Raw genomic sequence first — 56,612 nt, 5'->3', positions numbered from 1 at the left:
GTACCGCTGCTGCTGGCGCTCCCAGCGCTCCACCCATCGCTCCGCCGTCGCCAGGCTCAGCCCCATCCCGTCGTGCACCTCGCCGTTCCGCAACCGTCCGCACCGTCTGCACCAGACCCTACAGGTGGAAACGGTTCCCATTCCCTCTAATGGCGGCACGTCACCCGAGCGTGGCAAGGACGGCCAGCAGCCGGTCGATCTCCTCGGCGGTGTTGTAGACGTGCAGGCTCACCCGCACCGAGCCGGTCCGCTCCCCCGCGCCGCCCTGGCAGTGCTGGTCGGAGCGGACCATGAAGCCGTGGCTGAAGAGGATGAAGCCCAGGTCGCCGGAGTCGATGGCACGGTGGCGGAAGGTGACGACGCCCTGGCGTTGCTGTACGGACGAGTCCGCGGCCAGGCTGGTCCGGCAGCCGAGGATCTCGTAGGCGTCGAGGTGGCGCAGTCCGTCGGTGAGCCGGGCCGCCAGGGCGACCGTCCACTGCTCGATCCGGTCGGTGCCGGCGGCGTCCAGCCAGTCCAGGGCGGTGGCCAGGGAGGCGATTCCGACGGTGTTGGGGGTGCCCGACCAGCCGCCCGGCATGAACTCCGGCCCGCGTGACTGGCGGGCCCAGACGGCTCCCGTACCGGGCAGTGCCATGGCCTTGTGCCCGGAGAAGACGACGAAGTCGACGTCCAGGTCGGCCACGGACACCGGCAGGTGGCCGACGCTCTGAGCGGCGTCCAGACAGATGACCGCGTCCGGTCCGACCGCTCGGCGGATGCGGTGGATGTTCATGTTGCCGCCGTAGACGTGGTGGACGTGGGTGGCGGCGACGAACCGGGTTCGTGGGCCGGCGGATTCCGTCAGCGCGGCGTGGTCGTAGTCGCCGGACGCCTGCTGGTACGGCATCGGCCGGACGTGGATGTGCACGCCCTGCCGGGCCAGTTGCCGTTGGGCCTCCAGCCAGGGCGCGATGTTGGCCTCGTGGTCGGCGACGGGGACGACGATCTCGTCCCCGTCGGCGAGGAGCCCGGGCAGCCAGTCGCGGGCGATGGTGCGCAGCCCCTCGGTGGTGCCGCTCGTGAAGTGCACGGCCGAGCGCTCCGGCGCGGGGTCGTCGAGGAACCGCTTCACCCGGTCGCGGGCCTGCTCGACCAGGGTCGTGGTCCGGTTGGCCCAGGTGTAGATACCGCGTCCGGCGTTGGCGTTGGTCGTGGTGAGGTAGGTGTGGACGAGGTCGAGTACGGCCTGCGGTTTCTGGGCGGTGGCGGCGCTGTCGAGATAGGCCGGTTCGGGGTGTGCGGTGATGATCGGGAACTGGGCGCGCAGCGCTCGCTGCCACTCCCTCAGCTCCTCGATGAGGGCGGGGCCGGGGATTCGGGTCCTGGGTGTGGTCATGGGAGTCAGTCCCGTACGAGGGGAGCGCCCGCGTCGCGCCAGGCGATGATGCCGCCGGTCAGGCTGCGCACGTCCGGGTGTCCCATCCGGGTGAGCAGGGCGGCGTAGCGGGCGGACTTCTCGCCGACCGGGCAGACCAGCAGGACCGGGCGGTTGCGGCTGAAGGGCAGCCCGCCGTGGAGGAGTTCCTCGAAGAGCTCGTCGACGATGTTGACCGAGCCGTCGATGTGCAGGGCGGCGTAGGCGTAGGGGCTGCGCAGGTCGACGACGAGTGGTTCTCCGGTGGAGATCCATGCCTGGGCGTCGGCGACGCCGATGGCCGGTGCCGTGCGCACCTCGGCATCCGACAGGTCGGCCGGGGAGTTCCTGCGGCGCGGGCGGCCGAAGAGGTCGGGGCGCCGCTGACGGACGTAGCTCAGGTAGCTCTCGACGCGGTCGCAGACGATGAACACCGCCGACTGCCGCTCCGCGACTTCTTCGTCGGCCAACTCCTCGTCGAGAGCGCGCAGTTGGCGTACGGCTCCGAAGTAGGCGGCCCCTCCGGTCGGGCCGGCCAGGATGCCGCAGCGGCGGTTGAGGGCCACCATGCCCTCGATCGCCTCGTCGGCGCTCACCGTCTCGATGGTGTCGTAGGTACCGGGGTCGAACAGCCCCACCTCGTGCGCCTCGTCGATGGTGCGGATGCCGGGGACGAAGTCGGACTTGGCCGCGACCAGGCCGACGACCCGTACGGCGGGGTCGTGTTCCCGCAGGGCTCGGGCTACGCCGGTGGAGGAGCCGGCGGTGCCCACGCAGGCGATGAACCAGTCCGGGGCTCTCCCGTCCAGGTCCTTGACGATCTCGGGGCCGGTGCCGTTGAAGTGGGCCTCGGTGTTGCGTGGGTTGAAGTACTGGTCGGTGTGCAGATACGCACTGTCGGGCTCGGAGAGGGTGCGGTGGAACAGGGTGAGCGGGTCGTCGGTGGCGGTCGGGTCCAGGCACTCGCTCTGGCCGGGCAGTTCCTCGATCTCCGCGCCGAGCAACAGCAGCAGGTCCTTGATCTCCGGGATGCGCATCCGGTTGGTGACACTCTTGAAGGTCAGGCCGTGCATGCCCGCGAGGACGGCCAGTGCCTTGGCGGTGTTGCCGCTCGACAGCTCTACGACCTGACCGCCCTGCTCGGCCGCGCCGGCCAGGTGCGGGCGCGCCATGTTCCAGGCGGCCCGGTCCTTGACCGAACCGAAGGGGTTGAGCAGCTCCAGCTTGGCGTACAGGTCGATGTGCCTGAGGCCGTGCACGGCCGGGTCGATGCGCACCAGCGGTGTGTTGCCGATGGCGTCGGTGATGCTGTCGTACCTCACTGCGCTCCCCCCACGGGTGTGGTCGGCCAGTACTGGTCGTCCAGGCACCAGCGCCAGGTGTCGCCCTCCTGCCAAGCGGCTACCTTGCGCGCGACGGGCTGGTGCTGGGCACGGGTGGCGTGGAAGTCCATGCAGTAGCCGGCCGTGTTGACGAAGGCCAACAGGTCGCCCGGTTCGGGGCGGCGGGGCAGGAAGACCGTGCGGCGGGTGATCAGGTCGGCCTCCAGGCACCGGCTGCCGAAGAGATGCACGGCGACCGGTTCGGTCTCGGCGTCGGTGCCGGTAGCAGTACCGGGACCGGTGCCGGTAGCAGTACCGGGACCGGTGCCGGTGTCGGTGCTTGTCAGGTCCCGGGGGACGACAAGGGGGTCCATGAGCACGCCGTGCTCCTCCAGGGCCACGTCGTCGGCCTTCGCCGCCAGCCGTACGAGAAGGGGGCCGCCGGCCTCCTGGTCGCGCACCTCCAGCACCTTCGTCAGGGTCAGTCCGCACTGGTCGAGGAGGGCTCGGCCGGGTTCGGTGTGCAGGTCGTACAGGTGCTCCAGGAGCAGGGCGGCCAGCGGGCGGCCGTCCAGGGAGGCCGCCGGGTGCGAGAGCAGTTCGTCGAGGTAGCGGGCTCCGGCGACCGGGCGGTGGGCGGGGTACAGGCCGAGCGTGCCGCGCAGCGTGCCGGCTTCGTTGCGCAGTCCGTAGCCGTGGCCGCCGTATGTCAGGGGCGGGCGGGTGCCCAGCACGGCCTGGGTGAGTTCGGTCGTGTACCGCTCCCATTGGCCGCCGTCGGCAAGGTAGTTGACGCCGAATCCGCCGCCGATGTCCACGGCCCGGGGCCTGAGCCCACGGCTCCGGCACTCCTCCAGCACGCGCAGACAGCTCTCCAGCGCCGTGGCCTTCTCGGTGAGGCTCGTCGTGTCCAGGTGGTAGGCCACGCCGACCAGGTCGACCACGTCGCCGTGCCGCTCGACGGTCTCCAGCAGGGCGTCCGACTCCCTTACGGCGGTGCCGAATCGGCTGCGCCGGCTCAGCACCCGTACGCCGGACGCCTCGAACCCCGACAGCCGCAGCAGGATGCGGGTCCTGGGCAGCGCGTGTTTGCGTACCAGCGTGGCGAGTTGCTCCAGTTCGCCCCGGCTGTCGAGACTGACGGTGACCGAGGTGCGGGCCGCCAGCCACAGGAATTCCGGGTTCTTCGGTCCGGTGGCCGTGATCCGGTCGGGGGTGAGGCCGGCGCCGAGGGCGTGCTGCAACTCCTCCAGTGAGGCGACGTCCACGCCGGCGTCCGTGGCGGCGAGCCTGCGCAGCAGGGCGGCGGACCGGTTGGCCTTGTGGGCGAGGAAGACCTGGCCGGACAGGTGGTGCGCGCCGTAGACCGACCTGAACTGGTCGAGGTTGTCGGCGAGTTGGTCGGGGACGACCACGTTCAACGGTGATCCGAGCGCGTCGGTCAGCGTGTGCAGCAGCTCCGGGGAGTGCAGTAACGAGCGCAGTCGCGACTTCAGCCGCGGTTCGAGATACAGGGGCTGCCCGCCCATGCCTGGCCCTCCCCAGCACTCGGGCCCGACATCCCGGGCACTGCCGATCACTCCCCGCGGTTCGCCGTATAGCTCCTTTCCCTTCCTCCGAGTGGTTTACGCCCCGTACCTGCCGCAGTGGGCGGTACGTCAAGAGGTGGCCGGAACCCACGGGCCACATCACTCACCCTTTTGCTCAACTCCCTTCTCTCGTACCGTCATTGCGGAATTGAAACGACCATGACGAGGGAAGAGGCTCCATGGGCAGAGGTCTGCTGTCACTGGTTCTGGGCACGGTCACCGCAGCGGCACTCCTCGCGGCGCCCGCGACCGCCGCGCCGGCCCCGCCGTCCGGGTCGTCCGCGCCGCCCGGGGCGTTGGCGCCGCCCGGTCCGTCCGATGTCTACCGGCCGGTCCGTGGACCGTCCGCCCCCGCGGAGTACCGCTACCTCCAGAAGACCCTGCGGGGCGAGTCGATTCCGCGCCACGCCCATGACCTCGCCGCGGCGCAGGCCCGCGAACTGCCGACCGTCGGCGGACGCTGGAAGGGCATCGGCCCCACCAACATCGGCGGACGGATCGTGTCCCTCGCACTCGACCCCAAGCGCGCCGACACCCTGTACGCCGCGGCCGCGAGCGGCGGGCTGTGGCGCAGCACCGACGCCGGGGCGACCTTCCACTCGGTGTGGCCCGACAGCTGGACCCAGGCCATGGGCGCGGTGGCCACCGCCCCCGACGGCACCCTGTACGTGGGCACCGGTGAGCCCAATCCGGGGGGCGGGAGCATCACCTACGAGGGAACGGGGCTGTACCGGAGCCGGGACGGCGGCCGGACCTGGACCTCGCTCGGCCTGCGCGACTCCGGCGCGATCAGCGCCATCACCGTCGACCCGGCCGATCCCCGCCGCGTCTATGTCGCCGCGGCCGGCTCCCTCTACAACGGCGGCGGGGACCGCGGCGTCTACCGCTCGGAGGACGGCGGCGCCACCTGGAAGCGGATCCTCTCCGGCGCCACCGAGTTCACCGGCGCCACCGAGATCGTCGTCGACGGCGACCGGCTCTACGCCGTGCTGTGGGACCATCGCCGAACGCCCGGACTGCGGACGTACGGCGGTGTCGGCTCGGGCGTCTTCCGCAGCACGGACGACGGCGCGACCTGGCAGCGGCTCGGTGGCGGGCTGCCCGCCGAGGGCCCGGACGTGGGGCGCATCGGCCTCGCGGTCGCGGGCGAGAAGCTCTACGCGATCACCAACAAGGCGAGCGGCCCCTTCGAGGGCTTCTACGCCTCCTCCGACGGCGGCGACAGCTGGACCCGCACCCCTGCCAACGAGGACATGACGGGCTCCCAGTCGAGCTTCGGCTGGTGGTTCGGCAAGGTGTGGATCGACCCCAGGGACAGCGAACACGTCCATGTGGCCGGCGTCCCCCTGATGACCACGAAGGACGGCGGCGCCACCTGGACGGCCGACGACACCAGCATGCACGTCGACCAGCACGCCATGGTGTGGGACCCGCGCCACCCGGGCCGCGTGTACCTCGGCAACGACGGCGGCGTCTACCGCTCCGACGCGAACGGCGACGGCGGCTGGGTCAAGTCCCGCCACCAGCCGTACACCCAGCTCTACAGTGCGGCGATCAGCCCGCAGGACGTCACCAGGATCTCGGGCGGCGCCCAGGACAACGGCTCACTGCGCTCCTGGGGCGGGGAGTTGTTCAACGAGTACCTCGGCGGTGACGGCGAAGAGAACCTGATCAACCCGACCGACGTGAACAACGTCTTCGCCTGCTACCAGTACGGCAACTGCTTCAGCTCCACCGACGGCGGCGACACGCTCACGTACTTCGCCGACCGGACGACGTACAAGCGCCGCAACTGGTTCACCCCCGTGGTCTTCGACCCGCGCGATCCGAAGGTCCTCTACTACGGGGCGGAAGTGCTCAACCGGTCCACGGACGGGGGCGCGACGTGGCAGCCGGTCAGCCCGGACCTGACGGGCGGCCCGGGCCCCGACCCGATCTACACCAACTACGGCACGATCACCTCGATCGCCCCCGCGGGCGACGGACGCACCGTGTATGTGGGCACGGACGACGGCCGCGTCTGGGTCACCAGGGACCTCGGGGCGACGTGGACGAAGGTGGCCGAGGGGCTGCCCTGGGTGACCCGGGTGGTCGTCGACCCGAAGAACCCCGACCGCGTCTGGACCACCCACTCCGGCTACCGTTCGGGATCCCCGCTGCCTCATGTGTACGGCAGCACGGACGGCGGCCGGCACTGGCGGAACCTCTCGGGCAACCTCCCGGCGGCACCCGTCAACGACCTGGTCGTCGCCCGCGGCGGCATCCTCTACATCGGCACCGACCAGGGCGTGTTCACCAGTGTCACGGGCGGCACCCACTGGCTGCGCCTGGGCCGGGGCATGCCGCAGGTGCCGGTCGACGACATCGAGTACGACGCGGGTCACCACCGCCTGGTGGCCGCGACGTTCGGCAGGGGGTTCTACGAACTGACCACTCCCTGACCACGTACCGGGACCGGTCAACCGCCCTGCCCGGCGATGTTGACCATCCAGGTGATGCCGAACCGGTCCGTACACATGCCGAAGACGTCACCCCACATCTGCTTCTCCAGCGGCACGGCCACCGAGGCGTCGGCGGACAGCTTCTCCCAGTAGCCACGCAGTTCGGCGTCGTCGTCGCCGCTGAGGCTCACGGAGAAGTTGTTGCCCGGGTTGTGGTCGTCCGTCGGGGTGTCGGCGCCCATGAGGGTGAAGCCACTGGGGGTCTCGAGCATGCCGTGCATGATCTTGTCGGCCATCGGGGTGTCCTTCTGGCCGAACTCGCCGTAGGTGTTGAGCGTCAGGGTGCCGCCCAACACCTCCTGGTAGAACTCCATCGCCTGACGGGCGTCACCGGCGAACGTGATGTACGGGTTGAGGCGCGAGGCCATGAATCCTCCCGGAGTGGAGCCAGAGTCCGACTCCAAGGAAGCTAGCGCGGGCCACTGACAATGGCCCGCGCACACGTCCACATGGCCTACGGCACCGGCTACAGGGTGCGCTCCAGGCGGTCCGCCACCAGCTTCACGAAACGCGCGGGATCCTTGGACTGGCCGCCCTCAGCGAGCACCGCCAGCGTGTGGAGCAGTTCGACGGACTCGGCGAGCTCCGTGCGGTCCTCGCGCTCCTTGTACGCCTGGTTCAGGCCCTTCACCAGCGGGTGGCCGGGGTTGAGCTCCAGGATCCGCTTGGTACGCGGCACCTCCTGGCCCATCGCCCGGTACATGTTCTCCAGGGCCGGGGTCAGATCGTGCGCGTCCGAGACGACACAGGCCGCAGAGACGGTGAGCCGTGTCGACAGGCGCACCTCCTTGATGTCCTCGTCCAGCTGCTCGCCCATCCAGCCGAGCAGACCGGCGTACTCCTCGGCCTGCTTCTCCCGCTCCTCGTCGGCGTCCTCGTCCCCCTTGGCGTCCAGGTCGATCTCGCCCTTGGCGACGGACCGCAGCCGCTTGCCCTCGTACTCGCCGACGGCGTCGACCCACACCTCGTCCACGGCGTCGGTGAGCAGCAGGACCTCGATGCCCTTGTCCCGGAACGCCTCCATGTGCGGAGAGTTCTGGATGCTCTGCCGGGACTCGCCGGTGATGTAGTAGATGTCCTCCTGACCGTCCTTCATCCGCTCCACGTACTGCGCCAGCGTGGTCGGCTCGTCGTCCGAGTGCGTGGTCGCGAACGAGGAGGCGGCGAGGATCGCGTCACGGTTCTCGGAGTCGGTGACCAGGCCCTCCTTCAGGACGGTGCCGAACTCCCGCCAGAACGTGCCGTAGCGGTCCCTGTCCTTGGTCATGAACTCCTTGACCGTGGACAGGACCTTCTTCGTCAGCCGGCGCTGCATCATCCGGATGTGCCGGTCCTGCTGCAGGATCTCGCGGGAGACGTTGAGCGAGAGGTCCGCCGCGTCGACGACGCCCTTGACGAAGCGGAGGTAGGGCGGCAGCAGTGCCTCGCAGTCGTCCATGATGAAGACGCGCTTCACATACAGCTGGACGCCGCGCTTGAAGTCCCGCGTGAACAGGTCGTGCGGGGCGTGCGAGGGGACGAAGAGCAGGGCCTGGTACTCGAAGGTGCCCTCCGCCTGGAGCCGGATTGTCTCCAGCGGCTCGCGCCAGTCGTGGCTGATGTGCTTGTACAGCTCGTGGTACTCGTCGTCGGACACCTCATCGCGCGAACGCGCCCACAGGGCCTTCATGGAGTTCAGCGTCTCGGGCTCGGCCGGGGTGTCGCTGTCGCCGTCACCGTCGCCCGTCTCCGGGACCATCCGGATCGGCCAGGTGATGAAGTCCGAGTACCGCTTGACGATCTCCCTGATCTGCCACGGGGAGGTGTAGTCGTGCAGCTGGTTCTCGGGGTCGGCGGGCTTGAGGTGGAGCGTGACCGACGTGCCCTGCGGTGCGTCGTCGGCCGTCTGAAGCGTGTACGTGGCCTCACCACGCGACGTCCAGCGGGTCCCCTGGCTCTCGCCGGCGCGCCGGGTCACCAGCGTCACCTCGTCCGCCACCATGAAGCCGGAGTAGAAGCCGACGCCGAACTGGCCGATGAGCCCCTCGGCCCCGGCAGCGTCCTTGGCCTCCCGCAGCTCCTTCAGGAACGTGGCCGTTCCCGAATTGGCGATGGTGCCGATGAGCCGTCCGACCTCGTCGTACGACATCCCGATGCCGTTGTCCCGCACCGTGAGGGTACGGGCCTCCTTGTCGACGTCGATCTCGATGTGCAGGTCGGACACATCGGCGTCGAGCGAGTCGTCCCGCAGTTTCTCCAGGCGCAGTTTGTCGAGCGCGTCGGAGGCGTTGGAGACGAGCTCCCGCAGGAAGACATCCTTGTTCGAGTAGACGGAGTGGATCATCAGCTGGAGCAGCTGACGGGCCTCTACCTGGAACTCAAACGTCTCGGTCGGCATGGTTGGCCACTACCTCACAGATTCAGTCACCGGAACTGGTCGCAGTCACTGTAAGACACGAGGTCTGCGCGGAGTGCCGCGGTGCGGAAGGTGGTGGTTCAGGCGAGGTGGGCGAAGACCACCAGGTTCGCGGTGTAGTCCCTGACCTGCCGGTCGTAGTCCCCCGCGCAGGTGATGAGCCGCACCTGGGCCCCTGCGCTGTCGCCGTACACGCGCCGACTGGGGAAGCTGTCCTTGTCGAAGGTCTCCACGCTGTCGATCACGAAGGACGCTGTGCGCCCGTCGGCCCTCGCCACCTGGAAGCGGTCCCCCTTCTCCAGCTCACTCAGGTTCACGAACACCGCGGCGGACGTCGCCGTGTCCACGTGCCCGGCGATGATCGACGTGCCCGCCTCACCGGGGGACGCTCCCTTGGCGTACCAGCCGACGAGGTTGGTGTCGTGGGCCGGTGGGGGTGCGAGCTGGCCGGTACTGCCGATGGCGAGGTCGGTGAAGGGCGCGTCGACCGAGATCTTGGGGATGAGCAGGCGGGTCGGCCGGGACCGGGGCAGGTACTTGCCCCCATGGCGCGGGGCCGGCGAGGAGGACTGGGCCGCCGGTGGGTTGTGCGGTTCGACCGCGGGTGGAGCGTGCGGCGCGAAGCGGGCATCGGGCGCCTGACCCCGGCCGCCCGGCACGATCACCATCAGCGCCATGACGGCGACCGCGCTCCAGAACATCGCCGCAGCTGCGCGCCTTATCCGCCGTGAGGCCACGGAACCGGCATCGGGGAGGGCCGGGTCGGCGTCGGGGGAAGAGGAACGGCCGGCGGCCATCGGGCACCACCTCACTCGGGCACGGCAGCGGACACAACAGGGGGGAGGGCGAGCGGGGCCGCCGCGACGCGCGGCGCACGTGCGGCGGCCACAGCGGTTATGGCGTGCGGCATGGGTCAGGCCACGGATCCAGATGCCTTCTTGCGACGCAGCGTGTACAGGCCGGTACCGGCGACCGCCAGCGCGGCCAGCCCGCCCGTGGTGACACCCGACGAGGCGAGGCCGCCGCCGCCGGTGTGCATCCCTCCGTGCGGCTTGCCGTGGTCACCACCGCCCCAGGACTCCTTGTCGTGGTCACCGCCCCACGAGTCCTTCCCGTGGTCGTCTTCCTTCCAGGACCCCTTGTCGTGGTCACCGCCCCACGAGTCCTCGTCGTGCCCGCCGTCCTTGCTCCGGTAGCTGTCCGGGTCGTGCTTCGGGTCCTTGGCGCCGCCCCAGTCGTCGTCGTTGGTCACGGCGGCCAGCGCTCCGCCACCCGTGCGCACACCGCCGCGAGGCTCTTCGTGCTTGCCGCCGTCTTCGTGCTTGCCGCCGTCCTCGTGCTTACCTCCGTCCTCGTGCTTGCCCCCCTCGTCGTGCTTGCCTTCCTTGTCGTGCTTGCCTTCCTTGTCGGGCTTCGGGTCCTTGGACCCGCCCCAGTCGGAGTCCTCGTCGGTGACGGCGGTCAGCGCTCCCCCACCCGTGTGCATCCCGCCGCGAGGCGCGTCGTGCTTGCCCTCCTTGTCGTGCTTCTTGCTGTAGGAATTGTCTTCGTGGTCCCAGTCACCCGCCGTAACGGCGTAGGCTGCGGGCGCGATCGCCAGTGCGGCCGTGGCCGTCGCGGTGGCGAGCAGCATGCGAACAGAGCGCATAGGTGAGTCCTTCCGTCACGGCCTGGGCGGCTGACGCTTCATCACCACTGGAGCCAGACCTTGACGTGATCCACCGTCAGCCATTCCTTCCGGTCGCACCATTCAGGGCGTTCACACGGGTTACGACCACACCCCGACGGCGGTATGGCGACGCCTGCCCGGCATCCCCTCTCGCGTTCGAAAAACCACGTTGACCTGCAGAGGTTTACGTCGCCCGGAAGTGGTGAGGCGCGTGGGATGTCTCAGCACATCGTCACAGCCGTCACGTCCGAAAGACCCGCGTGCGAGCGCGCGGGCTTCCCCCGTGGTGCCCAGGGGGCCGTGTGGTGAGCGGGGCGGTGGACACCGCTCCCGCTCGTGCCACGGCGCAGTCACCTGCGCCTTCGAAGAAGCGGGACGCGTTCTTCGACAACGCCAAGTACGCGGCGATCGTGCTGGTGGCGGTGGGCCATGCGTGGGAGCCGCTGCGGGACGGCAGCCGGACCGTCAGCGCGCTGTACATGCTCGTGTACGCCTTCCACATGCCGGCGTTCATCGTCATCTCGGGGTACTTCTCCCGCAGCTTCGACGGCCGCCCCGAACAGCTCAAGCGGCTGGTCACCGGTCTCGTCGTCCCCTACGTCGTCTTCGAGACGGCGTACACCTTTTTCACCAGGTGGACCGACCAGGAGCCGGACCGCCCGGTCAGCCTGCTGGACCCGCTGTATCTGACGTGGTTCCTGGCGGCGCTGTTCCTGTGGCGGCTGACCACGCCGCTGTGGCAGCGGGTGCGCCTGCCGGTGCCGCTCGCGCTGGTGCTCGCGGTGCTGGCCACCCTCTCCCCGTCCATAGGCAACGACCTCGATCTTCAGCGCACCCTGCAGTTCCTGCCGTACTTCGTGCTGGGGCTGTCCCTGAAGCCGGAGCACTTCCGGCTGGTCCGTCGCCGCTCGGTACGGATCGCGGCCGTGCCCGTGTTCGCGGGCGCGTTCGTGGTGGCGTACTGGGCCGTGCCACGGATGACCGGCGGCTGGTTCTACCACCGCGACAGCGCCGAGCAGCTGGGCGCGCCCGCGTGGTACGGGGTCGTGATGACGCCGGTCCTGTTCGTCTGCTCGCTGGTGTTGGTGGCCTGTTTCCTCGCCTGGGTGCCCGGGCGGCGGATGTGGTGCACCGTGCTGGGCGCGGGCACGCTCTACGGCTATCTGCTGCACGGTTTCGTCGCCCAGGGCTCCAAGTACTGGGGCTGGTACGACCCCGCCTGGATCCAGCGCCCGCTCGGCGCGGTCGTCGTCACCCTCGTCGCCGCCGCGGTCGTGACCCCGCTGTGCGCGCCACCCGTCCGGCGCGCCCTGCGCTTCGTGGTGGAGCCCGACATGCGCTGGCTCTTCCGGCGGGACGCACCGGGCACGGCGGAACCGGCCCGCGACCGGACCGCCGTACGCGGATGACCTCCCCGTCAGCTTTCGCGTGCCAGCCCGGCGATGTGGGCGATGACCGTGTCGAGGATGTCGTTCCAGGCCGCTTCGTCGCCGAGCACGAGGAAGTTGAGGGTCAGGCCGTCGGTCATGGCGGCCAGGTAGCGGGCCAGGACGGGGACGGGCACGTGGAGGCGGAGGCCCATGGTGTGTCGGAGCTGGTCGATGAGGTCGGCGTAGGTGTCGGCGTAGAGCTCGTACTGCCGTCGGGCCAGGTGCTCGAAGCCGGGCTGGCGCAGGGCGTACTGGGTCAGTTCGTAGGTGAGCATGTGCTCGTCCGGGTGGGCGCGCACATGGTCCCAGTACGCCTGGAAGCCGGCCCGGACGGTTTCCTCCAGGGTGGCTCTGGGGCGGATGGCCTCCTTCACCACCGACACGTAGTGCTCGGTGATGGTGGTGATGACGGACTCGATCAGCTCCTGCTTGGAGTCGAAGCAGTAGTGGAAGACGCTCAGCGAAACGCCTGCCTCGGCGGCGATGGACCGGGTCGTCGTCCTGGGGACGCCGTCCCGGGTCATCGCCCTGATCGCCGCTTCGGTGAGCTGTCGCCGCCGCTCGGCTGACGGCAACCGTGCCATGGAACCCCTCTCGTGGGTGTCAGCTGCTGTGGACGCCGACCTCGTAGAGGGAGTAGCCCCAGTCGGTGGCGCGTTCCAGCCCCTGGATGCGTAGGTACCTCGCCGGTGTGCCGGTGAATCTCGCCGTGTCCAGGCCGCCGTCGCCGGAGGTCGTGGACCAGGCGGTCTGCCAGTTCACACCGTCGGTGGAGAGATCGATGCGGTACGACTTCCCGTACGCGCGCTCCCAGTCGAGGGTGACCCGCTTGACCAGGTGGGTGGAGCCGAGGTCGGCCTCGTACCACTGGTCGTCGTTCCAGTCGCTGGCCCAGCGGGTTCCGCTGTCGCTGTCGACGGCCCGGTGCGGCTGGTAGCTGGTGAACAGGCTCCACTCCGAGGAGCTCGCCGACGTGGTCGCGCCGCTCGCGAGGTTCACCCCGGCCTGGTGGTTCTCGGAGGCCGCCCAGGTGTCGAGGTAGGACTCGGCGCCCCGGAAGAGGTCGTCCACTGTGTCCTGGCCGCCGACGCGGCGGATGTCCTCGATCCAGTCCGGGACGAGGCCGTAGTGGGCGGCGCCGTCGGTGTTCAGGTCCCAGGTGCGCTCGCCGGTGGTCTGCCGGTCGATGACGGAGCCGCCGTCGACACTCTTGAAGGGGTACGTGACCTTGTTCGGCGCGTCCGCTCCGCGCGGTCCCGGCCAGCCGCCGACGCCGTTCATGTCGGTGCCGTAGCCGTAGCCCACGCCGTACTTGTCGCGTACGGCCTCCGTGCGCTTCGCCTCCGCGACGAAGCCCTCGGAGCCGTGCATGTACTGGGCGATGAAACCGCCGAGGCCGTAGACCCGTTCGGTCCAGTCCATGTCCATCCAGCTGTGCGAGGAGAGCACGCCGGGGTAGGACGCGGACTCGAAGATGTCGAGCACCCGGCCGGTGGCCTTGACGCTCATGTGGTCGATCTCCAGCATCATCTTGCGTTTCATCATGCCGCGCACGGCGTACTCACCGAGTTCGGTGAGCCCTCGGACGTTGCACTGGGCGTCCGCGTTGTACGAGGGGACCTCCACACCGGCCGGGAGCTTCTCCTCGGCCTCGGGCGCCGCGGCACCGCCGATGGGGTTGTCGTGCTGCGGGCCGGTGCACTTCTCGGTCTTCCAGAAGGTGCCGGTCGACAGGAACTGGCCGACGTTGATGGCCGTTCCGAGCCCGCCCTCGTCGAAGCGGACCCCGCACAGCGCGTTGTCGAACTTGTGGCACAGGAACATGCTGCGCACGCCCAGCGCGTGCAGCTCGTCCAGGCCCTTGTCGATGTCGGCCTTGCTGCACTGCGCGATGTCCAGGATCTGCTTGCAGCCGAAGGGCTCGGAGGTCTCGACCCCGAGGATGACCGCCAGCTTGCCCTGCTCGATGACCTGGCGGGCCTGCGCGCTGTCGGTGACGATGCGGAACCAGCCCTTTCCGGTGCCGCCGTACATCTTGTCGATGTAGGCCTGGAGGTCGTACGTCAGCTTCGCCTGGAGGCGGATCGACGTCATCTCGTCGCAGCTGCGGTCCTTGAAGAAGTACACGGAGCAGATCACGCCGTTGGTGACGAGGTCGTTGACCAGGACGCGCTGGCCGCCGCGCCAGGCCCGCTCCACCCAGGCGTAGTAGTTCTGCTGGTGGGTCAGCGAGTCGTGGGCGGGCCAGTCCTTGAAGGTGGGCCAGCCGACCGGGTCGTGGCGGCCGTCACCGCCGTTGGTGATGAAGTCGAAGATCGCGAGCGAGCCGTCGGGGTAGTGCTCGGGGCAGTCCTTGAGCGCGTCGGCGATGCCGGCCTCGGAGAACGTCCTGCCGCAGATGAGCCGTCCGCCGAAGGCCTCGTTGGACATCAGGTGGTTGTGCGCGTCGACGAACCCGCGCACCTCGCCTTTGGCGTTGGTGCCGGTGAAGGGTTCCCCCGTGACATTGATCTGGGAGTCCGGCGCGGGCCGTGCGGTCGGGTTCCACCAGTCGGTTCCGGCCGCCGAACTCGGCGTGGGGCCGAGCGCGATGGAGAGCACGAGCAGGAGGAGCGACACAACGGTGACGTTCTTGCGTCTGCGGTACGGGCGTCCGGCACTGGTCACAGCCCACGTCCCTCGGTCGGCGGGATGGCGGGGTCGATTGTCATGACCTCGCAAGATGTGCGACGAGGATGGCCACTGGCGGACGACGAGTCAAGAGTCCGGGACAGATGACCTACTCGCGGGTGACGGGTGGGCTACTGACGGGGAATCGGTTTACGCCGCGTGGGTGACCCGGATCTTGGACTGGCCGTGCGGAAGTTCCTCCCAGTCCGCCATGAAACGGGCCCGCAGTCCGTGCTTCTCCGCCAACGCCAGCAGTGTCTCCGTGCGGTAGTAGAAGTCCTCGCGGAGTACGTGGTGTTCCTCGCCCTCGGTGCGGTCGAAGGTGAAGTCGAACCAGCCGCCGGGTGCCAGTACCCGGCCGACGTTGGCCAGGCACTCCTCGATGACCGGGAGCGGTGAGTGCGAGAAGACGCTGTGCGCGTGCACCACGTCGAAGTGGGCGTCGGGCAGGAACCGCAGCTTCAGGTCGCGCACCGGGGTCAGCGTGGGCAGGCGCCCGCGCAGGCCCATCTCCACGACGGTGTCCTGCGCGGCGAAGAGAATGTCGGGCGAGATGTCGATGCCGTAGTAGTGACCGGGCTCCAGGTGACGGATGAACCGCCAGCCTCCCCGCAGGTTGCCGCACCCGATCTCCAGCATCCGGTGCTCGGGGCGCAGCCCGTGGCCGAGCAGGTAGTCGAACTGCATGGCCCCGAGCGCCAGCCACCGCTCACGGCTGTGGCTGCCGACCGCCGCGTCCGGGTCGGCCCGGGTGTCGGAGCGCATCACGGCGCGGTAGTAGGAGACGTGGTCCGGATGGCGGCGGCGCAGCCACATGTCCCGGGCGGTGCGGGCCAGATGGCGGGGCACGCGGTCGGGGTGGCGCAGGGCGTAGGCGAGGCGATGGCCGAGGGCGGCGCGGTTGACGGTGAGCTTCTTGGCCGGCATGGGTGGGGCCTCCCTGGGGACGCGGTACCACCGAGGATGCTCAACGGGGCGGCACGGCGCCACAGGTGCGGGCCGGCGGTGCCGGCGGGCCGTGCGGACGAGTGGTCGGCCGTATGGGTGAGGTGCTTGGGGGACTGCTTCCGACGCCGGGTCGGTGCGCGGACGGCCAGTTGGCCGGACACGACCGCGCACGGACCGGAGAGGGCCGCGGGCAGGACCGCGACGGGAGATCCTGGAACCCGGATGCCGATCGTATGTGCTGTCGCCGCACTCGCCGCCGCGAACCTGCTGAACAACCGCGGCGTGCTGTGGGCCATGATCCGACGCCGGCACGGCACCGGCTGGGCCACCGGCGTGTCGTCGGTGCTGTTCGGGTTCTGGCACCTGCTGCCGTCCCGCGGCATCAACCGGTCCAACGCGGCCGTCGCCTCAGTCTTCGGCGACGGCCCGGCGGGGGTGGCACCGACGGTCGCCGTGGCGATCGCCGCCACGGCCGCCGCCGGGGTGGTCCTGTGCGAGCTGCGCCGCCGCTCCGGCAGTCTGTTGGCCCCGATGGCCCTGCACTGGGCGGTCAACAGCTTCGGTTACGCATTCGCCTGGGCGGCGGCCCGCTGGTGGCCCGACGGCTGAACCGTCAGAAGTTGATCATGTGTCCGGCGAGGCCGTGCACCGCTTCCTTGACCGCCTCGCCGAGGGTCGGGTGGGCATGGACGTTGCGGGCGACCTCGTGGACGGTCAGGTCCCACTGCTGGGCCAGGGTAAGTTCGGGCAGCAGCTCGGTGACGTCGGGGCCGATGAGGTGGGCGCCGATGAGTTCGCCGTGCGTGTCGTCGCTGATCAGCTTCACGAAGCCGGTCGCGTCGCCGAGGCCGTGGGACTTGCCGTTCGCGGTGAAGGGGAACTTGGCGACCTTGACGTCGTAGCCCAGTTCACGGGCCTGCGCCTCGGTGTAGCCGAAGCTGGCGATCTGCGGCTGGCAGTAGGTGGCGCGCGGGATCATCACATACTCCAGCTCCATCGTCTCGGCGTCCGCGATGGTCTCGGCGGCGATGACGCCCATCGCCTCGGCTGCGTGCGCGAGCATCAGCTTCGCGGTGACGTCGCCGATGGCGAAGATGTGCGGGACGGAGGTACGGCAGCGGCCGTCGACGTCGATCGCGCCGCGTTCGGTGACCCTCACGCCGGTCTTGTCCAGGCCGTAGCCTTCGATGTTCGGCTGGAAGCCGATCGCCTGGAGCACCTTGTCGGCCTCCAGGACCTGCTGGGCGCCGTCCTTGCCGGTGACGGTGACGCGCACCTGCTCGCCGGACTCGTCGACGGTGTCGACGCGGGTGGAGGTCAGCACGTCGATGCCCAACTTGCGGTACTGCTTGGCGAGTTCGGCGGAGACCTCGGCGTCCTCCAGCGGGGCCATCCGGTCCAGGAACTCGACGATGGTGACCTTCACGCCGTAGTTGTGGATGATGTACCCGAACTCGACGCCGATCGCGCCGGCGCCCGCGATGATGATCGAGCGCGGCAGTTCCTCGGCCAGGATCTGCTCCTCGAACGTCACCACGCGCGCGCTGCGCCGGGTACCGGGCAGCAGCTTCGGTGTGGCGCCGGTGGCGATGATGCAGTGGTCGAAGCCGATGGTGCGGGTGTCGCCGTCGTAGCCGGCCACCTGGAGGGTGTGCGGATCGAGGAAGGTGCCGCGGCCGTCGAGCTCGGTGATCTTGTTCTTCTTCATCAGGTAATGGACGCCCTTGACCCGGCCGTCGGCGACCTTGCGGCTGCGGCGGAACGCCTCGCCGAAGTCGAACGTGACCTGCCCGTCCACCTTGATGCCGAAGGTCTTCGCCTCGCGCGTGAAGATGTGCGCCAGTTCGGCGTTGCGCAGCAGTGCCTTGCTGGGGATGCAGCCCACGTTCAGACAGACGCCGCCCCAGTACTTCTCCTCCACGACCGCCACCCGCTTGCCCAGCTGGGCGGCGCGGATGGCGGCGACATAGCCGCCGGGACCCGCTCCGAGGACCACGACATCGAAGCGCTCGTCCTGCTCGACCATGGACTCTGTTCCTTCCTGAGGGCGACGTCCTGCTCTGCTGGTGCCGTGCGCTGCCAGGGTCTGGCATCCGGCTTCTTCCAGCATGACCGCATCCACGGAGTTGTGTGGGGATGCGGGAGCGTGACGACGATCTCAGGTGGCGTGCGGTCCGGCGATCAGGTCAGTGCCCCGGCGGCCTCAGAGACAGACGAGGTTGAGCACGCAGAGCTGCGCCGGTGAGGTCTCTTCCGGTGCGGGGCTCGTCGGTGACGTGGACGTTCCGCTGCCGGAGCCGGTGTCCGAGCCTTCGGTCGCCGTGGGAGTCTGCGACTGCTCCTGCTCGGCCGCCGTGCCGCCGCTGTCGTCGGCGTTGCTTCCCCCGGACGCCGGCGTGGCGGCCTGCGACTGCGGGACCGACGGCGCCGTCGGAGTGGGAGTCGGGGCGGCGTCCGGTCGGGTGACCTGGGGCGCGGTGCGCGCGTCGGGCACGGCCTGCGAACGCGAGGCGCTGGTCGGGGTCAGATGCGATGGAGGAGTCGTGCCGGTGCGCGGGGACCGGTACATGCCCGCCGGCGTGGACACCGGACGGGTGAGCTCCGTGGCCTGCTGCTCGGCGGCCGCCGTCTTCGGATTCTCCGGCGCGGTCGCCGCCTGGGTCTTGTCGGCGGCCCCCCGCTCCATCGCCGAGACGGTCAGACCGCCTCCGACGAGTGCCACGGCGGTCGCGACCACGGCCCGGCGCTGGTTCTTCTTCCAGCGGGCCCGCTGGCGACGCCGCGCCGCCCGGCCCTGCGGGGCCGCGGGGACGCCTTCCACGTCGGCGGCCGGGGCGATGGGCGCAGTGTCGTCCAAGTGCCCCGCCGGAGCCGCCTCGTCCCGGAAATAGCCGTCGTACCAGGTGTCGTCGGCGGGTGCCTCCCACGCCGTCACTCCGTTCACCGCCGCGCCCGGCAGGGCCGACACGGTGGGGCCCGCTACCGCGGAGGGAGCGATGTCCGGGGCGTAGGCGCCGCACCCGGGGCACACGAGGGCACCGTTGAGATGCCGACGGCACGAGGAGCAGTAGTCCATCTGCGGTCTTTCCGTGAGCGCGCGTGATCGAATGGCCAGAACGCTAACGACGCTTTGGACAGGCTGTGTGCAGCCCGAGTGATGCTCTTGCGCAGATGTCCAGGAAGTGTGTGTGAACCATGACCCGCTCAGGGTTCACAGCACCCCTCGCGGCGCATACGGCGGCTCACCTCCAGCCACTCCTCCTCCGCATGCCGCTTGCCGGCGCTGTCGAAGGCATCGACCAGATCCACCTGTTCGAAGAGGACGCCGCCGCGAAGGACCGCCGCCGTGCGGATCAGTGCGGCGAAGTCGGTGAACGGGTCTCCGTCCACGACCGTGAGATCGGCGAGCTTGCCCTCCTCCACCGTGCCCAGGTCGGCCTCGGCACCGAAGACGCGGGCGGGCAGCAGCGTGGCGGTGCGCAGGGCCTCGGCCGGGGAGAGTCCGGCACGGTGCAGGGCGCGCAGGGCCAGATGCAGGTGCAGCCCGACCGGGACGAGCGGCTGATCGGTGCCGAGCGCGACCAGGCCGCCGCCCGCGAGGATCCGCCGGTAGACGTCCATCTCGCGTTCCAGGGTGGCCAGTTGGGCGTCGGTGGGTGGCTGTCCGGCCTGCTGGCGTACGAGCGCGGTGTCCCACGGCGGCATGAGCGCGGTGACGCGGGGGTCGTCCGCGAGCGCGGGGTCGGCGCCGAGCAGGGGTAGCGCGGTGAACGGGGTGGCGACGAGGTGGAAGTCGGTGGCGGTGTAGATCTCCTCGACGTCCTGGTAGGCGCGGCCCGTCCCGGAGGTGGCGTGCCCGAACTCCAGTCGCTGCGTTGCCTGCAGATGGGTCGTCAGATCCTGGCCCAGCTGCACACCCGGGGTGCACAGGTGGCTGCCGCTGCGTACTCCGAGCCGCTGGTGCCCGAAGTCTGCGGCCTCCTTCATCACCCAGCCCGGGGCTCGTACGTACGTCTTCACGAAGTCCCAGTCCAGCGCCGCCCCGCGCGCCAGCGAACGGCGCAGGCCCTCGCGGGTGCGGTGGGCGCGGCCCATGCTGTAGGCGACCCGCGCCCCGTCGAGGAGTTCGCCGGTGGTCAGCAGCCGGGGTCCGGCGAGGGCACCGGCGGCGACCGCCTCCCGGATGCGGGCCTGCTCGTAGGCGAAGCCGCCCAGCGAGACGGCCGTCGTGATGCCGTACGCGAGTTGGAGCGCGGTCTGGCGGCCGCCGTACGTGGTCTGCCAGGGGTGGGTGTGCGCGTCCCACAGGCCCGGGATCACGGTGCGCTCGCTCGCGTCGACGCGGCGCGCGGCCGGGCGGCCGGCGCGGTGCGGGGAGACCTCCGCGACCCGGCCTTCGCGGATCACGACGTCGATGTCCTCGCGGACCTCGGATCCGGTTCCGTCCCAGAGGCGGCCCGCGTGCACGACGGTGTCGGCCGGGCGCGGTCTGCGGTGGTGCAGCGGGACGCGGACGGTACGAGTCCTGCCGCTGCCGATGTCGATCAGGCGCAGCGTGCCCGCGGAGAGGTAGAGCAGGGTGCGGGCGTCGGCGGACCAGGAGGGGTGGTCGGCGGGTTCGGAGGTGAGCCGGCGGGGCTCGCCGTCCGGGGTGCCGTCGGCCCGCACGGGCAGCAGCCACAGTGCCGACTCGGCGATGACGGCCATCCAGCGGCCGTCCGGGGACCAGACGGGGCCGGAGTCGTAGCGGTCGGAGAGCGAGGTGTGGGGGGCGAGGGCGTGCAGCGCGGCCGTTGCGGTGGTCGTGTCGACGACGCGGATGAGGTTGTAGCCCTCGCGGAAGCGCTGGTTGAGGCGGTTGCGGTCGCACAGCGCCACGTACCGGCCGTCGGGCGACCAGCTGGGGCGGCCGGGCAGCCCGCCCGCGCCGAGGGGTGCGGCGACGACGCGTTCGGCACCGTCGGGCAGGTCGCGCACCACGAGGTTGCCGGACATGTCCAGGCAGGCCAGCCGCGTCCCGTCGGGTGAGAGGGCGGGGAAGGCACGGCCGCCCTCGGCGAGCACGGTCTCCACGCCGGAGCCGAGGTCGCGGCGCCGTACGGCGAACAGCCCGTCGCGGTCGTCTGCGTACACCAGTGCCGTGCCGTCGGGCGTCCAGGTCGGCGCCAACACGTAGCGGGTGGAGGGGACTTGAAGCACCTTGCGGGGAGCTCGGCCGCCCGTCGTGCCGGCGGTCCACAGCGCGTTGAGCGCGGCGAAGGCGACACTGCGGCCGTCCGGTGACAGGGCGGGCAAATGCAGCGCGCGGACGGGGCGGGTGCCGGCGCCGGCGAAGTCGTACGCCTTTGCTCGGTAGCGAGGGCGGTGCACGGGCAGCGTGGCCGTGAACGGGATCTCCTCGTCGCTGCCCGGCGCGTCCGGATCGAGCAGGCGGAAGTGTCCGTCGACCGTCAGGAGCAGCCGCTCGCCCTGCGCCCAACGGGGCGGCGCGGGGAGGACATCGCCCTCCACGGCGACCGGTTTCCCGTCCACCACGAGGGTGCAGGAGGCCGCGGGCGAGGGCGTGGTGCGCAGGTGGGCCAGGCGCCCGGTGGGCGAGACGGCGGGGGTCATGAGCTGGGCGCCGGAGTCGTCGGTGTGCTCGGTGGTGACCGGGCCCGAGCCGTCCGCGGCCACCGACGCGAGGGTGGCCGCGCGGAGCGTGCCCGTGTCGGTGACGGTGGCCCGCACGAAGAGCACCCGCTCCCCGTCGGGCGACCAGGCCGGGTCGAAGTCCTCCCAGCGGCCGTCCTGTCCGGGGCCCTGCTGCCCGGGGCGCCCGGTGAGCCGGGTCGGTGTGCCGGTGCGCACGTCCACGACCCAGATGCGGTACGGGGCGCCGGTCACGGTGTCGCCGCCGCGCTCGGAGGCGAACGCGATCCGGGTGCCGTCCGGCGACCAGGCGGGGCCCCGGTCGTCCCACGGTCCGTCGGTGAGCTGCCGCAGGCCGGTGCCGTCGGGCCGCAGCGTCCAGAGGTGGAAGCCTCCGCCGCGGTAGGCGCACACGACGAGTCGGCTGCCGTCGGGCGAGAACTGCGGGCGCGTCGGTTCGAGGCCGGGCGGGGTGAGCGGGACGGCGGTGCCGCCCTTGCGCGGGACGGACCAGAGCACGTTCTGGACCTCGGCGACGAGCCGGTCGCCGGACGGGGCGAGGGTCGCGGAACCGCCGGTGGCGGCCGTGAAGGAGAGGGTGGTGGTCGTATCGGAGGCCGTGGTCGTATCGGAGGCGGCGGCCGCGAGCGGCGTGTCTGCGGTGGCGAGCCCTGTGGCCGCGGCGGTGGCGGTAGCGGTGGCCTGGAGGAATCTGCGGCGGGAGAGCGGGCCGGAACGGAGGGCGCCGGAGGTGTCTTCGGTGTCCAAGAGGGCTCCCAGTGCGCGGAGTTGGCGGTCGGACAGGAGAGACCACTGGGGGCAACGTACGGGGCGGAGCCCGGTTACGGGCCCCGCCCCGGCGCTTCTTGGCCGTTCTTCGTGCCGACTAGACCAGAAAGAGCAGTTGGACGGCGACGAGTACGTCGATGACACCGCACCACTCGGCGAACGTACGGGAGACGACCTTGCCGAGCCTCAGGTGCACGAAGTCCCACACGCCGTGGAAGAACCAGCCGGCCGCCAGCAGATGGCGGCCCAGGTCGGGATCCACCGCCAGCCCGCCCAGCGCGAGCCCGCAGAAGACGAGCGCGCCCACGGCCTGCGCCCCGAACGTGGCACGCCCGTGCGGTGTCCCGCGGACGGCGCCCCAGGCCAGGAGGACCAAGGCCAGGGCGACCAGGACCCTCGACGGGGCGACCACGTCCTGCAGGGGGAGCGCGAACACGGCCACCAGCCCGGCCCCGAGCACCGGCCACGTGGCCTGCGGCTTTCCGATCTGATGCACGACCAGGTAGATCAGCGGCAGCAACGGCAGGGTCTCCCCGAAACCGCCGACGGCGTCGGCCACGTCCTCGGAGCCGGATGCGAGCACGTTGAGGGCGACGACCACGACGGCCAGGGCCGTGGGCCAGCGCCGCTTGAGCACGCCGGCCGGGTGCGGGCGCTCGGCCGTCGCGTGAGTGGTCGCGTGAGGGTGGGGTGCCTGCATGACGGCTCTCCTTCGGTACCGGGGCGGGGTATCCGCCGACACCTCCAGGCTGGGCCGTGGGGAAGCCTGCCAGTAGTGCCGAATCCGCGTGCGCGGGCGTGGTGTTGTCACGTCCTCGCATGACATTTGTCATGCGGCCTGGGCCACAATGACCGGGTGGGGGACAAGTCGATCGATCGCGGGGCGGCGGGGCTGACGAGCCTGCGCCGCTACACCTGGTGGACCGTGCCGGGCATGACCGCGTGCGTCCTTGCCGTCTTCGTCGGCGAGTGGGTCCTCGACGGCGACGTCCCGCTGTGGGCCCGTGTGCCGGCCGCCGCCGCTCTGGCGGTCGAGGTGTGGGCGAGCGTCGTACTGCTGAGCCGGCGACTGGCGCTCCTCCCGGTGACGGACACGCACCCCGGCGCACCGCCCGCGGGCCTGCTGATCGCCGCGGCAGGCGCCGGAGTCGCGTTGGCGGCGTTCCCCCTCGCCCTGCGCAACTACGGGCTGTGGCCGGTCGCGCCCGCGCTGGTGGTGGCGATCCTCGCGACGTACCTCCCGCCGTACCGCAGGCGGTTGCTGATCGCGGGCGCCGTGGCTTTCGCATCGCTGCCCGGGGGTGTGGTCAGCCTGGTCGAGGGGGACGGGGAGTTGGCGTACGCCGCGCTGTTCCCGGCCGGGCTGGTCGCCTTCACGGCCTGGGTGACGCTCGGCCCGCTGTGGGCCTGGGACACGGCACGTCGGCTTCACGAGGCGCGGCGACTGGAGGCGGAGCTGGCGATCCGGGAGGAACGGCTGCGGTTCGCCGCCGACCTGCACGACATCCAGGGCCATCACCTCCAAGTGATCGCGTTGAAGGGCGAGTTGGCGGCGCGGCTGGTCGAGCAGGATCCGGCGCGCGCCGCCGCGGAGTTGAAGGAGATACGGCGGCTGGCGGCGGACGCCCTCAGCGACACCCGGGCCGTGGTGCAGGGGTACCGTCGAACGACTCTGGAGGACGAGATCGCCAACGCGACGCGGGTGCTGGCCGCCGCCGACATCGACGCGCGGATGGCCGTCGACCCCGATGCCGCGACCACCGGCCTCACGGACTCCGCCCGCCACCTCCTCGGCCTGGTGATGCGGGAGGCCACCACCAACGTGCTCCGGCACAGCCGGGCCAGGCACGCCGAGGTCGACTACCGGATCGCGGACGGCTTCGCCCACCTGCGGGTGAGCAACGACGCCGCCGAGGTACAGCCCGCCGCCCTGCAGGGCACGGGCCTGCGCACCCTCGCCGAGCGACTGGGAGCGGCCGGCGGCAAGTTGACCTGGAACCACCACGGTGAACGCTTCGCGGTCACGGCCGCCCTCCCGGCGAACCCACCAGAACCAACGCAACCGCCAAAAGCACCACCACCGCAAAACCCCGCGGACGGAGCCCCCCGATGATCCGCCTGCTGATCGCCGACGACGAGGACCTGCTCAGAAGCGCCCTGGCCGCTCTGCTCGCGCTGGAGCCCGACCTCACTGTCGTCGCCGAGGCGTCCACCTCCACCGACGCGGTACGGCTGGCCCGTGAGCACCGCCCGGACATCGCCGTCCTCGACCTGGAGATGCCGCCCACCGACGGGCTGCGCGCCGCCGAGGGGATCCGGGCCGAACTGCCCACGCGGATCGTCCTGGTGACGCGGCACGCCCGGCCCGCCGTGCTGCGCCGGGCGCTGGCCGCAGGCGTACGCGGCTTCGTCCCCAAGACGACCCCGGCGGCCCGACTGGCCGAGATCATCCGTGACATCGCCGGCGGCCGCCGCTACGTCGACCCGGACATCGCGGCCTCCGCACTGACCGAGGACGACTGCCCCCTCACCGACCGCGAACTGCAGGTCCTGCGCGCCGCCCGCACCGGCGCGTCGATCGCCGAGATCGCCACCGAGGTCCACCTCGCCCCCGGCACAGTGCGCAACTACCTCTCCGCGGCCATGTCCAAGCTGGGCACCCCGACCCGGCATGCGGCCGCGCACCGGGCCTGGGAGCAGGGCTGGATCTAGGCCGGGTCCTGGATTCGAGTCGGATCCTGGATTCGAGTCGGATCCGACGGCCCCTCCCCCACCAGAGGTTTCACGGCGGCTCCCGGAACCCGCCTCCTCGGCACCGCGACGGCGCCGGACGCGGCGGCTGCGAGGAGGCGGCGGAAGGTGGGGCATTCCATGTGGCTCGGCGCGGGGCAGGCCGCGGCGTGGCGCAGGGAGTCCCGTAGGACGCCCAGTTCGCGGATCCTGCGGTCCAGCTCCTCCGCCTTGGTCGCCAGCATCTGCCGGTCGATGCGCGGCTGCCCGTCCGGTGCGAACGTGTGCGCGATCTCGTCGAGGGAGAAGCCGGCGGTCCGACCCATCGCGATCAGCGCCAGGCGCTCCAGCACGCCGGGGTCGTACTGACGGCGCAGGCCCCGCCTGCCGGTGGAGGCGATCAGCCCTTTTTCCTCGTAGTACCGCAGCGTCGAGGCGGGTACTCCGGCGCGCCGCGCCACCTCGGCGATGTCCAGGTCTGTCATTCACTTGACCTCAAGTCGACTTGAAGTAGCACGCTGTCATCAAGGCCCGAGGAACGCAAGCACAGGAGACGATCATGGACGCCGAGCGCAGGAGTGGCGACGAGCAGGCGGCCCGTTGGAACGGGCCCGGTGGAAACGCCTGGGTCGAGGCACAGGGGGTGTTGGACGAGGTGCTCAGGCCGTTCGAAGACCTCCTCGTCGAAGCGGTGTCCGCCGAGCGCGCACGCCACGTGCTCGATGTCGGCTGCGGCACCGGCGGCACCACGGTCGCCGTCGCGCGACGGCTCGGTCCGGGGGGTCACTGCGTCGGCGTGGACATTTCCGAAACGATGATCACCGCCGCCCGGAAGCGCGCCGAGCGGGAGGGCACACCGGTGTCCTTCGTCCGCGCCGACGCGCAGGATCACGCCTTCGAACCCGCCGCCTTCGACCTCGTGATCTCGCGCTTCGGCGTCATGTTCTTCAACGACCCCGTCCAGGCCTTCGCGAATCTTCGGCGCGCCGCCGGGGAGGGGGCCGGACTCCGGTTCATCGCATGGCGGAGCCCCGCGGAGAATCCGTTCATGACGACCGCCGAACGCGCCGCGGCACCGATCCTGCCGAATCTCCCCGCGCGCCGGCCGGACGGGCCGGGACAGTTCGCGTTCGCGGACTCGGACCGGGTCCACCGCATCCTGGAGGAGAGCGGGTGGTCCGGGATCGACATCCGGCCGATCGACGTGGTCTGCACGCTGCCCGAGCGGGAGCTGGTCGGTTACTTCACCCGGCTCGGTCCCCTCGGCCAGGTGCTGCCCGAGGCGGACGAACAGACCCGCGCAAGGGTCGTCGAAACGGTCCGCGCCGCGTTCGAACCGTATGTGCACGGCTCGGAAGTCCGCTTCACCGCGGCCTGTTGGACGGTCGGCGCCCACGCGAAACTTTCGTGATCTCGGCACCCCTTCCTGTGCGCGAGCGACCGGCGCATAGTGAGGGAGCGGTTCTACGGGTCGGCACTGGAACGGTGATTCAACGAGATGACGCGGAAGAACGCCCTGGTGGTCCGAGGCGGATGGGAGGGGCATCAGCCGGTCGAGGCCACGGAGCTGTTCCTGCCCTTCCTGCGCAGCAGCGGATACGCCGTCCGGGTCGAGGAGTCGACCGACGTGTACGCCGACAGCGCCGAGATGGCCGGCACCGATCTCGTCGTGCAGTGCGTCACGATGGCGGAGATCACGGCCGATCAGTTGGCGGGGCTGAGCGCGGCGGTCGTGGCCGGCACCGGCTTCACCGGCTGGCACGGCGGCATCGCCGATTCGTTCCGGGCCTCCTCCGACTATCTCCACCTGGTGGGCGGGCAGTTCGCGACCCACCCGGGCAAGGAGCCGTGTGAACGTCAGGGGGGCCAGGAGGACAACTACCTGCCCTACGTCGTCAACATCACGGAGCTGGGCCGCGAACATCCGATCACGGCGGGCATCGAGGACTTCGAGCTGCACACCGAGCAGTACTGGGTGCTCCACGACGACCTGATCGACGTGCTGGCCACCACCACCCATCCCGCCCGGCCGTGGCAGCCCTGGCATCGGCCGGTCACGTCACCGGCGGTCTGGACGCGTCGGTGGGGTGCCGGGCGCGTCGTGGTGGCGACTCCGGGGCACGACCTGGACGTCCTGCGGAACCCGAACGTGCGCACCGTCATCGAGAGGGGCATGCTGTGGGCGACGCGCACCGCATCGGCGTCGTAGGGCTCGGAGTCATCTCCGGCGCGTACCTGGACACGCTCGTCGGACATCCCGCCGTGCGCGTCACCGCGGTCGCCGACCTCGACGCCTCCCGCTCTGCCGCGGTCGCCGCCGAACGGCCCGGCGTCCGGGCGCTGACCGTCGAGGAGTTGCTGGGCAGCCCGGACGTGGACACGGTGCTGAACCTCACCGTCCCCGCGGCCCACGCCGAGATCGCCCTCGGCGCCATCGGCCACGGGAAGAACGTCTACGGCGAGAAGCCGCTGGCCGCCGACTTCGCCGACGCACACGCCGTGATGGAGGCCGCCGCGAAAGCAGGGGTCGGTGTGGGTTGCGCGCCGGACACCGTCCTGGGCACCGGAATCCAGACGGCGCGGGCGGCCGTGGAGGCGGGCAGTATCGGGCGCCCCCAGTTCGCTTCGGCGGTGATGGTCACGCCGGGGCACGAACGCTGGCATCCGCACCCCGACTTCTACTACACCCCCGGGGGTGGCCCGCTCCTGGACATGGGGCCGTACTATCTCGCGTCCTTGATCCACCTGCTCGGTCCGGTGCGTGCCGTGATCGGGGCGGCCGGCCGGCTGCGTGCCGAGCGTGTCATCGGTTCCGGGCCGCGTGCGGGCGAGCGGATACCGGTCGAGGTGGACACGCATGTCTCCGGTGTGCTCGAGCACGCGGGCGGGGCCCTGACGACGATCACGACGAGCTTCGACGGCGTCGCCACCACGGCCGCACCGATCGAGGTGCACGGCGATGCGGGCACCCTCGCGGTTCCGGATCCGAACCGCTTCGACGGTCAGGTACGGCTCTTCGAACTCGGCGGCGAACAGTGGCACACACTCCCGCCGTCGGCGGGCTACGTCGACGGCGCACGGGGTGTCGGTCTGCTCGACTTCGTCGCCGCCGACGGGCAGCGGGCGCCGCGCGCGAACGGCGATCTCGCCCTGCATGTACTGGAGACGATGAGCGCCCTGCTCCGCTCGTCGGCCGAGGCACGACGCATCGAGCTGACGACCTCGGCGCAGCAGCCCGTTCCGGTTCCGCTGACGGCTGCGCAGGACTGGAGGGGGCCCGACGCCGGCTGATCCGCGTCGTCGTGCGCGAGGTCAGTCCACGGGCCACGTGTGCGCGGGCGCGTTGAGGTGCATGTAGTCCATGTACGTCGTGGTCATCCGCCGCAGTGCCTCCTGCCGGTCCGCGGTGCCGCCCTTCTCCAGGTGGTGGACCGTCTCGGCCTGCCACAGGGCACCGTTGCGGGCGGTGACGCAGCGCTGCTCGATGATGCCCAGCAGGGGTTCGCGCCACGCCGCGTCGATGCCGGCCAGCTCCAGACCCCGATGGGCCAGGGGCAGCAGTCGCCGCAACACCAGTTCCGTGACCGGTACTTCGCCCATGCCGGGCCAGTACAGGCGGGCGTCGATGCCGTCGCGGGCCGCGGTGTGGAGGTTCTCCTCGGCGACCGAGAAGGACATCCGCGTCCACACCGGCCGGTCCTCGTCGACCAGGGCGCGGGTCAGGCCGTAGTAGAAGGCGCCGTTGGCGATGATGTCCGCCACCGTGGGGCCGGCGGGCAGGACCCGGTTCTCGATGCGCAGATGAGGCCCGCTGCCGGTGACGGCGTAGATCGGGCGGTTCCAGCGGTAGATGGTGCCGTTGTGCAGGGTCAGTTCGCCCAGTTGCGGAATGCCGCCGTGGTCGAGCATCTCCTGCGGGTCCTCGTCGTCGCACAGCGGCAGCAGCGCCGGGTAGTAGCGCACGTTCTCCTCGAACAGGTCGAAGACGCTGGTGATCCACCGCTCGCCGAACCACACCCGGGGTCGTACGTCCTGGGCCTTGATCTCCTGGGGGCGGGTGTCGGTGGCCTGCTCGAACAGGGGGATACGGGTCTCGCGCCACAGCTCCTTGCCGAACAGGAAGGGCGAGTTCGCCGCCAGGGCGATCTGTACGCCCACGACGGCCTGGGCGGCGTTCCAGTAGTCCGCGAACTCCTTCGGTGAGACCTGGAGGTGGAACTGGGTGCTGGTGCAGGCGGCCTCGGGGGTGATGGTGTCGGCGTACGTCGACAGGCGCTCCACGCCGTCCACCGTGATCCGCAGGTCCTCGCCCCGGGCCGCGAAGATCTGCTCGTTGAGCAGCCGGTAGCGCGGATCGCCGGACAGGGCGGCCTCGCCCACGTCCGCCTCCCCCAGGGTCGGCAGGATGCCGATCATGATCAGGTGCGTACCCACGGCCGAGGCGCGTTCCTCGGCGTGGTTGAGCGCGTCGCGGATCGCCTGTTCCCAGGCTCCGGGGCCACCCGTCGTCAGTTGCCGGGGCGGAATGTTGATCTCCAGGTTGAAGCGGCCCAGCTCGCTCGACCAGGCGGGGTCGGCGATCGCCTGGAGAACCTCGGTGTTGCGCATCGCCGGCAGCCCGTCGCCGTCCACCAGATTGAGCTCGATCTCCAGCCCGACCTGGGGGCGCTCGCTCTCGAAGGTCGACTCGCGCAGCATCTGCGCCAGCACATCGAGGCAGGTGTGCATCTTCTCCCGGTAGCGGCGGCGATCCTCCCGCGTGAACACCAGGGCCGGCACGTCACGTCCCATCGTGCCCTCCCGAGTTCCCTCGGCGGATACCTCTCGTCCCAGCGTCGCACCTCGGACGGCACCCGAACAGTCGGCGCCCGGCCGTGGGCCCGCTCACCTCAGGAGCCCGGCCTTCTCGCAGGCGGCCCGGAGCTCAGGGACACAGATCTCGTCGACGGTGTACACACCGTCCTTGACCAGTGTCTGCTCGATGGTGCCGACCGTGACCGCCGTCGGGGTGAGCAGGACGGACGGGATGCGCTTAGTGGTGGGGCTGTCGGTGTTCGTCCTGGCGATGTCGCGGACGTCCTCGCCGCGCCCCAGGGCAACAGCCATGGCGGCAGCCGCGGTGGCTTGCGCCCGGAACGGTTTGTACACCGTCATGTACTGCTCGCCCTTGACGATGCGCCGTACGGCGTCGAGGTCGGCATCCTGACCGGTGATCGGAGGCAGCGGCCGGACACCGGCGCTCTTGAGAGCGGCGATGACGCCCGCGGCAATGGCGTCGTTGGCCGCCAGGACACCGCCGATCCGCTCCGGGCCCAGGGCGGCGATGGCCGCGGACATGTGGGCGTGGGCGTTCTCCGTGCTCCAGCCCTGGATTTCGTACGACCTGCCGATCCTCACCTTGCCCGTGAGGACGGACAGCGCGCCGCTCCGGTACCACGCGGCGTTGGGGCTCCTGGGGTCACCGTTCATCATGACGACGTTCCGGTCGTGCGCCTGGTCGCCCATGGCCTTCAGGAGCGCTTCGCCCTGGAGCCTGCCGACCTGCCCGCCGTCGAAGCTGACATAGCCGGAGATCGGGCCTTCGGCGAGCCGGTCGTAGGCGATGACCGGAACGTCCGCCGCGCGGGCCTCCTGGATCGAGGAGCGCAGCGCCCTGGTGTCGGCGGCGTCGAGGATCAGCACTCCGGCCCCCTTGGTGATCATGGAGATCATCTGTTGCCGCTGCCGCGCCGCGTCGTTCTCGGCGTTGGCGTACAGCATGGTGCAGTCGGGGCACAGTTCCTTCAGCCGCTCCTCGATCAGCGGTTTGTCGGAGTGCTCCCAGCGGGGCACCGCGCGGCTCGGGAGCAGCAGGCCGACGGTGAAGCTGTCCGCGCCTGCACCGTCGTCTCCCCCGCAGGCTGCTGCCAGGGATGCCGTCAGGAGTCCCGCGACGAGCACCCCGATCACGCGCCGCACACGGGCCGGCAGGATCCTCATGGCAGACCCCCTTGTTCGGGCGGCGGCCCCGCCTCCGCCGGAGCCGGCTCGCGTCGCGGTACGGCGATCTCGCTCCACACCTGCTTGCCGCCGGCCACCGGCACGGAGCCGAAGGACTCGGACATCGCCTCGACCAGGAGCAGCCCTCGGCCGCCGGTCGCCTCCCAGTCCACGATCACGGGCTTGGCGGGCGCGCGCGGCGAGGAGTCGCTCACGCTGACCCGTACCCGGCCGGCCCGGAGCGTCAGATCGACGCCGACCGGGCCCTGCGTGTGCACCAGGGCGTTGGTGACCAGTTCGGACACGACGAGCAGCACGGGATCGGTGACTTCTTCGACCTTCCACCGGCGCAGGGTGCGCGCGGTGAAGCGGCGGGCGTGCATGACGGCGTCGGGCAGCCGCCACACCGCCCAACCGGCCCTGGTCGGCCGGACCTTCATCCCGTCGTAGCGCAGCAGCAACAGGGCGACGTCGTCCTCCCGACGGCCTCCGTCACCCAGCAGTGCGTCGGCCATCCGGCCCGGATCCGACGGATCGGCCTCGGCGAGAGCGGTGGACGTCCGGCGCATCCCCTCGTCCAGGGGCAGGTCGGCGGCCTCGACCAGGCCGTCGGTGACCAGCGCGAGCACCGTGCCGGGGGCCAGGACGACCGAGGTCATGGGGAACTCCGCCTCCGCGAGAATGCCGAGCGGAAGCCCGCCCTCGACCTGGACCTCCTCGGTCCTGCCGTCGGGATGGCGTACCAGCGGTGCGAGGTGACCGGCCCGGACGAACAGGGTGGTGCCCCCCTCCAGGTCCAGTTCGGCATAGCAGCAGGTGGCGAAGAGATCGGTCTCCATGCCGACGAGGAGGCGATTGGCGTGAGACATGACCACGTCCGGCGGGTGCCCCTCCACCGCGTACGCCCGGACCGCGGTACGCATCTGACCCATGATCGTCGCGGCTCCGGCGCTGTGCCCCTGAACGTCACCGATGACCAGTGCCACCCGGTCCTCGGAGAGCGCGATCACGTCGTACCAGTCGCCGCCCACCTGCAACCCCCGCCTGGCCGGCAGATAGCGGGCGACGGCCGTCCCCCCGGGCAGCTCGGGCAGGCGCCTGGGCAGCAGACTGCGCTGCAGCATCGTCGCGAGCTCCTGCTCGGCGTCGTGCGCGTGGGCGTGCTTGAGGGCCTGGCCGACCAGTGCCGCGGTGGCCGTGAGCAGGGAGCGTTCCTCGGGCGCGAACTCGTGCGGCTGGTCCCAGCCGACCAGGCACACGCCGGCGGGCCGGCCCTTGGCGGGGAGCGGCAGGACCGCCAGGCCTCCGGTGCCGATGCCCGCGAGTGCGGGTTCGAAGACCGTGCCGGCCGGCCACAGGTCCATACGCCCGTCCCGCAGCGCCAACTGCAGCGTGGGCAGGGCGCTGACCGGTGCGTCCGGCCACTCCGAACGCCACTGCGCACGCCATGTCTCCGGCCAGGCGGCAGGCTGCGGCGGGTCCAGCATGGTGACGGTGAGCCGGTCGTCCCGCAGCTCGGCGAGCGCCACCCGGTCGGCGCCCAGCGGTTCACGCAGCGCGGCCACCACCACGCGGCCGACGTCACGGACCTCTGCGGCATCGTCGAGTGCGGCGGTCAGCCACTGGATCCTGGAGACGTCATCGGCGTTGCGGCGCAGTACCGACGTCGCCGTCACCACGCCCAGCACCTGGTCCGGCCGGTCGTCGGTGCCCGTCACCAGCCGGCAGCTCAGGTTCAGCCAGCGCATCTCGCCGGTGGGGCGGCGGACACGGAACTCCAGCTCGCGCCGGCCGAACGCCGGGGTCGACGGCTCCAGGACCGACATCAGCGCGTGCATGTCCTCCGGAACGGCGTGCGAGAGCAAGGTGTCCGACTTGCCGTCGAAGTCATCGGGCGTGATGCCGAGCAGTTCGAGCAGGGTGTCGTCCGCCTCGACCAGGCCGGTGTTGGGCACCAGCGCGAAGGAACCGACACGCAGACGCTGCAGCGCGGGGCCGAGCAACGGCGTCGGCGCGGGTCCGCCGGCTGCGGCCTGGAGCACGCAGGCGACAGCGTCGGCGTACCGCTCGAGGAAGCGCCGGTGCTCGGCCTCGAAGCCGGTTCTGGCGGCGCCCACGACCACGAGGCAGCCCAGCCGCCTGCCGTCCGACCCGAGCGGCAGCGCCCCGAGCGACAGCTCCGCCCGCGCCGGCAGGGGCCCGCCCTCGGGATAGGAGGCAAGTTCGGGGGGATTGAGCCACAGAGGGCGGCCGGTGCGGAAGGCGTACGCCGCGGGTGAGCCACCGGACACGGGCAGGCGCTCCGGCAGCCCGTACTCGGACTTGGCACAGCCGAGCGTTTCCGTCAGCCGGAGCTCTTCTTCGCCCGCACCGGGCACATAGACGGCCACCAGCGCCGCTCCGGCGAACCTGAGGACCCGATCGATCGCGGCGGCCTCCGGTACCGGGGGCAGTGAACCGATGTCCGCGGCGTCGGCCTCGGATGCCCGCAGCTCGGGGAGTCCGGCCCAGGAACGGCCGTCATGAGGCATGTCCGCTACCTACCTCCCGCCCATGCCGCTCGTGCCGACATATGGAGATATAGGGGCACTCACACACCAGAATCGCATAGGTGCGCAATCTGGACAGATACGCGTGATCGCCTGCGCCGGCAGACCTGCCCTCGGACCCGGCCCACCGCGTTCGCAGATCACCGCAGCCGGTGTCACACTGACGACGTGGTCGGACTTCTGCCCGGTAGCACACGAGCAGCCGCGTGTGAGGTCGGCGACCGTGATCCGCCAGGACCTCTGTGAGCGCCCCCTCCCCACGCACGGCGACGGTCAAGGGAGGTCTCTCACATGAAGACCTGCACACGGGACGCGGCCATGGCCGTGACCGTGCTCTCCACGGCCGTTGCCCTCGCGGCCTGCGGGTCATCGAACGGCGGCTCGTCGGGCGACGCGAGCGAGTCCGACCGGGGAGGCTCGCTGAGCATCGGTCTGCTGCTGCCGGACTCCACCACGGCTCGCTGGGAGACACAGGACGGCCCCTTGCTCGAGGCGAAGATCAAGGAGCTGTGTGGCGACTGCGCGGTCGAGCACGCCAACGCCAAGGGTGATGTGGCCCTCCAGCAGAAACAGATGGACTCGATGATCACTGCGGGAGTCGACGCCCTCGTACTCGTGGCCGTGGACGCGAGATCCCTCGCCGCGGTGGTCCGGAGCGCGGACAAGGCAGATATCCCGGTCATCGCCTACGACCGCCTGGCCGAAGGCCCGATCTCGGGCTACGCCTCCTTCGACGGCGAGGAGGTCGGCAGACTCCAGGGCCGGGCGCTGCTCAAGGCCATGGGCGGCGGGGCCGACCGCCAGATCGTGATGATGAACGGCGATCCCAGCGACCCCAACGCGGTGTCGTTCAAGAAGGGCGCGCTGTTCGTGCTCGAGGGCCGGGTGAAGATCGGCAAGGAGTACGACACGCTCCAGTGGAGGCCGGAGAACGCGCACATGAACATGTCCGGCGCCATCGCCGCCCTCGGCGTCGGCGGCATCGACGGGGTCTACGCGGCCAACGACGGCCTCGCCGCCGGCAGCATCTCCGCCCTCAAGTCGAACAAGGTCGACCCGCTTCCCCCCGTCACCGGGCAGGACGCCGAACTCGGAGCCCTGCAGCGCATTCTCCGCGGCGATCAGTACATGACCGTCTACAAGCCCTTCGCACCCGAGGCTTCCGCGGCCGCCACCATGGCCGTTGCCGCGGCCCGCGGTGAGAGCCTCGAGCGCCTTGCCACGGACAAGGTGAGCACCCGCGGCGCGAACGCGGTTCCGGCCGTCATGCTCACCCCCGTATCCGTGACCGCCGACAACATCAAGGACACCTTGGTGAAGGACGGCGTGTACACGGTCGAGCAGATCTGCACTCCCGAACTCAAAGCCGTCTGCGTCGAGGCCGGGCTGACCTGACCGGCCCGTGCCCGAGACCAGGTCCGGCCCTCGTCGGGCCCCGGGAAGGAGATGGTGACCCGTGCCGGCTCCCCCCTTGCTGGCGCTGCGCGGCGTGTGCAAGCGATTCGGCGTCGTCGAGGTGCTCAGCGACGTCGAGCTGGAGATCCACGCCGGCCAGGTCGTCGCTCTGCTGGGCGACAACGGGGCCGGCAAGTCCACCTTGGTCAAGGTGATCTCCGGCGTCATCCCGGCGGACAAGGGCGTCATCGAGTGGGAGGGACGGAGTGTCCAGATCAGGCGTCCCCATGACGCACGGGAGCTCGGCATCGCCACCGTCTACCAGGACCTCGCGCTCTGCGGGAACCTCGACGTCGTCGGCAACCTGTTCCTCGGACGGGAGATCCGCAGGTTCGGGTTCCTCGACGAGATGGAGATGGAGCGCCGCTCCCGACACCTGCTGGAACGCCTGACCCGAGGCGTCCCCGATCTGCGCGCCCCCGTCGTCTCACTGTCCAGTGGCCAGCGGCAGACGGTCGCCATCGCCCGCTCGCTGCTCGGCGACCCGCGGGTGCTGCTCCTGGACGAACCGACCGCGGCCCTGGGATTCGAGCAGACCACCGAGGTTCTGGACCTCGTCGACGAGCTGCGCGACCGCGGCATGGGAATCGTCCTCATCAGCCACAACATGGGCGACGTCAAGGCTCTCGCGGACCGCGCCGCCGTGCTGCGGCTCGGCCGCAACAACGGCTTCTTCGACGTGAACACCGCGTCCCAGGAACAGATCATCGCCTCCGTCACCGGCGCGACGGAGAACGTACCCCGCCAGATGACCCACCGGGAGGCGGGGTGGTGAAAGAGATGCGCGGCAAGGCGGACACCACACGGACCGAACCCGCCGGGACCCCCCGGCCGCCACGCGAACGGGCCGTCGCCCGGGCCGTGGAGAGCTCGGTCGCCATGTTCCGGCGCAAGGTGCGCGCCGGTGAACTGGGCTCGCTCCCCGTCGTCCTGGTCCTCGCCACCGTCTGGATCATCTTCCAGTCCCTCAACGACAACTTCCTCTCCCCACGGAACCTGTCCAATCTCAGCGTCGACATCGTGGGCACGGGTCTGATCGCGGTGGGCATCGTCTTCGTGCTGCTGCTCGGTGAGCTCGATCTGTCGGTCGGTTCGATCAGCGGTCTCGCGGCGGCCGTCTTCGCCGTGCTGAACGTGAACAACGGCGTGCCGGAATGGCTCGCCCTCGTCATCGCGGTGCTCGCGGGCACCGCGGCGGGAACCGTGCAGGGGTTCTCCTTCGCCAGAACGCGGGTGCCGGCGTTCGTCGTCACGCTGGCGGGGCTGCTCACCTGGAACGGCCTCATGCTGTACATCCTCGGGACCAGCGGCACCATCAACCTCGACGAGAACGGACTCGTCGCCCAGCTGACCAACTACTACTTCACCGACGACGCCGTCGCCTACGGCCTGGCGGCCGTCGCCGCGGGCGTGGTCTTCCTCGTGTCGTACCAGGACGCGCTGCGCCGCAGGTCCGTCGGCATGCCGCACCGTTCGCTCCAGGCGCTCGTCGTACGCACGGGCGCACTCGCGGTGATCGCCTTCGCCGCGGCGTATCTGCTCAACCGCTTCCAGGGTCTGCCGCTGGCCCTGCTGATCTTCCTCGTGATGGTGGCGGGACTCGACATCCTGCTCCGCCGCACGCACTACGGCCGTCAGGTCTACGCTCTCGGCGGCGGTGTCGAGGCCGCCCGCCGCGCCAGTCTCAATGTGACGGGCGTGCAGACCGCGGTGCTCGCGGTCTCGGGCACCATGGCCGCGATCGGCGGCCTGTTCCTGGCCTCGCGCATCACCTCGGTGAGCCAGAGTTCCGGCTCGGGCGTCCTGTTGCTCAACGCCGTCGCGGCGGCCGTCATCGGGGGGACCAGCCTGTTCGGCGGCCGGGGTACGACCTGGTCCGCGGTGCTCGGCATGCTGGTCATCCAGTCGATCGCCTCGGGCATGGCGATCACGGACACCCCCACCGCGGTCCAGTTCATGATCACGGGCGGGGTGCTGTTCGCCGCGGTGGTCATCGACTCGGTGTCGCGACGCACCCAGGAGGCACATGGGCGGGCTTGACGCCCCACTCCGGAGTCCGGGCCGCCCAGTCCGAGCAAGGAGTTTGTTTACGAGGCGAGGAGACTCGACGGTTCTCGACGGTCCCTTGCCCTGCCTACACGAGTCACCTAGCCTGACTTTGTGCCGCTCATAAACAAACTCCGTTCGCACAACGCCGTGCCGGACAACGCACTCGGCGCACTCACCCGACTCCGCATCGCCATCACCGTCTTCTTCGCTCTCGACGGGTTCATCTTCGCCGGCTGGGTCGTCCGTATCCCCGCCATCAAGCACCAGACCGGCGCCTCCGCCAGCACCCTGGGCCTGGCCCTCCTCGGCGTCTCCGCCGGCGCCGTGGTCACGATGGTGCTCACCGGACGCCTGTGCCGCCGCTACGGCAGCCACCAGGTCACCGTCGTCTGCGCGGTCCTGCTCTCCCTCAGCGTCGCCCTCCCCCCACTCACCCACTCCGCCCTGGCACTCGGCGCCGTCCTGCTGATCTTCGGCGCGGCCTACGGCGGGATCAACGTGGCGTTCAACAGCGCCGCCATCCACCTGGTCGCCGCGCTCCGGCGGCCGATCATGCCGAGCTTCCACGCGGCCTTCAGCCTGGGCGGCATGATCGGTGCGGGCCTCGGCGGACTGGTCGCCGGCCACCTCTCCCCCACGCGTCACCTGCTCGGCCTGACCGTCATCGGGCTGATCGTGACCGCCCTCGCGGCACCCACTCTCCTGCGCTACGAGCCACCACGGCCGCCCGATACCCCTCACCACGGCTCGGACGAGGGCACCCCTCGCCGCCTCGACCGCCGTACCCGAGGCCTCGTGATCGTCTTCGGAGTGATCGCGTTGTGCACGGCATACGGCGAAGGAGCCATGGCCGACTGGGGAGCCCTGCACCTCGAACAGGACCTCGGAGCCTCGTCGGGGCTCGCGGCCGTGGGGTACTCGTGCTTCGCGCTGGCCATGACCGCCGGGCGGCTGACGGGAACGGTCCTGCTCGAACGCCTGGGCCGCACCAGGACCGTGGTCGCGGGCGGCGCCACCGCGGCCGCCGGGATGCTGCTCGGCTCCCTCACCCCCTCCGTGTGGGCAGCACTGATCGGCTTCGCCGTAACCGGGCTCGGCCTCGCCAATCTCTTCCCGGTCGCCGTCGAACGCGCCGGTACCCTCGCCGGCCCCAGCGGCGTCGCAACCGCCTCCACACTCGGCTACGGCGGCATGCTGCTCGGCCCACCCGCGATCGGGTTCATAACAGACTGGCTCTCCCTATCGACCGCCCTGACCAGCGTCGCCGCACTGGCAGCCGCCGCGGCACTGATCGGCTTCGCCACACGCCACGCGACAACCGACTGACCAGAAGACGAGAAGCCCCTTCTCAGTGGGACGGCCGCCCTGCCCGTGCCCCCCATTGCCGCCCTCGCCATCCCGGACCACCATGGCCCGATGGCGCGACTCCACGACATCGTGATCGACTGTGCCCGCCCGGCCGCCACTGCCCGCTTCTGGGCCGCCGCCCTCGACGGTTACGCCGTCGCCCCGTACGACGACGCCGAGCTCGCCCGTCTGCGTGCCCAGGGGATCGCCGACCCGGAGGACGACCCGACCGTGCTCGTCGAGCCCCGTGACGGCGGTCCCCGCCTGTGGTGCCAGCTTGTCCCGGAGTCCAAGCGCGTCAAGAACCGGCTGCACCTGGACCTCGTCTCCGCCGACCCGGAGGCCGAGATCGGCCGGCTCGTGGCCCTCGGTGCGACCGTCCAGGCCCGTCACGAGGACCACGATGTCCTGGCCGACCCCGAGGGCAACGAGTTCTGCCTCTTCGCCCTGCGTCCGTGAACAGGCTTCAGGCGCCGGTGAGTTGCGTCGAAGCGGTCGGACCAGACGGTGACGCTGCTGCAGCGGGGCAGGTCGTCGTCCCCGGGGACGACGTAGTTCTGGCTTGTCTCGTTGCCCTTGCCCGTCCTTCGCCGGCGCGTCGGTGAGCCACACGCGGAGGTCCGGTCTGTTGCGGCACTGATCGGCTTCGCCACATCGCACGAGGTCGCGTCGGCCAGGGAGGGCGCTACCGCGGGCGCGGCCGAGGCCTTCCCAACCACCTGGGGCGACGAACCAAGGCCCGCCCAGCGCGACGCAGGCCGCGCCTTCGAGACCGCCCCGTACCTCGACACCGACGACGAAACCCTTACGTCGACCGGCCCGACTTCACCCCGGACCCGGCCCTTCCCTTCGACCGCGCTCCATCGTGCACACTCAGCCCATGGAGACAGCCGAGTTCGTTCGAATCCTGGACCGCCAGGGCCTGCTGCTCGCCGCGGCCGCCGAGGAGGCGGGGGTCGAGGCCAAGGTGCCGACCTGTCCGGACTGGCAGGTGCGGGATCTGGTGCGGCACACGGGCGTGGTGCACCGCTGGGCGGCGGCGTTCGTCGCCGACGGCCACACCTCCCCGCGCGCCCCCGAGGGCCCGCCCGACCTCGAAGGCGCCGACCTTCTGGCCTGGTTCCGGGAAGGACACCGCCACCTCGTCGACACCCTCTCCGCCGCATCCCCCGACGTCCAGTGCTTCCACTTCCTGCCCGCGCCCTCGCCACTCGCGTTCTGGGCACGCAGACAGGCCCACGAGACGTCCGTGCACCGCTTCGACGCGGAGGCGGCACGCGGCGGCACGCCGAGCGAGATCGACGCCGGCTTCGCGGCGGACGGCATCGACGAGTTGCTGCGCGGCTTCCACGCCCGGCCCAAGAGCCGAGTCCGCAGCGCCGAGCCGCGGGTGCTGCGGGTGCGGGCGACGGACACGGACGACGCGGTGTGGACCGTACGACTGTCTCAGGAGCCGCCCGTGACCGAGCGGGGCGATGTCGAACGGGCCGACTGCGAGATCGCCGGGCCGGTCACGCAGCTGTATCTGTCGCTGTGGAACCGGCTGCCCTTGCCCAGCGTGACCGGCGACGCCTCGGTGGCCGCGCTGTGGCGCGAGAACTCGGCCATCGTCTGAACCCAGGGCGTACGCCGCTCAGTTCGCCAGCATCCTCGTCAGTACCGCACGCTGCACCGGCAGCACCTCGCCGTGCAGCGTGCGCCCCTTCGCCGTGAGAGCCACGCGCACGCCCCGCCGGTCCTCCGGGCACATGCAGCGCTGGACGAGACCGTCCTTCTCCAGCCGGGCGATGAGCCGCGACAGCGCACTCTGACTGAGATGCACCCGCTCGGAGATCTCCTGCACGCGGAACGCCGGGTCACTCCCCGCGCTTCCCGGGCTTCCCGAGCCGCCCGATGCCGGGCCCGCGGCCAGAACGTCCAGGACCTCGAAGTCGCTGGCGCACAGGCCGTGTTGGTGCAGCGCTCGGTCCAGTTCGCACTGCGTGCGCGCGTGCAGCGCCAGGATGTCCCGCCACTGGTCCACGAGCACCTGCTCGGCCTTCTTCGCCGCCATGGGCGCACCGTAGCAGAACACAGAGTTTGTTGCATCGACATTAAATGCGTTCGCATCTCATGCATGCGCATGTAGTCTCTCTCGGCATGACCTCTCCGCTCACCACCCCCGCGTCCGAAGGACGTTGGACCCCCCGGCTGTGGGGCACCCTGCTGGTGCTGTGCGCCGCGATGTTCCTGGACGCGCTCGACGTGTCGATGGTCGGTGTCGCCCTGCCGTCCATCGGCGCCGACCTGGGCCTGTCCACCTCGACCCTGCAATGGATCGTCAGCGGCTACATCCTGGGCTACGGCGGCCTGCTCCTGCTCGGCGGACGGACCGCCGACCTGCTGGGCCGGCGCCGGGTCTTCCTGGTGGCCCTCGCCGTCTTCGCGCTCGCCTCACTGCTCGGCGGACTCGTCGACTCGGGTCCGCTGCTGATCGCCAGCCGCTTCATCAAGGGTCTGAGCGCGGCCTTCACGGCTCCGGCCGGACTGTCGATCATCACCACGACGTTCCCGGAGGGCCCGCTGCGCAACCGTGCGCTCTCCATCTACACCACCTGCGCGGCCACCGGCTTCTCCATGGGCCTCGTACTCTCCGGCCTGCTCACCGAGGCCAGTTGGCGTCTGACGATGCTGCTGCCCGCGCCCATCGCCCTGATCGCGCTCGTCGTGGGCTTGAAGATGCTGCCGCGCAGCGAGCGCGAGACGAACCACAGGGGCTACGACATCCCCGGCGCCGTCATCGGCACCGCGTCGATGCTGCTGCTGGTGTTCACCGTCGTACAGGCCCCCGAAGTCGGCTGGGCCTCCGCCCGCACGCTGCTGTCCTTCCTCGCCGTCGCCGCGCTCCTGACCGTGTTCGTCCTGGTCGAACGCCGCTCGCCGGGCCCGCTGGTCCGACTGGCCGTGCTGCGCTCCGGCAACCAGATCCGCGCCCAGCTCGGCGCCATGACCTTCTTCGGCTCGTACATCGGCTTCCAGTTCCTGGCCACGCTGTACCTCCAGTCACTGCTCGGCTGGTCGGCGCTGCAGACCGCGCTCGCCTTCCTGCCCGCGGGCCTGTTGGTGGCGCTGTCCGCGACCAAGATGGGCGCTGTCGTCGACCGGTTCGGCACACCCCGTCTGATCCCGGTGGGCTTCGCCCTGATGGTCGTCGGCTACGCGCTCTTCCTGCGAGTCGACCTCGACCCGGTGTACGCCGCGGTGATCCTGCCGAGCATGCTGCTCATCGGCGCCGCCTGCGCGTTGGTCTTCCCCTCGCTCAACATCCAGGCCACCAACGGGGTCGACGACCACGAGCAGGGCATGGTCTCCGGTCTGCTCAACACCTCGGTGCAGGTGGGCGGCGCGATCTTCCTGGCCGTCGTGACGGCGGTGGTCACCGCGAACGCCCCGGAGAACGCCACCCCGCAGGCCGTACTCGACAGCTACCGGCCCGGGCTGACCGTCGTGACCGGCATCGCCCTCCTCGGGCTCCTGATCACTCTGACGGGGCTGCGCCCGCGGCGCCGACAGCAGTCAGTCGTCGTCGCGAAGGCCACCCTGAGGGAGGCTGAAGCGGACCGCGTTCCCGTCCGCGACTAGGGCCTGGCTGACAGTTCCCGTCGTTCGCCCGGCGGGCGGTCCCCGCGGCGTCTGGTGCGTGTGACGCCGCGGGGCAGACGGGAATTGCCAGACAGGCCCCAGGGGGCGCCTTCCACCGTGTGCCCGGCGGGGGCCGCTTGCCCCGCCGGGCGCACTCCTGTGAGACTCGCCGTATGACTGGGTACGGGGGACGGCGCGATCAAGCGCGGCGGGATGCGATCACCGTCGAGATCGGATACGCGCTGTGCAGTGCGGCGTTCGCGGCGGCCCTGCTGTTCGCGGCGGTGGCCGGACCGGCGTTCGCCTTCGACCTGTCGGGCGGTGTCCGCAGCACACTCGTCGGCACGGGCGCCACACTCGCGGCGGTCCTGTTCACCGCCCGGGTCGTCAGCGTCCTGGTCCGCTTACGAAAGGATTCTCAGCCCAGCCAGCCCGGCCGTACCAACCCCGACTCGTAGGCGAGGACGACGAGTTGGGCCCGGTCCCGGGCGCCGAGCTTCACCATGGTGCGGCTGACGTGGGTCTTCGCGGTGAGGGGGCTGACCACCAGGCGGCGGGCGATCTCCTCGTTGGACAGTCCGATGCCGACCAGCGCCATCACCTCCCGCTCGCGCTCGGTGAGTTCGGTGAGGGCGCCGACGGCCGCGGGCTCCTTGGAGCGGGCGGCGAACTCGGCGATGAGGCGGCGGGTCACACCGGGTGAGAGCAGCGCGTCGCCCTCGACCACCGCCCGTACGGCGCGCAGGAGTTCCTCCGGTTCGGTGTCCTTGACCAGGAAGCCGGAGGCGCCCGAGCGGATGGCCTCGAAGACGTACTCGTCGAGTTCGAAGGTGGTGAGCATGACCACCTTGACGCCCTTCAGGTCGCCGTCGTCGGTGATCCGGCGGGTCGCGGCGAGGCCGTCGAGGAGCGGCATGCGGATGTCCATCAGGACGACGTCGGGCCGCAGTTCGCGCACCTTGCGCACGGCCTCCTCGCCGTCGGAGGCCTCCCCGGCCACCTCGATGTCCGGCTGCGCGTCGAGCAGCGCCCGGAAGCCGGCCCGCACCAGTGACTGGTCGTCGGCGAGCAGTACGCGGATCACCGGTCCTCCTTCACCTCGTTGGAAGCCTTCAACGGCAATACGGCGAGCACCCTGAACCCGCCGTCGGCACGCGGACCCGCCTCGATCGTGCCACCCAGCGCGGCCGCCCGCTCCCGCATTCCGGCGAGTCCGTTGCCGCTGCCGCCCGCGTCGGTGCCGGTCGCGGGACCGTCGTCGTCGATACGCAGCCGTAGCGTCGCCCCGTCGTGGTGATCGAGGTGCACGCGTGCGTGCCGTGACTCCGAGTGCCGTACGACATTGGTGAGAGCTTCCTGGATGATCCGGAAGGCGGCGAGGTCCGTGCCGGGCGCCAGGCGGGGTGGCTCGCCCTCGACCTCGACGGTGAGGCCCGCGCTCGCCGCCTGCTGCACCAGTTCGGGCAGCCGGTCGAGGCCGGGCGCCGGTGTGCGAGGCGCGTCGCCGGGCGTGCGCAGCGTGTCGAGGACCTGCCGGACCTCGCCGAGTGCCTCCTTGCTCTTGGCCTTGATGGTGGTGAGCGCCGAGCGCGCCTGCTCGGGGTCGGTGTCGAGGAGGGCGAGGCCGACACCCGCCTGCACATTGATCACGGAGATGCTGTGCGCGAGGACATCGTGCAGTTCGCGGGCGATCCGCAGCCGCTCCTCGTCGGCCCGCCGCCGCGCCGCCTGCGCCCGCTCGGCCCGCTCCCGCGCCCACTGCTCGCGCCGGGTCTTGGCCAGCTCCGACACCGCCACGATCGCCGCGACCCAGGCGGCGATCACACCCTCCTGCCCCCAGGGGGCGGCCGGGTCGTCGGACGGCGGCAGCCACTGGTACAGCCAGTGCGCCACCAGGGCGTGCCCCACCCAGAACACCCCGACCGCCGCCCAGGCGGCCTTGCGGTGCCCCAGGACGATGGCGTTGAAGCAGGCCACGGCCACGGCCACGAAGACAGGCCCGTACGGGTACCCGGCGCCCAGATAGAGCGTGGCGGCCACCGACGTCCCGAACGCGACGACCACCGGATACCGCTTGCGCCACAACAGCAGCCCCGTCGCGACGAACAGCAGCACGCGTGCGTAGGGGTCGAGAGCCTCCCGGTCGTCCAGCTGACCCTGCGCCGCGAAGTTCGAGCCGGCCATCACGAAGACCGTGATCAGCACGGTGGAGCGCCAGGGCCAGCGGGGAGCGTGCTCCTCGCCGTCCTCCCACCGGTCCCACCACGGCGGCCCGTGCCGCCACCACATCGGCGGACCGCCGCCCCGGCGCACCTGTTGCTCGTCCATGTCCGCCACGCTAGACGCGATGGCCGCCGGGCGGCGTCACCCGGGCGTGGCGATCACACATACTCCCCGCGAAGTACGTCCGCCGCCTCGGGCTCCCTGATCCGCAGCCGGCGCAGCCGCCGCGGCGCCCACCAGTTCGCGCGCCCGGCGAGCCGCATCGTCACGGGCAGCAGCACGACCCGGATGAGGGTGGCGTCGACGAGGATCGTCAGGGCCGTGCCGATGCCGAGCTCCTTGAGGAAGACGACGCCCGAGGTGGCGTACGACAGGAAGGACAGCGCGAGGATGCCGGCCGCGGCGGTGATCAGCGGGGCGCTGCGCCGGATGCCCTCGCCGACCGCGCGCTCGGTCTCGCCCGTGCGCTCGTGCTCCTCCTTGATGCGGGCCAGCATGAATACCTCGTAGTCCATGGACAGCCCGTACGCCACGCAGAACATCAGCACCGGGATGCTCGGCTCGATCGAGCCCGTGGGCGTGAAGCCGAGGAGCCCGGACAGGTGCCCGTCCTGGAAGACCCACACCAGGCAGCCGAACATCACCGCGAGACTCAGCAGGTTCAGCACGGTCGCCTTCGCGGGCAGCAGCACACTGCCGGTCATCAGGAAGAGGATCACGTACGTCGCCACCAGGACGATCCCGACGGCGAACGGGAGCCGGTCGAGCAGCGTGGCGCGGAAGTCGGTGGTCTCGCCCGGGTAGCCGCCGACCAGGGCGGGGGCGGGGGCCGGCGTGTCCCGGATGCGTTCGACGAAGGCGGGGACGTCGCCGTACATGGCCTGCTGCGTGGGTACGACGGCCAGCCGCACGCGTCCGTCGGGTGCCGCGAGCCGGTCCTGGCCCGGGGCGCCGACGCGGCTGCCGTCCCGGTAGGCGCCGCTCGTTGCGTCGACCTGGAAGACACCGGGGAGGCGTGACAGTTCGGCGGCGTACGCGCGCGTGTCGGCCGGCTCGTCGAGCACGACCTGGACGGTGTCCGTGGGTTCGGCGGCGAAGTCGCGGTGCACGGTCTCGGAGGTGGTGCGCGAGGAGGCACCCTCGGGGAGCGTGCGCTCGTCGGGGAGGCCGAAGCGCAGTCCGAGGGCGGGTGCGGCGGCCAGGAGCAGGACGGCCAGGACCGCGGAGCCGGCGAGCAGCGGGCGGCTCATGGCGGCGAGGGCCGTGCGGTGCCAGAACCCGGAGGCGGGTGCGGTGGGCCGCTCGACGCGGTGGCCCCAGCGGGCGAGGGCCGCCGGGAGCACGAGGACGGCACCGGCGACCGCGCTGAGCACGACGAGCACTCCGGCGTACGCGAACGAGCTCAGGAAGAAGAACGGGAACACCAGCAGCGCACAGAGCGACACCGCGACGGTGACACCGCTGAAGACGACGGTGCGCCCGGCCGCCGCCGTGGCCCGCACCACTGCCTGCTGCTGAGGGTGCCCGGCCGCCCGCTCCTCGCGATACCGGTTGATCACGAAGAGGCTGTAGTCGACGCCCAGTCCGAGGCCGAGGACGAGCGCGAGGTTCGCGGCGAAGGTCGACACCTCGGTGAACTGCGCGAGCAACCGCAGCCCGGCGAGCGTGCCGAGGACCGAGAGCAGGCCGACGGCGACGGTCAGCAGGGCGGCCACGGTACGGCGGTGGACGAGGATCAGCAGGAGGAGTACGGCGGGCAACGCGAAGGCCTCCGCGCGCAGGAAGTCGGCGCGCGCCTCCTCGCCCACCTGTCGCGAGATCTCCTCCTGGCCGCCCACCCGGACGTCGAGATCGGCGATGGAGCGGGTCAACTGCGGTGAGAGCGTGGCGAGTTGTGCACGCGTCTCGGTGGCGGTGCCTTCGAGGCGGGCGAGGATCAGGCCCCGCCGGCCGTCCTCGGCGCGCAGGGCGGGGCTCTCGGCGTCCCAGTAGGAGGTGACGTCGGTGACCAGGGCCAACCGGCCCACCTCGGCGGCGAGTTCACGTCCCGCCCGCTGGGTGCGCGGGCTGTCCACGTCGCCGTCGCGGGCGGTGACGAGCAGGGCGAGGTTGGGGTTGCCGGTGCGGAAGTCGTCGCGCAGCACCTCGCCGGCGCGCACCGACTCCGTGCCGGGCGAGCTCCAGCGCGCGAGGTCGAGGTCGTCCTGGGCGCCGGCGCCGTACGCGCCGAGGCCGAGGAGGACGAGCAGAGCGCCGATCAGCACGGCACGGTTGCGGTGCACGGCCAGACGGCCGAGCCGGGTGAGCATGGGGCGGCCCTTCTGCGGGAGTCGAGGACCCACACCGTCGCCCGGCCCGCTGGAACGCCCGCTGGAAGATCCACTGGAATGCGGGGCTCGGGATACGCTCGACGCATGGGTGAGGGGACAGCCGGACGCATGGGTGAGGGCACAGCCGAGGGCACGACCGGCAGCACATCTCACGGCCTGCGCTGCGAAGTACTCGGCCCGCTGCGCGCGTTGCGCGACGGCACGCAGATCCCGCTCGGCCCGCCGAAGCAGCGCGCGGTCCTCGCCGTACTGCTGCTCCAGGAGGGCCGTCCGATCTCGTACGACGCCCTGGTGGAGGCGGTGTGGGGCGGGGCACCGCCGGCACACGTGCGCAACCTCGTGCAGAAGTACGTCTCCGGGCTGCGCCGCGCACTCGGGGAGGGGCCTGAGCTGTCGTGGACCGGCGCCGGGTACCGGTTCACCGGCGTCCGGATCGACGACTTGGCGGAGCGACGGCATCTGGTGGACGAGGCGCTGGCGGCACGGGACGCCGGTGAGGTGGGGCGCGCGGTCGAACTGGCCCGGCGGGCGGAGGAGATGTGGCGCGGGGAGTTCGCCGAGGGGCTGCAGGCGCCGTACCTTGCGGCGGAGCGCCTGCGGTGGGCCGAGAAACGGCTCACCGTCCTGGAAGCACTGCTGGAGGGTGAGATCGCGCTCGGCCGATCCTTCGAGTACGTCCACGAACTCGTCCGCCTCGTCGCGGCACACCCCCTGCGCGAACGCCTCGTCGAGCTCCTGATGCTCGCCCTGTGCCGCACCGGCCGCCCGTCGGACGCGCTCGCCGCGTACGAGGCGGCTCGGCGCCGGCTGGCCGACGCCCTGGGCGCGGACCCGGGACCCGCACTGCGCTCACTGCACGCACGGGTCCTGCGCCAGGACCCGGAACTGCTGCCGTCGCCGCCGGTTCCGGTGCCCTGACCGTTCGCGTCGGGCTACTGCCCGCCCTCCACCAGGCCGACGCCGTGCGCGAGCCGGGCCGCCGCATGCCGGAAGAACGTCTCCCTGTCCTCCACGACCCGGTTGAACTGCCCGAACAGCTCGAACCCGACGAGCCCGAAGAGCTCGGCCCAGGAGGCGACTAGGGCCGCGACGTTCGCCGGGGGGAGGTCGGGGGCCAGGTCGGCGGCCATGCGCTCGGCCTCGGGGCGCAGTTCGGCGGGCAGGGGCGGTTCGGCGAGGCCGGGGCCCCGGTGGGCGTCACGGAGGATGCCGATGAAGACGAGGCCGACGCGGGAGGCGGGCGGGACGGTGGTGTCGGGCGCGGTGTAGCCCGGCACGGGCGAGCCGTAGATCAGCGCGTACTCGTGCGGGTGCCGCAGCCCCCAGCCACGTACCGCCTCCGCCACCGCCGTCCAGCGCTGTACGGGCCCGGCGTCGGCGGCCTTGTCCTGCGCGGCCTCGGCGCACTCGCCGAGGGAGTCGTAGGCATCGATGATGAGCGCGGTCAGCAGGTCGTCCCGACTGGGGAAGTAGCGGTAGAGGGCGGAGGAGACCATGCCGAGTTCCCGGGCCACGGCACGCAGCGAGAGCTTGGCGGCGCCCTCGGCCGCGAGCTGTCTGCGCGCCTCGTCCTTGATGGCCGCGGTGACTTCCATCCTGGCGCGGGCACGTGCGCCCTGTGCAGTGCTGCTCATGCGAGGCAGTCTCCCACGAAAACAGAGCAGTGCACACATCAGAGAGCACTGCTCTTGCTTTGGATCGCCCTCCTCATGCACACTGCTCTCAAGCGAGAGCACCGCTCTCTCAAATTCTGGGGGTCACCATGACGTCGCCGTACTACCTCAAGGGCAGCCCGCTGAACGTCCGCTTCAACAGCGTCATCGGCTGGCTGGCCCGGCGCGGGCTCAGCATCGCGGGCACGGCGGAGATGTCGGTGCGCGGGCGCAAGAGCGGCCAGATGCAGCGTATCCCGGTCAACCCGCACACGTACGGCGGCACGCAGTACCTCGTCTCGGCCCGCGGCCACTCCCAGTGGGTGCGCAACATGCGCGCCGCCGGCGGCGGGGAGCTGCGCGTCGGGCGCAAGGTGCGCGAGTTCTCCGCGGTGGAGCTTCCCGACGAGGAGAAGCTCCCGATCCTGCGGACCTATCTGGAGAAGTGGGGTTGGGAGGTCGACCAGTACTTCCAGGGGGTCACCGCGAAGTCCTCCGACGAGGAGGTCACCGCGGCTGCCCCGGACCACCCGGTGTTCCGGATCACCGTCAAGAGGTGACCGGAGGCGGCCGTCAGGATGTGGCGTCGTCGCCCGTCGGCACCTGACGGCGGTCCAGCGCGGTCAGGGCGCGCTGGGCCATGGGATGGGTGCGGACGATCTCGCCCAGCGACGTCGAACCGCGGGCGATGTCCATGAACGCCTTCCAGGCCGGCCGGAAACCGGTCAGCGCCGCGTGGAAGAGGCCGGGGCGGCGCTCGAACACCATCAGCAGCCGTTTGCCGACGCTCATCTCGACGCCGAGCCCCGCCTTGATCGCAAACGCGTAGTTCAGAGCCTGGCGCCGGGTGTCCACCGCGTCGTGCGCCTCGGCGATCCGCACCGCCCACTCCCCCGCGAGGCGCCCAGAGCGCAGCGCGAACGAGATCCCCTCGCGCGTCCACGGCTCCAGCAGGCCCGCCGCGTCACCGCACACCAGCACCCGCCCGCGCGACAGCGGCGAGTCGTCGGCCCGACAGCGCGTCAAGTGGCCGGAGGAGATGCTCGGTTCGAACCCGGCGAGCCCGAGCCGCCCGATGAACTCCTCCAAGTACCGCTTGGTGGCCGCTCCTTCGCCGCGCGCCGAGATCACACCGACCGTGAGCGTGTCCCCCTTGGGGAAAACCCAGCCGTAACTGCCGGGAATGGGCCCCCAGTCGATGAGTACCCGCCCCTGCCAGTCCTCGGCGACGGTCTCCGGCACCGGGATCTCCGCCTCCAGGCCGAGATCCACCTGGTCGAGCTTCACCCCGACGTGCGCTCCTATCCGGCTGGCGCTGCCGTCCGCGCCGACGACGGCCCGCGCGAGCAGCGTCTCGCCGCCCTGCAGGACGACGGCGACGCTGCGCCGGTCCGGCACCGCCGAGCCGTGCTGCTCGACCCGCTGCACGGTGACGCCCGTGCGCAGCTCGGCGCCCGCCTTCTGCGCGTGCTCGACGAGCTGCTGGTCGAACTCGGGCCGGTTGATCAGCCCGAACAGCATCTGCTTGGAGCGGCGGGTGCGGGTGAAGCGGCCGTTGTTCGAGAACGTGACCGCGTGCACCCGGTCCCGGAAGGGCAGCTCGAAGCCGGGCGGGAGCGAGTCGCGCGAGGGGCCGATGATGCCGCCGCCGCACGTCTTGTAGCGCGGCAGCTCCGCTTTCTCCAGCACCAGCACGCGCCGCCCGGCGACCGCCGCCGCATAGGCAGCCGAAGCGCCCGCGGGTCCCGCGCCCACCACGACGACGTCCCACACCTGCCGCACGTCGTCCGCCGAAGAGTTCTCGCTGCTCACGATGGTCTACTGCTCCCGATCAAGCCGCCGCCTGCTGCTGTCCCCCGCATCCTACGGCGGGCATCGTCGCAGGCCGCTGTGGGAGGATCACAGCACTCATACGTACAACGTCGCACCCACAAGGAGCGTGCCCATGTCGTCGAATCCGGTCGCCGAGACCGTCGCCTCCCTGATGCCCCGGGCGAAGGCGGAGCTCACCGAGCTGGTGGCATTCAAATCGGTGGCGGACTTCGACCAGTTCCCGAAGAGCGAGAGCGAGGGCGCCGCCCGCTGGGTCGCCGACGCGCTGCGCGCGGAGGGCTTCGAGGACGTGGCGCTGCTCGACACCCCCGACGGCACGCAGTCGGTGTACGGCTACCTGCCCGGGCCCGCGGGCGCGAAGACGGTCCTGCTGTACGCCCACTACGACGTCCAGCCCCCGCTGGACGAGGCCGCCTGGAGCACCCCGCCCTTCGAGCTGACCGAGCGCGACGGCCGCTGGTACGGGCGCGGGTCCGCCGACTGCAAGGGCGGCCTGATCATGCACCTGCTGGCCCTGCGCGCTCTCAAGGCGAACGGCGGCGTGCCGGTGCACGTGAAGGTGATCGCCGAAGGCTCGGAGGAGATGGGCACGGGCGGTCTGGAGCGGTACGCCGAGCAGCATCCCGACCTGCTGGCGGCCGACACCATCGTGATCGGCGACGCGGGCAACTTCCGCGTCGGCCTGCCGACGGTCACCTCGACCCTGCGCGGCATGACCCTCGTCCGCGTACAGATCGACACGCTCGAAGGCAACCTGCACTCCGGCCAGTTCGGCGGGGCCGCGCCCGACGCGCTCGGCGCGCTGATCCGCGTACTGGACTCGCTGCGCGCCGAGGACGGCTCGACGACCGTGGACGGGCTGACCGGCGAGTCGTCGTGGGAGGGCCTGCAGTACGAGGAGGAGCAGTTCCGCGCCGACGCCAAGGTCCTCGACGGCGTCGAGCTGATCGGTTCCGGCACGGTCGCCGACCGCATCTGGGCGCGCCCCGCCGTCACCGTCCTCGGCATCGACTGCCCGCCGGTCGTCGGCGCCACCCCGTCCGTACAGGCGAGCGCCCGCGCGCTGATCAGCCTGCGGGTGCCGCCGGGCGTGGACGCGGCCCAGGCGACCAAGCTGCTCCAGGCCCACCTGGAGACGCACACGCCGTGGGGTGCCCGGGTGCGCACCGAGCAGACAGGCCAGGGCCAGGCGTTCCGCGCCGACACGAGCAGCCCGGCGTACCAGGCCATGGCCGACGCGATGGCGGTGGCGTACCCGGGCCAGGAGATGCAGTACGCCGGCCAGGGCGGCTCGATCCCGCTGTGCAACACCCTCGCCGCCCTCTACCCGCACGCGGAGATCCTCCTCATCGGCCTGAGCGAGCCGGAGGCCCAGATCCACGCCGTGAACGAGAGCGTGTCGCCGGAGGAGCTGGAGCGTCTGTCGGTCACCGAGGCGCTGTTCCTGCGCAATTACGCGGCGGGGTAAGGGACTTCGGGCTGAGGATGGGTGCATGACCCGCACCGAGCGCCTGACCGCCCACAGCGACATCGCCACGTCCCTGGCGCTTCTCTCCGACCACGAACTCGCGGAGCTCGTGGCGGAGGGGACGCCGGAGGGAACCGGGATCGGCGGTCCCACGAAGCTGATCGAGGTGAACGGCGCCCGGGTCTTCGTGAAACTGGTCCGGCTCACCGACACCGAACTGCTCCCGGAGAACGTCCGGTCGACGGCAAACGTCTTCGACATGCCGACGATCTGCCACTACGGCTTCGGCAGCATCGGCGGCCCGGGCCTCGGCGCCTGGCGGGAGCTCGCGGTGCACACGATGACGACGAACTGGGTTGTCTCCGACCAGTTCCCGGGCTTCCCACTGATGCACCACTGGCGGATCCTCCCGCAGCCGCCGCAGCCCCTCCCCGACGAGCTGGCCGACGTGGAGCGGGCCGTCGCCTACTGGGGTGGCGGCCCGCAGGTGCGCGCGCGCATCGAGGCCCTGCGCACGGCCACGTCAAGTCTGGCACTGTTCCTGGAGTACATTCCGCACACCCTGCACGACTGGCTCAGCAACCAGCTCGCGAGAGGCGACGCGGAGGCCGGCTGCGCCCTGGTGGAACAGGGCCTCGAAGCCACCACCGCCTTCCTGGGGGCGCATGGGCTCCTGCACTTCGACGCCCACTTCCAGAACTTCCTCACGGACGGCCGGCAGCTCTACCTCGCCGACTACGGCCTCGCGCTCTCCTCGCGTTTCCGTCTGTCCCGGCAGGAGCGCGATTTCTTCGCCCGGCACCGTCACTACGACCGCGCTTACACCGCCTGGTACCGGGTGATCTGGCTCGTCACCGAGCTGTACGGATACCGCGGGCAGGAGCGGAGCGCCTTCATCCGGGCCTGCGCCGACGGTGCGCGGCCCGGCGGCGGGATCCCGGAGGACGCCGCCGGGATCATCACCCGACATGCCCAAGGAGCTGCCGTGCTGGGCGAGTTCGTCCACCGGTGGGATCAGGAGAGCAGACTGACGCCGTACCCGGAGGAAGTACTGCGCGACGTGGTTCAGGACATGGGAATCCCCGCCTCCAGATAGAGCGCCGCCCCACGTTCCCGCGCCCGAAGCGCCCAGCGCAGCCGCTCGTAGCGCACCGGTGGCAGCAGTTCGGCCGCCTCCTCCTCGGTGACGAAGCGCCAGGCGCGCAACTCGGGCCCGGGCAGCAGGAGTCGTTCGGCCTCGGCGGAGTCGAGGCGGCCGCCGTCGAAGAGGAGGCGCAGACCTCCGTATCCGGGCGGTATGGGCCGCTCCCAGTCGACGACGAGGAGCCGCGGTACGTCGTCCAGCCGTATCCCCGTCTCCTCGGCGACCTCACGTATGCCCGCGCGTGCGGGCGCCTCACCTCGTTCGACGACACCGCCGGGAAACTCCCAGCCCGCCTTGTAGGTGGGGTCGACGAGCAGTACCCGGTCCTGCTCGTCGAAGAGAAGGACCCCCGACGCGACGGTCTCGGCGGTGGGCTCGGGCGTCTGCACGATGTCGCAGACGGGGACCGTACCGCTGCCGACGGCGTCGGCGATCCGGACAGCGGTCTCGTACGGGGTCAGGCCGCCGTTGTCGACGGGATACGCGTCGGCGGTCAGCCAGGAAGCGAGTGCGGCGCGATACGGCTCTATGTGGTCGTACGACCACTGCCGGATCCGTATCTCGCCGTCGGGCAGGTCGGGCGGGATCTCCCGCCCGGCTATTCGCTCGCGCAGGATCGTTTCCGCCGGGGCGAGGAGGACGTGCTGGACGGTGATGCGGCGGGCGGCGAGGCCGCCGAAGATCTCGTCGCGGTACTCCTGGCGCAGCAGTGTCATCGGGACCACGAGGGTCCCGCCGAGCTCGGCGAGCAACGCGGCTGCCGTGTCGATCACGAGACGTCGCCAGATCGGCAGGTCCTGGAAGTCACCGACCTCGGTGAGGTGTTTGGGCGGGAGCAGGTGGGTGAGTGCTCCGCCGATGACCTCGGGGTCGAAGAGCGTGCTGTTCGGGATCAGCTCGATCAGTTCGCGTGCGGTGGTGGTCTTCCCCGCACCGAACGCGCCGTTGACCCAGACGATCACGTTTCCCCCTCTTCTGTTGGCCCCCTGTGGCTTGCCCGCTCCACCCTGCCACGGAAACCAGCTCCAGTAGAGAGCGCACGACAACGGCACCGGAGGCCCCGTGGGCGGGGGTCTCCGGCGCCGTGTGATCGGGTCGGTTGTGCTCGTCAGCGCTTCTTTTTGTGGGGGGCGTTGTTCACGGCCCGGTCCGTTTCGCGGTTGATGGCCGTGCCGACGGTGTCCAGGGCTCGGTCCACGCTGATCCCGGCGACCTTGGTCTGACCGCTCATGGGGAGGCCGCCGAGCTTGCTCTGGCCACCCATGTCCAGGCCTGCGGCCTTCATCTGACCGCCGGTGTCGGGCTGCCCGGCGGCAGGGGTCCCGGTGCCGGCGGCACCCGAGGACTCGGCCGAATGGGACGGAGTGACCGCCGCGACGACGAATCCGGTGGCGAGGGAGGCGATGGCAAGCATGCTGCGCTTCTTCATGGCCGGTTCAACTGCAAAACGGCGTGGGGAGTCACGCCCCGCTTCCGGACGAGCGGGGCAACACCGGCATCCCGGCCCCGGGCCGCCCCCGGTTCAGCCGGCTCCGCCGCACGCGCCGTACGAGATCGCCGGCCGCCTCCGGCCACCCGGCGTAGTCGAAGACGAACCCCTCGTCGAGCAGCCGGCCGGGAACGACACGCCTGCTCTTCAGCAGGAGCTCGGTGTCCGAGCGCAGCGCGAACGCCCCGAGCTCCGCCATCCACTTCGTCGCGGGCAGCCCCAGGGGGACGCCCCACGCGGAGCGGAGGGCCCGCATGAACGCACGCTGCGGCAGCGGTTCCGGAGCGGCGAGGTTCACCGGCCCTCTGAGATCGTCCCGCTCGATCAGGAACTCGACCGCGCGGACGAAGTCCTGGTCGTGGATCCAGGAGACGTACTGTCCGCCGCCCGCGACGGGACCGCCGAGCCCGAGTCGGGCCAGCCGCAGCAGGACATCGAACACGCCGCCACGATCAGGGCTCATCACCATGGCGGAACGCAGGGCGACCTTCCGGGTGTGCGGCGTGTCGGCCTCCTCCTGCGCCCGCTCCCAGGCCCTGGCGATCTGCACGCTGTAGCCCCAGTAGTCCGGCACATCGGGCTCGCTGCCGCCGATGACGCCCGTCGCCTCGTCGTTGGGCGCGTCGAAGCGGTGGGCGTAGACGGTGGCCGTGCTCATCTGCAGCCAGACCCGCGGCGGCCGGGCGGCGCTCGCGATCGCCTCACCCACTACCTCGGTGGAGTGCACTCGCGAATCCATCATGGCCTGCAAATTGGGCGCGGTGTAGCGACAGCTGACGCTGCGGCCGGCCAGGTTGATCACGACGTCGCTGCCGTCGATCGCCGCGGCCCACGGGCCCAGGGTCTCCCCGTCCCAGTGGACCTCGCCGTCACGCGCGGGCCGTCGGGTCAGGACGACGACCTCATGGCCCGCGGCGGTCAGCGCTCGGTTCAGGACCGCGCCCACCTGCCCCGTTCCCCCGGGAATCACTATCTTCATCGGCTCCCCCTCTCCTGTGGGAACGAGCTTAGCGCAGATAGTTGAACATGTTCAAAACATTCCGCCGGCATTTCACCGACCACGAGCCGCCTTCCGAGACGCTCCGGCAGGTTCTACGGTGAGTGGCGCCATGACGCGTACATGTCGCCATGTGCCGCCATCCCGCTTTCGCAGGTACGGAGGAACGTAACGATGCGTCACCTTCACACCCGCACAACCCGCACAGCTCACAGACGAGCCATCGGAGCACTCGCCGCAGGCCTGCTGTGCGCGGCGGGACTCGCCGCCCCGGGGGCCGTCGCGGCCACCGCGACCCCCGTCGCGCCCGCCGTGGACGACGGTCTGGCCCTCACCCCGCCCATGGGCTTCAACAACTGGAACTCCACCCACTGCCGTGCCGAGTTCAACGAAGCCATGGTCAAGGGGATCGCGGACATCTTCGTCGAGAAGGGCCTCAAGGACGCCGGATACCAGTACGTCAACCTCGACGACTGCTGGTCCCTGCCCTCCAGGGACGCGAACGGAAAGCTCGTGCCCGACCCAGTCCGCTTCCCGAACGGGATCAAGGCGGTCGCGGACTACGTCCACGCCAAAGGCCTCAAGCTCGGCATCTACACCAGCGCGGGCACGAAGACCTGCAACAGCGCCGGTTTCCCCGGCTCCCTGGGCCATGAGTACAGCGACGCCCAGCAGTTCGCGGACTGGGGCGTGGACTACCTCAAATACGACAACTGCAACAACCAGGGCGTGGACGCCAAACTGCGTTACACGACCATGCGCCATGCCCTCGAAGCCACCGGTCGGCCCATCGTGTACAGCATCTGCGAATGGGGCGAGAACAAGCCCTGGGAATGGGCGGCCGACGTCGGCCATCTGTGGCGCACGACCGGCGTCCTCACCAACGCGCTGCCGGCCCAGCCGATCACGGCCGACGTGACCGGCGCCCAGGTGGTCCGGCTCGTCGTCACCGACGGCGGCGACGGCATCGACTCGGACCATGCGGACTGGGCGGAGGCGCGGGTGAGTTGTTGAGCGGGTGGGCGTCCGGAGTGCCTGAGCGGTGATGCGGGGGCAGGGCGCCTACGGCCGGTTCCTTCCGAACCGGACAGCCGCGGGTACCGGCACGCAAGGCAGCTGGACCCACGCGGCGAAGCCGGTCGAGTCGGCTCGGGTGCCTCCCTCGGGGGGCGGGCGCCTCAGGGTGGGCTCGGGCGCACCGGGTGGGCTCACCCACCCGACCCGCTCAATCGCCCGCCGCGGCGGGCGAGTTGCTGAGCGCCCGAGCTGATGAGGCGAGGCGAGGACGCCACCCGCGGCCGGCCCGTCCCGCTCCAAGGCCCCGTCCCTCCCCCAGGCCCCTCGCGCCTGCCGCCGCCCCTTGGACGCAGAGCGCGCCCCGGGACCCGCGCAGCCGACCCGAGGCT

The 56,612-nt window shown here is 70.9% G+C and carries 49 protein-coding genes (1 of these 49 running past the window's edge); 21 read left to right on the top strand and 28 right to left on the bottom strand.

Translation table 11 applies throughout. The annotated features are described in order from the left end of the window. The 4 genes from ADL12_RS29815 to ADL12_RS29800 all read right to left on the bottom strand — a co-directional run. Positions 1-66: the beginning of a class I SAM-dependent methyltransferase gene (locus tag ADL12_RS29815; protein WP_062707176.1), read on the bottom strand. The gene continues 699 nt to the left of window position 1, outside the view; the window shows 66 of its 765 coding nt (coding positions 1-66); its start codon is at positions 64-66; the stop codon falls past the left edge of the window. A gap of 94 nt (positions 67-160) precedes the next feature. Next, positions 161-1,378, bottom strand: a complete 1,218-nt coding sequence (locus tag ADL12_RS29810) for an aminotransferase class V-fold PLP-dependent enzyme (RefSeq protein WP_062707148.1) — start codon at positions 1,376-1,378, stop codon at positions 161-163. Positions 1,379-1,383: 5 nt separating this feature from the next. After that, entirely contained in the window at positions 1,384-2,718 is a 1,335-nt protein-coding gene (locus ADL12_RS29805; RefSeq protein ID WP_062707146.1) for a pyridoxal-phosphate dependent enzyme, read from the bottom strand. Then, positions 2,715-4,247, bottom strand: a complete 1,533-nt coding sequence (locus ADL12_RS29800) for an alanine racemase (RefSeq protein WP_062707144.1) — start codon at positions 4,245-4,247, stop codon at positions 2,715-2,717. Before ADL12_RS29800 ends, ADL12_RS29805 begins: the two co-directional genes overlap by 4 nt. Before the next feature lie 239 nt (positions 4,248-4,486). Here ADL12_RS29800 and ADL12_RS29795 point away from each other — a divergent pair, with 239 nt between their 5' ends. Beyond that, on the top strand, positions 4,487-6,748 hold the full coding sequence (locus ADL12_RS29795) for a WD40/YVTN/BNR-like repeat-containing protein (protein WP_062707142.1): 2,262 nt from the start codon (positions 4,487-4,489) through the stop codon (positions 6,746-6,748). 17 nt (positions 6,749-6,765) lie between these two features. Here the strand turns inward: ADL12_RS29795 and ADL12_RS29790 are convergent, their stop codons facing one another. From ADL12_RS29790 to ADL12_RS54310, 4 genes are all read right to left on the bottom strand, one after another. Next, positions 6,766-7,176, bottom strand: coding sequence for a VOC family protein (locus ADL12_RS29790; protein ID WP_062707140.1), 411 nt, complete (start codon positions 7,174-7,176; stop codon positions 6,766-6,768). A 98-nt stretch (positions 7,177-7,274) separates the two neighbouring features. Further along, positions 7,275-9,185 (bottom strand): molecular chaperone HtpG, encoded by a 1,911-nt coding sequence (gene htpG / locus ADL12_RS29785; RefSeq protein ID WP_062707138.1) that lies wholly within the window; start codon positions 9,183-9,185, stop codon positions 7,275-7,277. A gap of 98 nt (positions 9,186-9,283) precedes the next feature. Beyond that, complete coding sequence (locus ADL12_RS29780) at positions 9,284-10,000, bottom strand: class F sortase (protein WP_079052351.1); 717 nt, start codon at positions 9,998-10,000, stop codon at positions 9,284-9,286. Between the two features lie 116 nt (positions 10,001-10,116). Further along, the gene (locus ADL12_RS54310; RefSeq protein ID WP_062707134.1) at positions 10,117-10,851 is read right to left on the bottom strand and encodes a hypothetical protein; all 735 of its coding nucleotides are present in this window, start codon (positions 10,849-10,851) and stop codon (positions 10,117-10,119) included. Positions 10,852-11,177: 326 nt separating this feature from the next. Here ADL12_RS54310 and ADL12_RS29770 point away from each other — a divergent pair, with 326 nt between their 5' ends. Beyond that, positions 11,178-12,281 (top strand): acyltransferase family protein, encoded by a 1,104-nt coding sequence (locus ADL12_RS29770; protein WP_425265158.1) that lies wholly within the window; start codon positions 11,178-11,180, stop codon positions 12,279-12,281. 8 nt (positions 12,282-12,289) lie between these two features. Here ADL12_RS29770 and ADL12_RS29765 read toward each other — a convergent pair whose 3' ends face one another. The 3 genes from ADL12_RS29765 to ADL12_RS29755 all read right to left on the bottom strand — a co-directional run bounded on the left by ADL12_RS29765 (position 12,290) and on the right by ADL12_RS29755 (position 15,899). After that, complete coding sequence (locus ADL12_RS29765; RefSeq protein WP_062707130.1) at positions 12,290-12,886, bottom strand: TetR/AcrR family transcriptional regulator; 597 nt, start codon at positions 12,884-12,886, stop codon at positions 12,290-12,292. Between the two features lie 19 nt (positions 12,887-12,905). After that, positions 12,906-14,969 (bottom strand): galactose-binding domain-containing protein, encoded by a 2,064-nt coding sequence (locus ADL12_RS29760; RefSeq protein ID WP_062707128.1) that lies wholly within the window; start codon positions 14,967-14,969, stop codon positions 12,906-12,908. A 153-nt stretch (positions 14,970-15,122) separates the two neighbouring features. Continuing rightward, complete coding sequence (locus ADL12_RS29755; RefSeq protein ID WP_062707126.1) at positions 15,123-15,899, bottom strand: class I SAM-dependent methyltransferase; 777 nt, start codon at positions 15,897-15,899, stop codon at positions 15,123-15,125. 243 nt (positions 15,900-16,142) lie between these two features. On the opposite strand from ADL12_RS29755, the gene ADL12_RS29750 reads away from it, so the two are divergent. Then, complete coding sequence (locus ADL12_RS29750; RefSeq protein WP_244188100.1) at positions 16,143-16,529, top strand: CPBP family intramembrane glutamic endopeptidase; 387 nt, start codon at positions 16,143-16,145, stop codon at positions 16,527-16,529. A 4-nt stretch (positions 16,530-16,533) separates the two neighbouring features. Here ADL12_RS29750 and lpdA read toward each other — a convergent pair whose 3' ends face one another. From lpdA to ADL12_RS29730, 4 genes are all read right to left on the bottom strand, one after another. Next, entirely contained in the window at positions 16,534-17,946 is a 1,413-nt protein-coding gene (lpdA, locus tag ADL12_RS29745) for a dihydrolipoyl dehydrogenase (RefSeq protein WP_062707124.1), read from the bottom strand. Positions 17,947-18,123: 177 nt separating this feature from the next. Beyond that, positions 18,124-18,996, bottom strand: a complete 873-nt coding sequence (locus ADL12_RS54305; RefSeq protein ID WP_062707122.1) for an SCO2400 family protein — start codon at positions 18,994-18,996, stop codon at positions 18,124-18,126. 128 nt (positions 18,997-19,124) lie between these two features. Next, positions 19,125-22,319, bottom strand: coding sequence for an amidohydrolase family protein (locus ADL12_RS29735; protein WP_062707120.1), 3,195 nt, complete (start codon positions 22,317-22,319; stop codon positions 19,125-19,127). 118 nt (positions 22,320-22,437) lie between these two features. Beyond that, positions 22,438-23,040 (bottom strand): hypothetical protein, encoded by a 603-nt coding sequence (locus tag ADL12_RS29730; RefSeq protein ID WP_062707118.1) that lies wholly within the window; start codon positions 23,038-23,040, stop codon positions 22,438-22,440. Between the two features lie 156 nt (positions 23,041-23,196). Here ADL12_RS29730 and ADL12_RS29725 point away from each other — a divergent pair, with 156 nt between their 5' ends. Further along, positions 23,197-24,453: a sensor histidine kinase gene (locus ADL12_RS29725; protein ID WP_062707116.1), complete on the top strand. Its 1,257-nt coding sequence runs from the start codon at positions 23,197-23,199 to the stop codon at positions 24,451-24,453. Further along, the gene (locus ADL12_RS29720) at positions 24,450-25,052 is read left to right on the top strand and encodes a response regulator transcription factor (RefSeq protein ID WP_062707115.1); all 603 of its coding nucleotides are present in this window, start codon (positions 24,450-24,452) and stop codon (positions 25,050-25,052) included. Before ADL12_RS29725 ends, ADL12_RS29720 begins: the two co-directional genes overlap by 4 nt. Here ADL12_RS29720 and ADL12_RS29715 read toward each other — a convergent pair. Then, a complete protein-coding gene (locus tag ADL12_RS29715; protein WP_079052349.1) occupies positions 25,049-25,555 on the bottom strand; it encodes a helix-turn-helix domain-containing protein in 507 nt (168 codons plus the stop codon). The genes ADL12_RS29720 and ADL12_RS29715 overlap by 4 nt on opposite strands. Positions 25,556-25,629: 74 nt before the next feature. On the opposite strand from ADL12_RS29715, the gene ADL12_RS29710 reads away from it, so the two are divergent. The 3 genes from ADL12_RS29710 to ADL12_RS29700 all read left to right on the top strand — a co-directional run bounded on the left by ADL12_RS29710 (position 25,630) and on the right by ADL12_RS29700 (position 28,361). Next, the gene (locus ADL12_RS29710) at positions 25,630-26,481 is read left to right on the top strand and encodes a class I SAM-dependent methyltransferase (RefSeq protein ID WP_062707113.1); all 852 of its coding nucleotides are present in this window, start codon (positions 25,630-25,632) and stop codon (positions 26,479-26,481) included. An 87-nt stretch (positions 26,482-26,568) separates the two neighbouring features. Further along, the gene (locus tag ADL12_RS29705) at positions 26,569-27,279 is read left to right on the top strand and encodes a ThuA domain-containing protein (protein WP_062707111.1); all 711 of its coding nucleotides are present in this window, start codon (positions 26,569-26,571) and stop codon (positions 27,277-27,279) included. Next, positions 27,249-28,361 carry a Gfo/Idh/MocA family protein gene (locus ADL12_RS29700; protein WP_062707108.1) on the top strand — a complete coding sequence of 371 codons (1,113 nt, stop codon included), beginning with the start codon at positions 27,249-27,251 and terminating at the stop codon, positions 28,359-28,361. The genes ADL12_RS29705 and ADL12_RS29700 overlap by 31 nt, the downstream gene beginning before the upstream one ends. A gap of 21 nt (positions 28,362-28,382) precedes the next feature. Here the strand turns inward: ADL12_RS29700 and ADL12_RS29695 are convergent, their stop codons facing one another. From ADL12_RS29695 to ADL12_RS29685, 3 genes are all read right to left on the bottom strand, one after another. Then, positions 28,383-29,861: a glutamate-cysteine ligase family protein gene (locus ADL12_RS29695; protein ID WP_062707106.1), complete on the bottom strand. Its 1,479-nt coding sequence runs from the start codon at positions 29,859-29,861 to the stop codon at positions 28,383-28,385. Between the two features lie 93 nt (positions 29,862-29,954). Then, a complete protein-coding gene (locus tag ADL12_RS29690; protein ID WP_062707104.1) occupies positions 29,955-31,049 on the bottom strand; it encodes a sugar ABC transporter substrate-binding protein in 1,095 nt (364 codons plus the stop codon). After that, positions 31,046-33,580 (bottom strand): SpoIIE family protein phosphatase, encoded by a 2,535-nt coding sequence (locus tag ADL12_RS29685; protein WP_062707102.1) that lies wholly within the window; start codon positions 33,578-33,580, stop codon positions 31,046-31,048. The genes ADL12_RS29690 and ADL12_RS29685 overlap by 4 nt, the downstream gene beginning before the upstream one ends. 309 nt (positions 33,581-33,889) lie before the next feature. Here ADL12_RS29685 and ADL12_RS29680 point away from each other — a divergent pair, with 309 nt between their 5' ends. The 6 genes from ADL12_RS29680 to ADL12_RS29655 all read left to right on the top strand — a co-directional run bounded on the left by ADL12_RS29680 (position 33,890) and on the right by ADL12_RS29655 (position 40,064). Next, on the top strand, positions 33,890-34,993 hold the full coding sequence (locus ADL12_RS29680; protein WP_062707099.1) for a sugar ABC transporter substrate-binding protein: 1,104 nt from the start codon (positions 33,890-33,892) through the stop codon (positions 34,991-34,993). Positions 34,994-35,054: 61 nt separating this feature from the next. After that, the gene (locus tag ADL12_RS29675; protein ID WP_062707097.1) at positions 35,055-35,828 is read left to right on the top strand and encodes an ATP-binding cassette domain-containing protein; all 774 of its coding nucleotides are present in this window, start codon (positions 35,055-35,057) and stop codon (positions 35,826-35,828) included. Between the two features lie 5 nt (positions 35,829-35,833). After that, a complete protein-coding gene (locus ADL12_RS29670) occupies positions 35,834-37,093 on the top strand; it encodes a sugar ABC transporter permease (protein ID WP_062707174.1) in 1,260 nt (419 codons plus the stop codon). 120 nt (positions 37,094-37,213) lie between these two features. Continuing rightward, positions 37,214-38,428 (top strand): MFS transporter, encoded by a 1,215-nt coding sequence (locus tag ADL12_RS29665; RefSeq protein ID WP_079052348.1) that lies wholly within the window; start codon positions 37,214-37,216, stop codon positions 38,426-38,428. 90 nt (positions 38,429-38,518) lie between these two features. Continuing rightward, on the top strand, positions 38,519-38,908 hold the full coding sequence (locus ADL12_RS29660) for a VOC family protein (RefSeq protein WP_062707166.1): 390 nt from the start codon (positions 38,519-38,521) through the stop codon (positions 38,906-38,908). Positions 38,909-39,329: 421 nt separating this feature from the next. Beyond that, positions 39,330-40,064: a maleylpyruvate isomerase family mycothiol-dependent enzyme gene (locus tag ADL12_RS29655; RefSeq protein ID WP_062707095.1), complete on the top strand. Its 735-nt coding sequence runs from the start codon at positions 39,330-39,332 to the stop codon at positions 40,062-40,064. An 18-nt stretch (positions 40,065-40,082) separates the two neighbouring features. Here the strand turns inward: ADL12_RS29655 and ADL12_RS29650 are convergent, their stop codons facing one another. Then, positions 40,083-40,502: a MarR family winged helix-turn-helix transcriptional regulator gene (locus ADL12_RS29650; protein WP_062707164.1), complete on the bottom strand. Its 420-nt coding sequence runs from the start codon at positions 40,500-40,502 to the stop codon at positions 40,083-40,085. An 86-nt stretch (positions 40,503-40,588) separates the two neighbouring features. Between ADL12_RS29650 and ADL12_RS29645 the strand changes: the two genes are divergently transcribed. Both ADL12_RS29645 and ADL12_RS29640 read left to right on the top strand, forming a co-directional pair. Then, a complete protein-coding gene (locus ADL12_RS29645) occupies positions 40,589-42,070 on the top strand; it encodes an MFS transporter (RefSeq protein WP_062707093.1) in 1,482 nt (493 codons plus the stop codon). 173 nt (positions 42,071-42,243) lie between these two features. Next, a complete protein-coding gene (locus ADL12_RS29640; protein ID WP_062707091.1) occupies positions 42,244-42,528 on the top strand; it encodes a DUF6332 family protein in 285 nt (94 codons plus the stop codon). Here the strand turns inward: ADL12_RS29640 and ADL12_RS29635 are convergent. From ADL12_RS29635 to ADL12_RS29625, 3 genes are read right to left on the bottom strand one after another with little or no spacing between them, the layout of a single operon-like run. Continuing rightward, the gene (locus ADL12_RS29635; RefSeq protein ID WP_062707089.1) at positions 42,489-43,154 is read right to left on the bottom strand and encodes a response regulator transcription factor; all 666 of its coding nucleotides are present in this window, start codon (positions 43,152-43,154) and stop codon (positions 42,489-42,491) included. The two genes, ADL12_RS29640 and ADL12_RS29635, sit on opposite strands and share 40 nt — an antisense overlap. Then, on the bottom strand, positions 43,151-44,398 hold the full coding sequence (locus ADL12_RS29630; protein WP_107120056.1) for a sensor histidine kinase: 1,248 nt from the start codon (positions 44,396-44,398) through the stop codon (positions 43,151-43,153). Before ADL12_RS29630 ends, ADL12_RS29635 begins: the two co-directional genes overlap by 4 nt. 53 nt (positions 44,399-44,451) lie before the next feature. Next, positions 44,452-46,602: an MMPL family transporter gene (locus ADL12_RS29625; RefSeq protein WP_062707085.1), complete on the bottom strand. Its 2,151-nt coding sequence runs from the start codon at positions 46,600-46,602 to the stop codon at positions 44,452-44,454. A 105-nt stretch (positions 46,603-46,707) separates the two neighbouring features. Here ADL12_RS29625 and ADL12_RS29620 point away from each other — a divergent pair, with 105 nt between their 5' ends. Then, positions 46,708-47,541 (top strand): AfsR/SARP family transcriptional regulator, encoded by an 834-nt coding sequence (locus ADL12_RS29620; RefSeq protein WP_159053330.1) that lies wholly within the window; start codon positions 46,708-46,710, stop codon positions 47,539-47,541. Between the two features lie 14 nt (positions 47,542-47,555). Here ADL12_RS29620 and ADL12_RS29615 read toward each other — a convergent pair whose 3' ends face one another. Then, positions 47,556-48,257 (bottom strand): TetR/AcrR family transcriptional regulator, encoded by a 702-nt coding sequence (locus tag ADL12_RS29615; RefSeq protein ID WP_062707082.1) that lies wholly within the window; start codon positions 48,255-48,257, stop codon positions 47,556-47,558. A 128-nt stretch (positions 48,258-48,385) separates the two neighbouring features. Here ADL12_RS29615 and ADL12_RS29610 point away from each other — a divergent pair, with 128 nt between their 5' ends. After that, positions 48,386-48,835, top strand: coding sequence for a nitroreductase family deazaflavin-dependent oxidoreductase (locus ADL12_RS29610; protein WP_062707081.1), 450 nt, complete (start codon positions 48,386-48,388; stop codon positions 48,833-48,835). A gap of 13 nt (positions 48,836-48,848) precedes the next feature. Here the strand turns inward: ADL12_RS29610 and ADL12_RS29605 are convergent, their stop codons facing one another. Further along, positions 48,849-50,087, bottom strand: coding sequence for a geranylgeranyl reductase family protein (locus ADL12_RS29605; RefSeq protein ID WP_062707080.1), 1,239 nt, complete (start codon positions 50,085-50,087; stop codon positions 48,849-48,851). Positions 50,088-50,220: 133 nt separating this feature from the next. Between ADL12_RS29605 and ADL12_RS29600 the strand changes: the two genes are divergently transcribed. Next, on the top strand, positions 50,221-51,576 hold the full coding sequence (locus tag ADL12_RS29600) for a dipeptidase (RefSeq protein ID WP_062707079.1): 1,356 nt from the start codon (positions 50,221-50,223) through the stop codon (positions 51,574-51,576). Positions 51,577-51,601: 25 nt separating this feature from the next. Next, positions 51,602-52,672 carry a BUD32 family EKC/KEOPS complex subunit gene (locus ADL12_RS29595; RefSeq protein WP_062707078.1) on the top strand — a complete coding sequence of 357 codons (1,071 nt, stop codon included), beginning with the start codon at positions 51,602-51,604 and terminating at the stop codon, positions 52,670-52,672. On the opposite strand, the gene ADL12_RS29590 is transcribed toward ADL12_RS29595, so the two are convergent. The 3 genes from ADL12_RS29590 to ADL12_RS29580 form a co-directional block, all read right to left on the bottom strand. Then, entirely contained in the window at positions 52,642-53,682 is a 1,041-nt protein-coding gene (locus ADL12_RS29590) for an NUDIX hydrolase (RefSeq protein ID WP_062707077.1), read from the bottom strand. The genes ADL12_RS29595 and ADL12_RS29590 overlap by 31 nt on opposite strands. A gap of 146 nt (positions 53,683-53,828) precedes the next feature. Further along, on the bottom strand, positions 53,829-54,149 hold the full coding sequence (locus ADL12_RS29585) for a hypothetical protein (RefSeq protein WP_062707076.1): 321 nt from the start codon (positions 54,147-54,149) through the stop codon (positions 53,829-53,831). 31 nt (positions 54,150-54,180) lie between these two features. Beyond that, on the bottom strand, positions 54,181-55,188 hold the full coding sequence (locus ADL12_RS29580; protein WP_062707074.1) for a TIGR01777 family oxidoreductase: 1,008 nt from the start codon (positions 55,186-55,188) through the stop codon (positions 54,181-54,183). A gap of 192 nt (positions 55,189-55,380) precedes the next feature. Here ADL12_RS29580 and ADL12_RS29575 point away from each other — a divergent pair, with 192 nt between their 5' ends. After that, on the top strand, positions 55,381-56,220 hold the full coding sequence (locus ADL12_RS29575) for an NPCBM/NEW2 domain-containing protein (protein ID WP_079052346.1): 840 nt from the start codon (positions 55,381-55,383) through the stop codon (positions 56,218-56,220). The last annotated feature ends 392 nt before the right edge of the window (positions 56,221-56,612 follow it).

This window comes from Streptomyces regalis, assembly GCF_001509475.1.
In the GTDB taxonomy this organism is placed as follows: Bacteria; Actinomycetota; Actinomycetes; order Streptomycetales; family Streptomycetaceae; genus Streptomyces; species Streptomyces regalis.
Note: the sequence above shows the minus strand (reverse complement) of the source record. Positions and strands in the feature narration are given on the sequence as shown.

Excerpts from the sequence above, each read along its gene's own strand:
- ADL12_RS29795 (WP_062707142.1), top strand. The coding sequence starts at position 4,487 with ATGGGCAGAGGTCTGCTGTCACTGGTTCTGGGCACGGTCACCGCAGCG.
- ADL12_RS29645 (WP_062707093.1), top strand. The coding sequence starts at position 40,589 with ATGACCTCTCCGCTCACCACCCCCGCGTCCGAAGGACGTTGGACCCCC.
- ADL12_RS29655 (WP_062707095.1), top strand. The coding sequence starts at position 39,330 with ATGGAGACAGCCGAGTTCGTTCGAATCCTGGACCGCCAGGGCCTGCTG.
- ADL12_RS29650 (WP_062707164.1), bottom strand. The coding sequence starts at position 40,502 with ATGGCGGCGAAGAAGGCCGAGCAGGTGCTCGTGGACCAGTGGCGGGAC.
- ADL12_RS29615 (WP_062707082.1), bottom strand. The coding sequence starts at position 48,257 with ATGAGCAGCACTGCACAGGGCGCACGTGCCCGCGCCAGGATGGAAGTC.
- ADL12_RS29660 (WP_062707166.1), top strand. The coding sequence starts at position 38,519 with ATGGCGCGACTCCACGACATCGTGATCGACTGTGCCCGCCCGGCCGCC.
- ADL12_RS29600 (WP_062707079.1), top strand. The coding sequence starts at position 50,221 with ATGTCGTCGAATCCGGTCGCCGAGACCGTCGCCTCCCTGATGCCCCGG.
- ADL12_RS29685 (WP_062707102.1), bottom strand. The coding sequence starts at position 33,580 with ATGCCTCATGACGGCCGTTCCTGGGCCGGACTCCCCGAGCTGCGGGCA.
- htpG (WP_062707138.1), bottom strand. The coding sequence starts at position 9,185 with ATGCCGACCGAGACGTTTGAGTTCCAGGTAGAGGCCCGTCAGCTGCTC.
- ADL12_RS29690 (WP_062707104.1), bottom strand. The coding sequence starts at position 31,049 with ATGAGGATCCTGCCGGCCCGTGTGCGGCGCGTGATCGGGGTGCTCGTC.
- ADL12_RS29670 (WP_062707174.1), top strand. The coding sequence starts at position 35,834 with ATGCGCGGCAAGGCGGACACCACACGGACCGAACCCGCCGGGACCCCC.
- ADL12_RS29585 (WP_062707076.1), bottom strand. The coding sequence starts at position 54,149 with ATGAAGAAGCGCAGCATGCTTGCCATCGCCTCCCTCGCCACCGGATTC.
- ADL12_RS29680 (WP_062707099.1), top strand. The coding sequence starts at position 33,890 with ATGAAGACCTGCACACGGGACGCGGCCATGGCCGTGACCGTGCTCTCC.
- ADL12_RS29630 (WP_107120056.1), bottom strand. The coding sequence starts at position 44,398 with ATGGACGAGCAACAGGTGCGCCGGGGCGGCGGTCCGCCGATGTGGTGG.
- ADL12_RS29755 (WP_062707126.1), bottom strand. The coding sequence starts at position 15,899 with ATGCCGGCCAAGAAGCTCACCGTCAACCGCGCCGCCCTCGGCCATCGC.
- ADL12_RS29790 (WP_062707140.1), bottom strand. The coding sequence starts at position 7,176 with ATGGCCTCGCGCCTCAACCCGTACATCACGTTCGCCGGTGACGCCCGT.
- ADL12_RS29715 (WP_079052349.1), bottom strand. The coding sequence starts at position 25,555 with ATGACAGACCTGGACATCGCCGAGGTGGCGCGGCGCGCCGGAGTACCC.
- ADL12_RS29695 (WP_062707106.1), bottom strand. The coding sequence starts at position 29,861 with ATGGGACGTGACGTGCCGGCCCTGGTGTTCACGCGGGAGGATCGCCGC.
- ADL12_RS29710 (WP_062707113.1), top strand. The coding sequence starts at position 25,630 with ATGGACGCCGAGCGCAGGAGTGGCGACGAGCAGGCGGCCCGTTGGAAC.
- ADL12_RS29575 (WP_079052346.1), top strand. The coding sequence starts at position 55,381 with ATGCGTCACCTTCACACCCGCACAACCCGCACAGCTCACAGACGAGCC.
- ADL12_RS29580 (WP_062707074.1), bottom strand. The coding sequence starts at position 55,188 with ATGAAGATAGTGATTCCCGGGGGAACGGGGCAGGTGGGCGCGGTCCTG.
- ADL12_RS29780 (WP_079052351.1), bottom strand. The coding sequence starts at position 10,000 with ATGGCCGCCGGCCGTTCCTCTTCCCCCGACGCCGACCCGGCCCTCCCC.
- ADL12_RS29610 (WP_062707081.1), top strand. The coding sequence starts at position 48,386 with ATGACGTCGCCGTACTACCTCAAGGGCAGCCCGCTGAACGTCCGCTTC.
- ADL12_RS29640 (WP_062707091.1), top strand. The coding sequence starts at position 42,244 with ATGACTGGGTACGGGGGACGGCGCGATCAAGCGCGGCGGGATGCGATC.
- lpdA (WP_062707124.1), bottom strand. The coding sequence starts at position 17,946 with ATGGTCGAGCAGGACGAGCGCTTCGATGTCGTGGTCCTCGGAGCGGGT.
- ADL12_RS29750 (WP_244188100.1), top strand. The coding sequence starts at position 16,143 with ATGCCGATCGTATGTGCTGTCGCCGCACTCGCCGCCGCGAACCTGCTG.
- ADL12_RS29730 (WP_062707118.1), bottom strand. The coding sequence starts at position 23,040 with ATGCAGGCACCCCACCCTCACGCGACCACTCACGCGACGGCCGAGCGC.
- ADL12_RS29765 (WP_062707130.1), bottom strand. The coding sequence starts at position 12,886 with ATGGCACGGTTGCCGTCAGCCGAGCGGCGGCGACAGCTCACCGAAGCG.
- ADL12_RS29705 (WP_062707111.1), top strand. The coding sequence starts at position 26,569 with ATGACGCGGAAGAACGCCCTGGTGGTCCGAGGCGGATGGGAGGGGCAT.
- ADL12_RS29810 (WP_062707148.1), bottom strand. The coding sequence starts at position 1,378 with ATGACCACACCCAGGACCCGAATCCCCGGCCCCGCCCTCATCGAGGAG.
- ADL12_RS29800 (WP_062707144.1), bottom strand. The coding sequence starts at position 4,247 with ATGGGCGGGCAGCCCCTGTATCTCGAACCGCGGCTGAAGTCGCGACTG.
- ADL12_RS29620 (WP_159053330.1), top strand. The coding sequence starts at position 46,708 with ATGGGTGAGGGGACAGCCGGACGCATGGGTGAGGGCACAGCCGAGGGC.
- ADL12_RS29625 (WP_062707085.1), bottom strand. The coding sequence starts at position 46,602 with ATGCTCACCCGGCTCGGCCGTCTGGCCGTGCACCGCAACCGTGCCGTG.
- ADL12_RS29595 (WP_062707078.1), top strand. The coding sequence starts at position 51,602 with ATGACCCGCACCGAGCGCCTGACCGCCCACAGCGACATCGCCACGTCC.
- ADL12_RS54305 (WP_062707122.1), bottom strand. The coding sequence starts at position 18,996 with ATGGACTACTGCTCCTCGTGCCGTCGGCATCTCAACGGTGCCCTCGTG.
- ADL12_RS29720 (WP_062707115.1), top strand. The coding sequence starts at position 24,450 with ATGATCCGCCTGCTGATCGCCGACGACGAGGACCTGCTCAGAAGCGCC.
- ADL12_RS54310 (WP_062707134.1), bottom strand. The coding sequence starts at position 10,851 with ATGCGCTCTGTTCGCATGCTGCTCGCCACCGCGACGGCCACGGCCGCA.